We start from the raw sequence: 55,800 nt of genomic DNA, 5'->3' as shown, positions 1-55,800 counted from the left end.
GATGCAGGCCCGCAAGGGGCGCGCCAGCTATCTTGGCGAGCGCAGCATCGGCCATCAGGATGCCGGGGCCACCTCGACCCTGCTGCTGCTGACCGCCCTGCGTGACAGAGCGAGGTTGTGACATGATCGGAATCGTAGTGGTCTCTCACAGCGCCATGCTGGCAGCCGGCTTGAAAGCGCTGGCCGACCAGCTGGGCAGCCCGGCGAAACTGTTGCTGGCGGCCGGGGTCGATGACCCCGACCACCCCATCGGCACCGACGCCATCGCCGTGATGAGTGCGATTGAAGAAGCGGACGACGGCAGCGGCGTGCTGGTACTGATGGATCTGGGCAGCGCCCTGCTCAGCGCCGAGACCGCCCTCGAGCTGTTGCCCCCGGAGCTGAGTGCTCGGGTACGGCTCTGCCCGGCCCCGCTGGTCGAAGGCACCCTGGCCGCCGTGGTGGCGGCCGGCTCCGGTCTGACGCTGGACGAGGTCGCCGCCGAGGCGCTCGGTGCGCTGGGCCCGAAACAGGCGATGCTGACGGGCAAGGCGGAGCCGCAGGATGTCGAGGCCGCTCCTGCCCCCGACGACGGCTGGCTGCGCTGCGAGGTGGTGGTGGACAATCCCCACGGCCTGCACGTGCGCCCTGCCGCTCGCCTGGTGGCGGCACTCAAGCCTTTTGCCGCAGAACTCAGGTTGCAAAAAGAGGATAAAGAGGCCAACCCCCGCAGCCTGACCCGGCTCACCATGCTCAACGTGCGTCAGGGCGACCGGCTCACCCTGCTGGCGCGCGGGGAGGATGCCGAGGCCGCCTTGGCCTGCTTCCAGCAGCTGGCTGCGGAGCGCTTCGGCGACTGACGCCACTGTTGCAAGGCGCTGCACTCGCTCGCTGAGCCGGTGCAGCCCCATTCAAGACGAAGGAGTCCCCGGCACTGCCGCCCCTTCGCCCCGATTCTTAATAAATAAAGAGAGAGGGATAAAATATGGACCGCATCATCATCAGCCCCAGCAAATACGTGCAAGGCAACGGGGCCCTCGCCAATATCGGCAACTACGTCAAGGCGCTCGGCGCCAAGCCGCTGATCTTGGCCGACGCCTTCGTCACCAAGCTGGTTGGCGATACCGTGGCCACCAGCTTCCACGGGGCAGGCATCCAGCCCGAGTTCGACTGCTTCAACGGCGAGTGCTCCCGCCCCGAAATAGATCGCCTGCTGGCGCGCTGCAAGCAGACCCCGTTTGACGTCATCATCGGCATCGGCGGCGGCAAGACGCTGGATACCGCCAAGTCGGTCGCCTTCTACCAGCAGGTGCCGGTGGTCATAGTGCCGACCATCGCTTCCACCGATGCCCCCACCAGCGCGCTGGCGGTCATCTACACCCCGGAAGGGCAATTCAGCGAATACCTGATGATCCCGACCAACCCCAACATGGTCATCATGGATACCGGTGTGGTCGCCCGTGCCCCGGTGCGGCTGCTGGTCTCCGGCATGGGGGATGCGCTCTCCACCTACTTCGAGGCGCGCGCCAACAAGGTGTCCGGTTGCAAGACCATGGCCGGTGGTGCCTCCACCCTGGCGGCGCAGGCCATCGCGAAGCTCTGCTACAAGACCCTACTGGCCGATGGCTACAAGGCCAAGCTGGCGGTGGAGCAGGGGCTTTGCACCAAGGCGGTGGAGAACATCATCGAGGCCAACACCTATCTGAGCGGTATCGGTTTCGAGAGCAGCGGTCTGGCCGCCGCCCACGCCGTTCACAACGGCCTGACCCAGCTGGCCGAGTGTCACCACCTCTATCACGGTGAGAAAGTGGCGTTCGGCACCCTGGTGCAGCTGGTGCTGGAGAATGCGCCGATGGCGGAGATCGAAACCGTATTGGGTTTCTGCCGCTCGATTGGCCTGCCCACCAACCTGCATATGATGGGGGTCAAGGAGCTGGACATGGCGCGCCTGATGGACGTGGCCAAGGCCTCCACTGCGGAGGGGGAGACCATCCACAACATGCCGTTCAAGGTTACCGCCGAGGACGTGCTGGCGGCCATCGTCACCGCCCACCAGCTGGGGCTGTAACTGGCCTCTGACAAGCGTGCCATATAGAAAGACCCCGCCACTGCGGGGCCTTTTCGTTGTCAGCGGGCTTGTTGCGAGAGCTCGGATCGCCGTCAGCCGTGGTAGTCGGCGGGATCGATCTCGAGCAGCTTCAGTCGTCGCCAGAGGGTGGTGCGGCCGATCCCCAGTTGCTGGGCCATCTGGCTGACCTGCCCCTTGCAGGCGTGGGCGCAGCGCAGGATGGCCTGATGCTCCAGCTCGGCCAGGGTGAGCAGCGGTTGTCCCACCACCTCGTCCGCCACCAGCTGATGGCCGTGGCGAATGGCGGCCGGCAGCGCCTCGGGCGGGATCTGCGGCTGGCTGGAGTGGAGCAGTGCATGCTCGATGGCGCTGCGCAGCTCTCCCAGGTTGCCGGGCCAGGGGTAGGCGAGCAGGCAGTCGAGGGCCGCCGGGCTGAACTGGCGCCCCGGCTCGCGCCCCTGCGCCCCCAGCTGCTGGCTGATGAGGCCGGGCAGATCGGCCGCGCGCTCGCGCAGGCTCGGCAGCCACAGTTCGCACGCCTGCAACGCATAGAGCAACTGCCGCCCGAAGTGCCCCTCTTGCACCTTCTGCTCCAGCGCGGCGCTGCTGGTAGCGATGATCCTTACCTTGAGCGGCAGGATGCGGGCCGAATCGAAGCGCTGGATGCGGCCGGTCTTGAGCAGTTGCAGCAGCGCCGCCTGCATGGGGGCAGAGAGGCACTCCACCTGCTCCAGCACCAGGGTGCCGCCGTGGGCCAGCTCGAACTTGCCCGCCCGCTCCTGTCCCGCTTCGTCGGAACCCATCAGCTCCAGCGCCATCCGCTCGCTCGGCAGCGCCTTGCAGTTGAGGGTAATAAGTGGCCCGGCGGCCCGCTCGCTGCCAAAGTGGATCGCCTCCGCCAGCTGGGCCTTGCCCACCTCCTCCTCGCCGCGCAGCAGGATCGGTCCCTGACTCTGGGCTGCCTGCCGGGCGTAGCGCAGCAGCTTGCGCATGGCGCTCGATTCGCCCACCAGCGCCGACAGCTCGGGCACCGTCTGGCGCAACTGGTGGATGGCCCGCAGCCGGTCAACCGGGTGCAGCAGGGCGATAAAGCTGACCCCCTCCGGCCCCGGCAGCGGCTTGAGGCTCACCAGCGCATTGATGAACTCCGCCTCCTGCGCGCCGAGCCGCTCCAGCGTCACCTCCACATGGCTGAGCGGCGTCTGCCCCCTGATCGCCAGCTGCAACCGCTGCGGCAACAACAGGTGCTGCTCCAGCGGCTGACCGAGGCAGAGCGCCGGATCGAGCCGCAGCCGATTGGCCGCCAGCGCGTTGAGGTAGCGCAGTCGCCCCTGCGGATCCCAGGCCAGCACGCCATCATCCATGCCATCGAGCAGGGCGTAAAGTTCGCTCAGGTGGTGCTGGGACTCCTGCATCAGGGTCTCCATATGCAGCAGATGGGCCAGCTCGCGCCCGGCGCTGACGGTGAGCGCCAGATCGCCCGCGCCCGCCTCCTCCACCTTGCAGATCAAGGCGATGATGGCGACCTGACGGCCGTTGCTGTTGTAGACCGGACTGGCGCAGCTGTGCCACGGATGCAGGGTCTGATTGAAGTGCTGGGGGCCGCTGACGCAGAGCGGCACTCCCTCCAGCGCCGCCAGATTGATGGCATTGGTGCCGATGCGCCCCTCGCTGAAAAAGGCGCCGGGGCCAAACCCCAGCGCCGCCAGCTCGCGCAGGGTGTCGGGATGGCCGGTCTGGGCCAGCAGGCAGCCGCTCTCGTCGGTGAGCAGCAGGGCGCAGGGACGCCCCTCCATGAATTCGTAGAGATCTTCGAGGGCCATCTCGCCGGTGGTGAGCAGGTCACGCTTGCGCTGGCGCAGGCTCTGCAAGGTCTGCCCCTTTGCGCTGTGGGGCGGATGCCAGAGGGTGGCACTGGTCTGGTGGGCGCAGCGCAGCCAGGATGCCTGCAGATAGTCAGGCCAAGCGAGCAGCGGCTGAAGGTCAGATGGCATGGTCACAGCAATATCCGGCAAGATGTGAGCCGACCATTTAACCACTCTTGCTAGCCCGATTCAGTGACCTGCCTCAGAGGGTGGCAACCCCGCCCTCCTCTCGGTCCGGTTCGCCGTCGGCAAACTGCTGGCCGAGCCAGTGGCAGAAGGCGCGGCACTCCGGCATGGTCTCGCTCTCCTGATGCACCAGCAGATGCCATTGCGGCCCCTTGACCCTGTGGGTAGAGAGCGGCAACAGCTGCCCCTGCTGACGAGCGGGACGGGAGAGCCGCTCGCTCACCAGGGCGATGCCGAGCCCCTGACAGGCGGCGTCCAGCAAGAGGCCGGGATCGGAGAAGTTGAGCCCCCGGGTCTGCAGCTGCAGATCCTCTCCGCCCTTGAGGGTCCAGTGGTGCCAGTCCAGCTCCCGCTCCCCGTGCAGGGTGGTGCGCTCTGTCGCAGGTAGCGCCAGCGCGGCGGGGGCCGCCACCGGCAGCAGGCGGTCTGCCAGCAGCAGCTGGTGGCGGCACTCGGCCTGGGGGGCCAGCTCCCAGCGCAGGGCGAGATCGATGGTCTGCTCGGCCATGTCGGGCTCTTCATCGCTGGTGAACAGCCAGAGATCGATGTCGGGATGCAGGCGGTGAAACTCCCCCAGCCGCGGCAGCAGCCAGTGGCGAGCGATGGCGGTGCTGGTGTTGAGCACCAGCTGGTTCGGTTTGCGGTACTGCTCCAGCCGCTGGATCCCCATCGCCAGCTGCAACAGCACGCTCTGGGTGGTCTCCAGCAGATCCTGCCCCGCATCGGTGAGGGCGACCGAGCGCCCCTGCCGGTGAAACAGCGGCTGGCCGAGCAGCTCCTCCAGCGAGCGAATCTGCTGGCTGATGGCGGACTGGGTCAGGTGCAGCTCCTGCGCAGCCTGATGAAAACTGCCGAGTCTGGCCGCCGCCTCAAAGCCCCGCAGCACGTTGAGCGGGGGCCACTGCTTGAACACCATTGATTAGCTCCACTTATCACTTTTACCGAAAATTGATCGTTTGTTCGCCGCCAAAGCCACGGATAGTCTATTACTCAACGCAATTAGATTAACAGCGCTTGTTATTTTCGGTCATTCAGCGACAGCAAAGAGCGCGCTTATCCAAGGAGTTTTTCATGCCATCCCGACGCAACGTATTGAAACAGCTGGCGGCCATTGGCGTGTTGGCCGGGCTCGGCAATCTGCCGGGCAAGGTGCACGCAGCCAGCAGCAATGCCGATGAGGAGGCTGCCACCGGCGAGCGATTCCATATGCCCGATGAAGCCGCCCCTCAGACGCAGGTCTGGGTCGCCTTTGCCGCCAGCTCGGCTATCTGGGGCCGCGACTACAAGGAGGTGCAGGCAACCATCGGCCGGCTGGTACAGGCCATGGCGCCTTATACCCAGGTGAACGTGCTCTGTCGCGAAGCCGAACAGGCGCTGGCCCGCCAGCTCTGCGGCGAACAGAACACCCGCTTTGTCGTCGCCGAGCTGGACGATATCTGGCTGCGCGATACCGGCGGCGTCTTCGTCCAGAACGGCGAAGGGGAGCTGGGGCTGGTGGATTTCAACTTCAACGGCTGGGGCGACAAGCAGGAGCACGAACAGGATGCGGGCATAGCCGAGCTGGTCAGCAAGCAGGCGGATGCTCACTATCTGCAAAGCAAGCTGACTGGCGAGGGGGGCGGTATCGAGGTGGATGGCAACGGCACCGCCATCATGACCGAGAGTTGCTGGCTCAACAGCAACCGCAATCCGGGGGTGAGCAAGGCACAACTGGAGGCGGAGCTGAAAGCCAATCTGGGGCTGCGCAAAATCATCTGGCTGCCGGGCATCAAGGGCAAGGACATTACCGATGCCCACGTCGATTTCTACGCCCGCTTTGTCCGCCCCGGGGTGGTAGTGGTCAATCTGGACAACGATCCGGAGTCCCACGACTACCAGGTGACCCGCCAGCATATGGCCATCCTCAAGCAGGCCACCGATGCCGACGGCAACAAGCTGGAGCTGCATGTACTGCCGCCCCCGCTCGATGGGCGGGACAACCGCTTTAGCCGCAGCCGCGACTTCGCCGCCGGTTATATCAACTATCTGCCGATCAATGGTGCGGTGATCGCCCCCGAGTTTGGCGACAAGGCCGCCGACAGCTACTGCCACGAGCTGCTGGCCCGCCTCTACCCCGGCCGCGAAATCGTGCAGATCAATATCGATCCGGTCGCCGCCGGTGGCGGCGGCATTCACTGCATCACCCTGCACCAGCCAGCCTGACCATTCTCTACAAACTCATGACCCGGGGCGTTGCCACGCTCCGGGTTATATCGCCATGCTTTTTTGTTAACCACGAACCACTTTACCCGCCGCCATAAATCTTGGCCCACTACGCCATATGGCGTATCACCTTGATCACACTCCTGACCTGTTCACAACGCCGAGGCCGTGTGGTGCTTTCCATTGCCGCTCCACAAGTGTATTTTTGCTCAGTGGCAAAAAATAGAGCCAACGGGAAATGTTGAGCGAACGGATTCAGCACCAGAGGCCGTTGGCAATATTGTGATCTAAAATGTATTTCTTGTAGCGGTGTTCAGGGGGGGGGCAGAGTTATACGAAAGGTTCTATTAACTGATTAGTACTGCCGTTTATCTAATCACTGTTATGTTCTCAAGACTACGGAGGTAAAATGAAGCTATTCAGCCAGCTGGTTACGTTGATCGGTATTTTAATATCGGGATTTCACTCATATGTGAATAACTATAGCTTTGAAGGGGTTGTTGCATTTCTTTCGTTCATCGCAGCTTTTGCGGCAACTTTCTTTTTTGGTAAAAATTCTAATATGAATCAGCAGGTAGGCAAAAACTCTAAAGCCTATCAATCAGGCAGAGATATTAACATTAAGGAGTAGGCCGTGATAGGGGATATGAAGCAAGAGACAGGTGAAAACTCTGATGCTTACCAAGCAAGGCGAGATATCAATATCACCCATCAGGGGATGGACTATCGTAACGTCAAACAGCTATGTCTTGATTTAATACATGACAATTTTCCTAAGCTCCAAGAAGAAGCGATGAAGCAGGTCAATGAAAATGTCATGGCCTTGGCTAGTGAGTTAAAGACTGAGATTGCGAAAAAACAAGCAGTTACTGATCCAGGAAAATTTGCACAACCCGATGTCCAAGCAGCCTTGAATGAGGCAGTTCAGGGAGCTGCCAAAAAAGGTAAAAAGGCGGACTTAAATTTGTTGGCAAGTTTGGTCGCTTCAAGAATTGATAGAGGCAATAGTGATTTATTAGATATTACTATTGAAGAAGCAATTCGACTTACGCCTAAGCTCACGAGAGAACACATAAATTTTCTTAGTGTTAAACATTTTATGTCAAGCATGACTATTCAGATGCCGAATGTTTCTTTTGGACATTTGGAGCAATTTGCTGCACCTGTTCTAGCCGCCTTCGGGCGTGACTGCGTGCTGTCAGTGCCAAATTTGCAGTATTTGGCTGGGGTTGGAGTTTTAGATTTCAATCCTATGTTTGGTCATGATGTATATGAAATTCAGTTTAACGGTTATCCCTTGCTCGCAGAGAACACGCAGGAATTTAAAGAAAGAATAAAGGATAAGGCGCCGAGTTTATGTAAGCTTTTAGAACTGTATGATAAAGAAAAATTCTCATCTGCCAATTTAAACAGCTTTGGTCAAGTTATTGCTCTTACAAACTTGGGTCGTATATTTACCAATATAGACCTTAAGATTTGGATAAATTGAACATAACAAACGGCTCTTGTTGGACTCGTCTACGCTGCGCTCCGGCTCATCGTAAAACCGTGCGTTAGTTGCTTGAGAGGAAATTTGGCTAATCAAACCTGCATGGGGCGGTAATATGTGGGGTATGCAGGTTGGCACGAATTAGCAAACCTGACGCTATCGCCATAAACCACGCTCACCACAAACAAATGAGCCGCCCAATGGGCGGCTCTTTGCATCGGGGATGAATGAATCGTCACGGCGCCTTGGGCGGCTCCACCAGAGCGGTCGCCGGTTGGTCATCTTCCTTGATCCAGGCATCCAGCAGGGTGTAGCCCACCGCCAGCACTACCGGGCCGATAAAGAGGCCGATGATCCCCATCGCCAGCAAGCCGCCGATAACCCCCACCAGAATGAGAATGAGCGGCAGGTCGGCGCCGCGCTTGATCAGGAAGGGGCGCAGGAAGTTGTCCATGGTGCCTGCCAGCAGCGACCAGACCAGCAGGAAGGTTCCCCAGGTGGTATCGCCGCTCCAGTAGAGGTAGCCGACACAGGCCAGCAGCACTGGAAAGGGGCCGATCTGGGCGACGATCAGCAGGAACATCACCACCACCAGGATCATGGTGTAGGGGATGCCGGCAATCAGCAGACCCAATCCCGCCACCGAGGATTGCACCAGTGCGGTCACGACGACCCCCATGGCCACGGCGCGGATCGCCTGTGAAGCGAGCACGGTGGCGTTGTCGCCACGCTCGCCGGCCAGCCGGTGGGCGAAACGGCGAATGCCGGTCGCCACCACTTCACCCGAGTGGTAGAGCAGGCCGCAGATGCCGACGGTCAGCAGGAAGTGGACGAACAGCAGCCCCAGGTTGCCCGCCTGGGAGGCGAGCCAGCGGGCGGTCTGGCCAAAATAAGGGGCCAGCTTGGCAAACAGCACCTGGCCACCGCTCGCCAGAATTTGCTGCCAGAAGTCATAGAGCTTGCCGCCCACCAGCGGAACCTGCTGTAGCCAGAGCAGCTCGGGAGGCGGGGAGTGGCTGATGGTGGTGCCGAGTTCAATCAGCATGGGGGCCTTCTCCGCCACGTTGGCCAGCGCCATGAAGAGCGGGATGACGAACATCAGCAGCAGTACCAGGGTCATGCTGAGGGCCGCCAGGGCGCGCTTGCCCCACAGCAGGCGCTGCACCATCAGCATCAGTGGCCAGGTAGCGATGGTGATCATGGTGGCCCACACCAGGGCGGGCAGGAAGGGGCGCAGCACCATGAAGCAGGAGACGATGAGGAGGCTGAGGAACAGTACTCCCAGGGTTATCTTGGCCAAATCCACTTTTTTCATATTCATAGCAATCCCTTGTCAGGGCCTGGGCCCTTGGGTAGCGGGTCATTATTCACGAGTGAGAGTATCCACCAGAGGCCGGCGCTCAACCAGAGCCCCAGGCAACAATAAAGCAGCCACTGGCCGAGCAGGATAAGCCAGGAGCTGGTCAGCCAGAGCGGCAGCACCCACCAGAGCGCCCCCAGCGGCAGGCCGCCGAGCAGCGCCAGCAGCGGGGTGCGCCAGCCAGTCTGCACCGTGCGCGGCAGCGGCAACATCATGCCGAGGGTCAGCCCCAGACTGAAGGTGGCCAGGCCCGCCAGCGCCGAGGATTGGCTCCACCCGGCGGCCAGCGCGCAGGCGAAGGTGAGCCCGGCCCAGCTCCACGGCTTGGCCGCCAGGTTGGCGAGGCGGGGATGCAGGGCCAGCAGCAATGCGCCAAGCAGCAGGCCGACCGCCACATCCGACAGGAAGTGAACCCCGAGCCAGACCCGGGCCAGCCCGGTCAGGGCCGCCAGCAGCAGAGCCAGGGTGGTGCTGCGCCAGGGGTTGGCGGGCCAGCACCCTCTGAGCAATGCGCCCCAGAACAGCAGTGCCGAGGCGGCGTGGCCGCTCGGCATGCCGAAGCCCTGGGCGCTGCCTTGTGCCAGCGCGGGATCGAGGTGGAAGGGTCTGGGCCAGCCAATCCCCTCCTTGGCCAGCTGCACCAGCACGGTGAGGGTCAGCATGGCCAGCAGCAACTGGCGCACCCGGGGCCAGCCCAGCCAGGGCAGCAGCAAGGGTAGCAGGGCAAGCTGAAAGGCGGCTGAACCGAACAGGTTGCTGACCTCGAGCCAGCGCACCTGGGTACCGAGCCAGGTCTGCAGCTGGTGGATCAGCGGCACTTCCATTTGGTGCAGTGCATTGCCCTCGCCACGAAAATCGGGCTGCCACAGCACAGGGCTGTCGGGAATGGCGGCCAGTAGGGGGGCCAGCCAGTCGAGCTGCGCCGGAAAGCGGCGCTGATCATCCGGCAACCGGGCCGGAGCGATCAGCCTGGCATTGAGGATCTCGCCGCCCAGATTGGGGGCCCGCAGCAGGGAGACAAAGCCAGAGCCGGTCTGTGCGCGAATGGGTTCCAGGGTCTGGCAGGCAAACAGCAGGGCGCGCTGCCATGGCCCCAGCTCGGCGATGACCCGACCCCGCAGGCCGGTCTCTTCATAGAGTTCCCGCAACGCCGCCTGTTGCGGCGTCTCGCCCGCGTCTATGTAGCCGCCGGTCAGGCTGTAGCGGGACGAGACCCTGTCCTGCACCAGCAACAGCTGTTGTTGATGTTTGACGACGCAGACGGCTGCGCCTGGCGCGGCCAGAGCGGGCAATCCCGCCAACAGAAGACAGAACAGCAAAAAACAGTAGCGCGACATGACCGCCTGACGAGTGAGGGAGAGTGGGCACAAGCGTCACAGAAATCAGATAGTTGGGCAATGGTTTCAAGTCAGGCTTCGCTACTTGGGGCGGCTTGGCGAGAGGCTGGCCAGCTGCACAAGGATTGCCGCGGGGAGAGGCAGTCCCTAGTATTGGCAGCTATGTTATTTTCATGCAGCAAACCTTGGGACCTTCCATGAAACAGTTTGGCTTTTTTCTGGGTATCGCCATCGGCGTCATCCTGATCCTGTTCGGCAGCATCGTCATCTTCCAGGCCCTGCCTGCCGCGCTGGACGTGCTGGAGATGCCGAGCCGCATCCCCTTCGTGCGCGAGGTTTACACCTGGCTGATGACCAGCGCCAGCGGTCTGACCGGCCAGCTGGAGCAGAACTTCCTGGAGGCGTTCCAGACCGTGCTCAAGCTGATCCTGCTCATCACCTTCATGTGGGTCTGCGTCAAGCTGGTCAACATGGGGGTCTTGATCATCCGTGCCGGGGTGGACCTCATCCGCACCGCCATCGAGCACAGCGAAAGTGCCCAGGCCAAGAAATCCGATCACGACCACCACTTCCAGTGAGCGGATCGCACCATGAAACAGGCCACCTTCGGGTGGCCTGTTTGCATCCTGGGTTTATTCGATCGTGGGCAGGTGATCCGCCGGTGGTGACTGCACCACATCCTGATAGCGGGCGATCAGCCGCTTGAAGGCCTCCCCCTGTCTGACCTTGTCGAGCGCCTGTTGCAGACGGGCGACCTGCTGTTTGTCCGCCGCCGGGTTGAAGGCGAAGCAGTTGTCCTGATCCGCCAGGGTGGCGACGGTGACGAAGGTATCGGACGAAAAACCGAGCTGCCTTGCCTGGTGGAACAGCATGACTTCGTTGCCGGCCACCAGATCGGTGCGGGCCATGATGAGCTGGCGTACCACCTGATCCATGCGCTCCACCGACATCAGGTTGGCGGGGCTGATGCCCCGGTTGAGCAGCAGCTGCTCCCCTACATCCGCCTGCATGACTCCGATCTGCAGCTTGGTCAGATCGGCCTTGCCGGTCACCTTGGGGGCATCCCGCTTGCGCCCTACCAGTGAGACCCGCGAGTGGCTGATGGGGCAGACCCAGAGAAAGTGCGGATCCCGCGCCTGGGTGTGGGCCGTGGTGAACAGCACCGCATCCGGCTGCTGGGTCAGCAGGTACCAGGCCTTGGCCCAGGGCATGAAGTGGATGGGCTGCTCCGGCTCGCCCATCTCCTGCCACATCAGTCTCAGCAGCTCCACCGCCAGGCCGGTGCTGTTGCCCTTCTCATCCTGGCCGTTGAACGGCATGTTCTGCTCGGAGTAATAGGTGAACGCCGAGGCGGGCAGGGCTGTGCCGAGACAGCAGCAGATCATCAGGCTGAGCAGACGCGACATGGCAGCACTCCTTGCAACAAATCGTCCTTCCAGTTTAGGGGGCTATGTCGAGAAGTTCATGATTTCCCGCGCCCGGTAGCGTGGGCGGTGAGGGATTGTGGTGGGGAGCGAGGGGGTGGAAAACAGCCAGGCCATCTTGCGATGGCCTGGTGAGGGGCTTACTTGAGCAAGGCTTCCATCTCGGCTTCGGCAGCGGCGCGCGCGGCCTCGGCCTTGGTGGCCGCATCCGTTGCGGTGGCAGTGGCACTGCTGGCCGCCTGCTTGGCGGGCTCGGTCACGGCCTTGGTGGCCTGCTGCTGCACGGTGGCAGTGGCGCTGCTGGCCGCCTGCCTGGCGGGCTCGGTCACAGCCTTGGTGGCCTGCTGCTGCACGGTGGCAGTGGCGCTGCTGGCCGCCTGCTTGGCCGGTTCGGTGACGGCCTTGGTGGCCTGCTGCTGCACGGTGGCAGTGGCGCTGCTGGCCGCCTGCTTGGCCGGCTCGGCTACGGCCTTGGTGGCCTGCTGTTGCACGGTGGCAGTGGCGTTGCTGACCGCCTGCTTGGCCGGTTCGGTGACGGCCTTGGTGGCCTGCTGCTGCACGGTGGCGTTGGCGCTGCTGGCCGCCTGCTTGGCGGGCTCGGTCACGGCCTTGGTGGCCTGCAGCTGCACGGTAGCAGTGGCACTGCTGGCTGCCTTGCCGGCCTGTTGCTGGGCCGAGGTAGCGGCGCCGTTCACGACCTGCTTGGTGGTGTCAGCCATGGTCTTGCTGGTGCCCTGCTGCAGGGAACCCAGCACGCTGCCAAATACCGAGCTGGTGGTGGCGGCGCCGGTCAGGCTCTTGGTCGCCGAGCCGGTCAGACTGTTGGTGGCACCGGTGAGCGCGCTGGTCGCCGGATTGCCCTGCGTCTGCCAGTTCTGCATCTCGGTTGGCCAGCTCGGGGCACCGGCCGCCAGGTTTTCGCCAAAGACCTGGGGCGTACCGTCCCCCTTGAGCAGCATGACGGACATCTGGTTGGTCTGTGAGTTCCACACCATGCCGGCCTGCTTGGCAACGTCCGGCACGGGGGCATAGCGGGAGACCACGTAGAACAGCGGCCCTTCCTGCTGTAGCTCGTTGGCGGTCTTGAGCAACTGCATGGTGCTGTCGTAATTGGGGCCGAGGATGCTGGTCATCCGGTCCTTGATCAGCGGCTGTTCAAATAGGTTGGCTTCATTGGGGTCGAAGCCGACCAGGGGTTTGAGCAGGGCCCACATCAGCTGGCTGGTGGGGCTCATCATCAACAGGGGGGCGACGCAGGCGGACAACATCAGGCTCAGGCAGGCCGCCTGGAGCAACGGCATGATACGCATTGGGATAATATCCAAATAACGATTTGATTAATAAGGTTATATTCGTCGAGAACCGACAAATCCACCGGGGTTTTCCTGCACCTGTTTTGACGGGCATGAGCAGGCGCTGGCAGGCTATCATATTGGCTTGGGAATGCCAGCGAGGGCGCTGCTTATTAATCAAGTTTGTGTCGTTTCCGGTCGCCTGAACCTTCTATCGAGCAAGGAGAGACATCATGTATCTGGGCAAGAGGGTAGGTGGCTGGCTGTTGCTGGCGCTGCTGGGCGGGGCGACCGGCACTGGCGTGGCGGCAGAGCCGAAGCGGGTGGAAGTGGGGGCCGAACTGGTGCTGCCGCTGGGCTCGCTGCCGGAGCGAGTCTGCTGGTATCAGGATCAGAAATATTCGCTGGGGGCCAGGATCGCGCAGGGCGACAGCTGGCTGGAGTGCGCCCCGCAAAACGAGCTGGAGAGCAACGGGCCACTGGCCTGGCGCGAGCCGAAAAGGGCGTCGGATGCGGCCGGCAAGGCGACGAAGAGCGGCATCATCAGCGTCGGTCAGTGAGGCTTTTCTTGATCCAGCTAAAGACATGGACGTGACCTCTATCGCATAATGCGGCTCTTTTCCTCTCTTGGCTGGAACCTAAGAAATGGCTCGTCGCTCTTCCAATGCACAACGTCGTCGCAGTAGCTGGTGGTACAAACGCCTGTTGGCAAGGGAGCGGGAAGAGCGCGAAGCGCGTTCCGTCCGGGATTGATACAGCAGTGAAAACAGAGCCTTGGGCTCTGTTTTTTATTCATCATCGCAGACGATCACTGTGACACTCTGCCTATGCACAGCATGTTTGCCGTAACGGGTGGTACAAACGCCTGTTGGCAAGGGAGCGGGAAGAGCGCGAGGGCGCTGCGTCCGGGATTGATACAGTAGTGAAAACGGAGCCTTGGGCTCCGTTTTTTATTTATCAAATACCATCATGACGAGAACGGGGGCCAGCAGGCCCCCGTTTTGCTTTGGCAGATGTTGGCTGCCTGCGATTTAGCGCTGCAGGGCGGCCAGCGCCAGCTCGACCCGCTTGGCGTACTCGGGGTCGGCCTGCTCGAAGTGCTTGAGCTGGGCCGCGACGATGGCGTCATCCTCCACGTTGACGAGGGAGCGCGCCAGGTTGGCGGCGAGGCGCGAGCGCTGCCCCTCGTCCATGATCCGGAACAGGTTGCCCGGCTGGCTGTAGTAGTCGCTGTCGTAGTCGCGAAAATCGTAGTGCAGGGCGGCCCCTTCCAGGCTCAGCGCCGGCTCGTGCTGCTCGCTCGGCTGCTGGGTGCCGAAGCGGTTCGGCTGGTAGTTGGGGCTGGCGCCGCCGTTGCTGTCGGCCCGCATGGCGCCGTCACGGTGGGCACCGTGGTGGAACGGGCAGCGCGGGGCGTTGACCGGCAGCAGGCCGTGGTTGACGCCGAGGCGATAGCGCTGGGTGTCACCGTAGGAGAACAGGCGGCCCTGCAGCATGCGGTCCGGCGAGAAGCCGATGCCGGGCACCACGTTGGCCGGGGTGAAGGCGGCCTGCTCCACGTGGGCGAAGTAGTTGTCCGGGTTCTGGTTGAGCTCCAGCACGCCGACCGGGATCAGCGGGTAGTCGCTGTGCGGCCACACCTTGGTGAGGTCGAACGGGTGGATCTTGTAGGTCTGGGCTTCGGCCTCCGGCATCACCTGCACATAGACCTTCCAGCGCGGGAAGTTGCCCCGCTCGATGGCGTTGAACAGATCGGCCTGACTGGTCTCCCGATCCTGGCCGACGGCGGTGGCAGCCTCTTCATCGGTGTAGAAGCTGTGGCCCTGCTCGGTCTTGAAGTGGAACTTGACCCAGAAGCGCTCGTTGGCGTCGTTGATGAAGCTGAAGGTGTGGCTGCCGTAGCCGTTCATCTCGCGCAGGCTCTTGGGGATGCCGCGATCGCTGAACAGTATGGTGACCTGATGCAGGGATTCCGGATGGCGGGACCAGAAGTCCCAGGCGGCGGTGGCGCTGCGCAGGTTGGTGCGCGGATCCCGCTTCTGGGTGTGGATGAAGTCGGGGAATTTCAGCGGATCGCGAATGAAGAACACCGGGGTGTTGTTGCCCACCAGGTCCCAGTTGCCCTGCTCGGTGTAGAACTTGAGGGCGAAGCCGCGCACGTCGCGCTCGGCGTCGGCGGCGCCCTTCTCACCGGCCACGGTGGAGAAGCGCAGGAACACCGGGGTCTGCTTGCCGACGGCATTGAACAGGTCGGCCTTGCTGAAGGCACTGATGTCATGGGTCACGGTAAAGGTGCCGTAGGCGCCCGAGCCTTTAGCGTGAACCACCCGCTCCGGGATCCGTTCCCGATCGAAGTGAGCCAACTTTTCCATCAACCAGATGTCTTGCATCAGCACCGGGCCGCGGGGGCCGGCGGTGAGGCTGTTGTTGTTGTCGACAACGGGGGCGCCATTGGCACTGTGCAGGGTCTTGTCGTTCATGGTGCTTCTCCTTGTTGGTGAGCCTTGAGTCTATAACAAGGAAAAACCAGGGAACCAATGGGCCCTCCCTCGCCCTTTGATAGGCATCACAAATGGGTGGGGCTGGGGGGATGACCGGACCCTTCTGATGCTGCATGATGAGGTTTTCGAGAAGGAGCCTCAGATGCAGATCACCATTCGTCACGCCGAACCGGCCGATGCCCCCGCCTTGCGGGATCTCTATGCCATGCCCAACGCCCAGGCGGGCACCCTGCAACTGCCCTATCCGACCCTGGGCGTGTGGCAGAAGCGGCTGGAGAGCGGCAGCGTGGTGGCGCTGGTGGCCGAGGTCGATGGCCTGCTGGTGGGCCAGCTCTCGCTGCACATGGAGCCCAACCCCAGGCGCAAGCACGTGGCCTGTATCGGCATGGGGGTGCGGGATGACTGGGCCGGCAAGGGGGTGGGCTCCGCCCTGCTGGGGGCCGCGCTGGAGATGGCCGACAACTGGCTCAACCTGCAACGTGTCGAGCTCACCGTCTACACCGACAATCAGGGGGCGCTGGCGCTCTATCGCAAGTTCGGTTTCGTCGAGGAGGGGCTGGCCCGTGGCTACGCCTTTCGTCAGGGGGAGTACGTGGATGCCCTCTACATGGCGAGGATCCGGCCATGATCGACTACCGCCGCCGGCTCATCCCGGTGCTGCGGGCGCTGGAGCAGGATCCGGATCTCTCCATTGAGGCGCTGGCGGAGCGGGCCTGCCTCTCCCTCTACCATTTTCATCGGGTGTTCACCGCCGTGGCGGGCGAGGCGCCGGGGGAGATGTGCCGGCGGCTGCGCATGCAGCGGGCCGCCTGGCAGCTCTGCTACACCGATGCCAGCATCACCGCCATCGCGCTGGGGGCGGGGCTAGGCAGCTCCCAGGCGTTTGCCAAGGCCTTTCGTCGCTACTATGGCTGCACACCGGGCGCGTTTCGCAGTGACAAGAGCAAGAATGGACACCTGGAGAGCAAGGATGGACACGCATGGGATGGCCCGTCCCCTTATGCTGAAGGCCACTCATCAGCAAGGAGCAACACCATGAAAACTGTCGAGATGGATGCCCGCACCCTGGCCTATGTGCGGGTCACCGGTCCCTATGGCGAGGGTTATGATGCCGTCTGCGGCCGCCTGCACCAGTGGGCCGCTGCGCGCGGTCTGGAGGGTGGGGAGTGGATCTTCATCTACCACGACAACCCGGAGGTGACGCCGCCGGCCCAGTGCCGCACCGACATCGGCATCACTGTGCCGCCCCAGACCCGGGGTGAGGGAGAGGTGGAGACCCAGCTCATTCCGGCTGGCCGTTATGCCCAGTCCCGCTACCTCATCACCGACCGCAACCAGTACGGACCGCGCTGGCAGGAGCATGTGGGTGACATAGTTGCGGCCGGGCTGGAGTTTGGCAGCGGCCCCTGCTTCGAACTCTACCACAGCGTGAGCAACGATCCCCTGCGCGACGACGTGAGCTTCTGCTCCAGCGTGCGCTAGGCGTGCGGCCATAAAACGAGGCGCCCTGGGCGCCTCGTTTTGTTTGGGGTGACTGGCGTTCCGGCATGCCTGCCGCATCAGGGCTGGCTCGGCACCTTGTCCCGCCGGGATTTCCACCACCAGCGCAGGCGGATCTGGGAGATCAGCATACCTGCCAACATCAGGGCGCAGCCCACCATGGCGCGCTCGTCGAGGGTTTCCCCCAGCAACAGCACACCACCGATGGCGGCGAACACAGTCTCCAGGCTGAGGATGATGGCGGCATGGGCCGGATGGGCGCCGCGCTGACCCACCACCTGCAGGGTGTAACCCACCCCGACCGACACCAGACCGGCATAGAGCAGGGCCTGCCAGCCGGCCACCGCGCCACTCAGACTGGGGGTCTCGATGACCAGTGCCGTACTCAGACTGAGCAGGCCGCACACCACGAACTGAACGCCGGCGAGGCGAATGGGGGCGACCCGGCTCGAGTAGTGATCCAGCACCAGCAGGTGTACGGCCCAGAACAGGGCGCCCACCACCTGCAACAGGTCGCCGTAGCCGATGGTGAAATCCTCGGTGACGCTGAGGTAGTAGAGCCCCGCCATGGCGATGAGGGCGCCAACCCAGGTATTGGCCCCCGTCTTGTGGCGCAGGGCGAGCCCTATTACCGGCACCAGTATGATGTAGAGACCGGTGATGAAACCCGCCTTGGCTGCCGTGGTGTAGAGCAGCCCCACCTGTTGCAGCGAGGCGGCGCTGAACAGCACGGTACCGGCGATGAGGCCGCCGGTCAGCAGCAGACGCCGATCACCGGGCTGTGCGGTGGGTTGCCGGGACTTGAGCCACCACAGTAGCGGCAGCAGGGAGGCGGCCCCCAACAGAAAGCGCAGGCCGTTGAAGGTGTAAGGCCCCATGTGATCCATCCCGAGCCGCTGGGCCACGAAGCCCAGCCCCCAGATGGCGGCGGCCATCAATAACATCATGTTCGAACGCATAGATTCATCCCTGAAAGACGGACGGGCAGAGCCGTGCCGCAACACTCCAGCCTCCAAGATAACCGTGCGCGGGGGGATTTGTCTTTAGCTGTCGATGAGGTTGGCAGTGTGAGCGGTTATCCCACGGCCTTGCCGCAGCTCGTGCGGCTCAACCGTTGGCGATGCCGGCCAGCAGGGGGATGAGGGCGAGCAGCAGCAGGTTGCCGCGCAGGATCCAGATCACCCAGAACTGCTGCTGGATGGAGACCATGGGGGCGCGCCCCTGGCGCAGGGAGCGGCGCCAGCGGTAGAAGAGACGGCTGGGGTAGCCAAAGCTGATGGCCATCACGCAGAACAGCAGCAGCTTGGTGCGGTAGCCCGGATTGGCGAGCAGCACGGACGGCTCGTCGGGGTGGGCAAGCACCTGCAACACCCCGGTGATGAAGATGAGCAACAGAGCAAGCGCCGCCAGGCCATCGGCCAGCAGCAGTTTGCGCACCTGCTCGATGGACATGCCGCGACGGAACAGAAAATATTCGGAGGTGATCGCTCCGGTCAGGGTGATCACGGCGCCGTAGTGCAGCGCCATCAACAGATCCGGGTTCAGCATCCTTGTCGATTACCTCTCGTTGAGCAGATGGTCAGCTTCCCTTTGGACGCCATCTCGCGCTGCTGATATTCTGACACTACGCGTTGTCTGGCAATAGCAGGAGTCAGGATTGGATAAACGAGCGGTCTCCAAAAAAACCTGGTCCCTGGTTGCCCGGATGCGTCTGGGCCTGCTTCTGCTGTTCATCCCGGTATTGATGCTGGGGGGGATCTACTACCTGCACATGGAACGCAGCCTGCAAAACGAGCTGCAGCAGCGCCTGCTCGCCACCAATCACCAGCTGCGCCACGTCTTCATCGAACCCTATCTGCACGAGATGGAACGCCAGTTCACCCTCATTTACGACCAGGTGCAGGTGGCGGACATCAGCGGTCCCCGTCTGCACAACACCGAGACCTATCTGAAGGAGTGGCAGCTCTACAAGGGGGTCATGGCCGACCTGGTCTACATCTACATCGGTACTGCCGAACGCCAGATGCTGATCTACCCCGCCTGGCAGGCGGATGCCAACTTCGATCCCAGGGTTCGCCCCTGGTATCAGCTGGCCAGCCAGTACGTGGGCAAGATGGTCTGGACCGAGCCCTATTACGACTATACCAACGGCAATCTGGTGATCGCCCTGGCGCGGGCCCTGACCGACCGGGATGGCAAGGTGCGCGGGGTCTTTGCGATGGATGCCATCCTGGCCCCCTTTTCCGCCCAGCTGAATCGCCAGCTGGGGGATGGCTACCAGATGGTCGTCAACCAGTCCGGCAAGGTGCTGGCACATCCTGACACCGCTCAACTGCTCAAACCCATGGCCCATCCCGAGTGGCTCTCCCGCTTCAGCCAGGAGGACGGCATCTTTCTGGACAAGGCCTCCAGCCAGTTCGTGGCCTACAGCAAGCTGCCCGAGCGCAACTGGGTGCTGATCAGCGTGCAGCCGGCGGCCAGCGTTATGGCGGTGGTGGAGCGGGTCTCCCTCAACGTGCAGCTGATGGTGGCGCTGGCCTGCGTGCTCTACGTGATGCTGGCGCTGGTCTGGTCCCGCTATTTTCGCCGCATGCTCGACGAGATCTCCAGCATGATCCGGGCGAGCCGGATGCAGCCCGATGAGGTGCCGCAGGGGGGGATGCGCGAGCTCAGACACGTCTATGCCGAGCTGGCGGAGGTGAGCAAGGATTATCACGAGGCGCGCCAGCAGGCCAACCTCGACAAGCTGACCGGCCTCTACAACCGCCGCTTCTTCGACGAACGCGTCAATCGTTTGCTGTTCGAGCATCAGCCGTTCTGCCTGGCCATGGTGGATCTGGACGATTTCAAGCGGGTCAACGACACCTTCGGCCATCAGACCGGGGACGTGGTGCTCAAGCGGGTGTCCAAGCTGGGCATGCGACTGCTGGGGGATCACGGCTGGGTCTGCCGCTACGGCGGCGAGGAGCTGGTGGTGCTGCTGGTCAACCCGGATATCCACTTCTGCCAGATGCTGCTGGAGCAGTTCCGCAAGGGGGTGGAGTCACTGGACTGGCGCGAGCCCGAGCTCAGGATCACCTTCAGCGGCGGGCTGGTAGCCAGTCAGGCGGGGATGGATGGCAAGACGCTGCTGGAGATCGCCGATGCCGAGGTGTACCGGGCCAAACGCGACGGCAAGAACCGCATCTATCTGGGCAGGCCGGAGGCGAAGAGGCAGGAGGATGCGCCCCCTGCCGACGATGCACTGCTGAGCAAGGAAGAGGCCTGAGGGCCTCTTCTTCATTCAGGAGGCCAGCTGCCAGTCGAGGGTGGGCCAGGCCTGCTCGATGGCGATCTGGCGCAGACCGGGCGCCGGGTTGACCGCGTGGGGGTGGGTTACCGCCTGCAGCAGCGGTAGATCGTTGTGGGAGTCGCTGTAGCCGTGGCTCTCCTGCCAGGGGTTGGCGCTGGCGGCAAACAGCTGGTTGATGCGGGCCACCTTGCCCTCGCGAAAGCTGAGGGTGCCGCGGGTCTGGCCGGTCAGCATGCCGGCCTCCTCGTCGAGCAGGATGGCCACGCAGTGATCCATCCCCAGCATCTGCGCCATGGGGGCCACCAGATGTTCGCCGGAGGCGGAGATGAGCACCAGCTCGTCGCCGCGCTGGCGGTGCCACTCGATGCGTGCCAGCCCCTCCGGGTAGATACGATCGCGCAGTACCTGCTCGGCAAAGCGGGCGCAGAGCGAGTCGAGCCACTGGCGCGTCTTGCCCGCCAGCGGTTGCAGGGTGAAGGCCATGTACTGGTGCATGTCCATCTTGCCCTGATGGTAGAGGGACATCATCGCCTGCTCCTCGGCGATCATGCTGGCCGGAGCCAGCTCCTCGGCCACCATGTACGCCAGCCAGAGGCTGGCGGAATCCCCGGCAATCAGGGTCTCGTCCAGATCAAACAGTGCCAGTGCCATGGGTGCTCCTCGCAGTAAAAATGGAAATGAAATCCGGTGTCATGCTACCTCACAGAGCTGATCCCGGGCCACCACCAGGGTCACGGTGCTGCCCACCGGCAGCAGCTCGCCAGCGGAGCGGTTGAGGCAGTCCACCGTCAGCAGGCCCGCCGGACAGCTCACCTGATAGCGGATCACGTTGCCGAGCAGTTGCTGCCCGCTGATGACCCCCGGCAGGTTCGGTTCGTCGCTGTGAGCGCCAGCCGGCAGCAGGGAAAGGGACTCCGGTCGCAGCGCCAGCTTGCCGCGGCAGTGCGGGCCGAACAGGGATCTGGCCTGTTCGCCATCGAGCAGGTTGTAGTTGCCGATAAAGCTCGCCACGAACTCGCTGGCGGGGCGGGTGTAGATCTCCTCCGGTGTGCCGCTCTGGACGATGGATCCCTTGTTCATCAGGAAGATCCGGTCCGACATGGTCAGAGCCTCCTCCTGATCGTGGGTCACGAAGATGGTGGTGAGTTCAAGGCGCTGCTGGATCTCGCGGATCTGCTGGCGCAGGCTGCGGCGGATGCGGGCATCCAGCGCCGAGAGCGGCTCGTCCAGCAGCAGGATCCGCGGCTGCACCACCAGAGCGCGGGCCAGCGCCACCCGCTGGCGCTGGCCGCCGGAGAGTTCGCTCGGATAGCGGCGCTCGAAACCGGTCAGCTCCACCAGTTCCAGCGCCTCCTGCACGCTGGCGGCCAGATCCCGCCCTGGCTGGGGCTTCATCTTGAGGCCGAAGGCGACGTTGTCCCGCACCGTCATGTTGGGGAACAGCGCATAGCTCTGGAACACCATGCCGATGCCCCGCTTCTGGGGCTCCTGCCAGGTGATGTCTTCACCGGCCACCCGCACCTGACCGCCATCCACCGGGGTGAGCCCGGCCAGCGCCCGCAGCAGGGTCGACTTGCCGCAGCCGGAGGGGCCGAGCAGAGTCACCAGCTCCCCCTTGCGGATGCCGAATTCAATCCCCTCGAACACCTTGGTATCGCCGTAGGATTTGTGCAGTTGATTCACTTCTAGATGGAACATGTTGATTCACCGATGAAATCTGTTGGCCGCCCAGGTGAGCAGCAGGGTCAGCAGGAAGTAGCTCATCACCAGCGCACTGGTGAAGTGGCCCGAAGTAGCACGCATGTTGTAGAGGTAGACCTGCAGGGTCTCGTAACGGGTTCCCACCAGCATGTTGGCAAACACGAACTCGCCAAGCAGGAAGGAGAGCGACAGAAACAGCGCCGCCAGCAGCCCCTTGCGCAGGCAGGGGATCACCACCAGCAGAAAGGCGCGGGCGCTGCTCGCCCCCAGCAGGTGGGCGGCATCCATCAGATCTTTCAGCGGCACCCCCTGCAAACTGTTGGCCAGCGCCCGGTACATGAAGGGGAGCAGCACGGTGAACCAGGTGCCGATCAGGATCCACGGCGTGCCGATGATGGGCAAGACGCCGTCGGCGTAGATCTGCAGCAGCCCGACCGAAGAAACCACCGGCGGCACCGCGAAGGGGAGCAGGATCAACAGGTTCATCCAGGGATCCAGCCTGGGGAAGTAGTAGGCCACCACCAGCACGGTGGGTACCAGCACCAGCGTCCCCAGCAGCAGGGTGGCGAAACAGACCAGGAGGCTGCGGCCAAAGGCCGCCAGAAAGCGCGGGTCGCCCCACAGTTTGAGATACCAGTCGAGGGTGAAGCCATCCGGCAGCAGGGTCGCCCCCCAGCGGGTGGAGATGGAGTAGAGAAAGGTAGCCAGCAGCGGCAGCAGCAGGGTGGCGACCAGCCCACCCAGCACCCACTTTGGCCAGCGCGGCGTCAAATCATGCATGGGATTGCCCCTTGTTCACATAGCTCTTTTTCAGCAGCCACTGGTTGGCGGCCGTCACCACTCCCAGCAGCACCATCAGGATCACCGCCAGCGCCGCCGCCATATTGGGCTCGAGGAAGATGTCGCCGGAGACCAGGCTGGCCACCCGGATGGTCACCAGATTGAAGTTGCCGGTGGTGAGGGCGTAGGCAGAGGCATAGGCCCCCACCGCGTTGGCAAACAGGATGATCAGGGTGCCGAGCAGCGCAGGCGTCAGCACCGGCAGCGCCACGTGCCACACATACTGCCCCTTGCTCGCGCCGAGCAGCGCGGCCGCTTGCGGCCACTCATCCTGCAGCGCATCGAAGGCCGGATAGAGCAGCAGCAGGGCGAGCGGGATCTGGAAGTAGGTGTAGATGAGGATAAGGCCGCTGCCCGAGTAGAGGTTGAAGCCGTCGATGAGGCCCCAGGATTTGAGCAGCAGGGTCACTGCACCGTTGATGCCGAGAATGATGATAAAGGCGAATGCCAGCGGCACACCGCTGAAGTTGCCGGTCATGGTGACGAAGGCCAGCAGTACCCGCTTGACCCGCTCGCCGCTGTGACGCAGCGCTGCCGCCCCGAGGGTGCCGATGGCAAGCCCCGCCATACTGGCGATACCGGCGATGCGCAATGAGTTGCCGAACGATTGCAGGTAGAAGGGGGAGCTCAAAATCTCCCGGTAGTAGTCGATGCCCCAGCCATCCGGGGTCTGGAAACTGCCCACCAGCACCCACACCATGGGGGCAAGCTGGAACAGGATCATCAAGAGGACAAACGGCAGCAGCACCAGCGCGGGCAGCCAGTGGCGGCGCACCTTCTGCTTGGTTGCCACGGGTTGATCCACGAGGATCTCGGTGGTTGCAGGCATCATCAGTGCACCTCGCGCATAAAGGCGGCCTTGAGCAGCGGTGGCGCTGCCGGCTTGTCGTGGGAAACCCCCAGCAGATCCGCCATCAGGGCGCAGAGCTGGGTCTGGGCAATCGCCACCCCATCCGGCCAGCGCTCGACGAAAGCATCGCCAAACAGCCAGAGCGGCACAGTGCGCTCTTCCGGCAGGGTGCCGCCGTGGCTCAGGTCGTTGTTCATGCCGTGATCCGAGGTGACTACCACCTGATACCCCTCCGCCAGCCACTGGGGCAGCAGGTCGGCCAGCAGGCTGTCCATCCGGCGCGCCTGATTGCGGTACTGGCGGGAGTCGAAGCCAAACTGGTGGCCCGCATCGTCCACCCCCATCGGGTGGATCAGCAGAAAATCGGGAGCGTACTGGCTGCGCAGCCACTCGCCATCCATCAGCAGATGGCTGTCGGGGTAGTTGTCATCCCAGTAGAAGCAGCCGTGCTGGATCGGCAGCTGCTCATCGTGGGTAAAGCGATCGCGGGCCGCCAGCCAGGGGCTCTTGTTGTAAAGCTCGCTCACCCAATGGTAGGCCGCCGCTGCGGTGCGTTTACCCGCGGCGCGGGCCAGATGGAAGATGGAGTCATGCAGACTGAGACGGCTCACCCCGTTGTGGGTGATGCCGCTCGCCACCGGCGGTACGCCGGTCAGGATGCACTCGTAGAGAGGCCGGGAGAGGGATGGCAGGGCGCAGCTGAGGGTCGTATAGAGGCCACGCTCCGCCTCCACCATGCCTGCGAGGTAGCCCATCCCATGGGCTACCCCGGCAGAGAGGCCATCCACAAGTACCACTATCACCTTGTGTTGCACTGGCCACTCCTTACTGCATGTAGATCATGACGTTCTCTTGCCACTGACGCGGCAGGGCCTTGGAGCTCTGCTCCCAGGCGGCGTGATCCTGCACCGGCTTGGCCTTGGCATACTGCTCGGCCGGCAGCAGCTTGGCCTTCACGTCATCCGGCAGCGCAACGTTGCTGCGGATCGGGCGGGCATAGCCGCGGGCCAGGTTGATCTGACCGGCATCGGAGAGGATGTATTCCCGCGCCAGCTTGGCGGCGTTGGGGTTCTTGGCCCACTTGTTGATGATGGTGGTGTAACCGGCGATGACGGAGCCGTCGCTCGGGATCACCACTTCAAACTTCTTGGGGTCGATCTGGTCGCGGTAGTTGAGGGCGTTGAAGTCCCACAGCACCCCCACTTCCACCTCGCCCTTCTCGATGTTGGCGATGGTCGGGTCGTTCAGCGACAGGCGTCCCTGCTGGGCCAGCTTGCCGAACAACTCTAGGGCAGGCTTGAGATTCTTCTCGCTGCCACCGGTGGCATAGGCTGCCGCCAGCACGCCGTTGTTGGCCTGGGAGGCAACACCGACGTCACCCAGGGTCACCTTGTAGTCGCCACCCAGCAGGGATTGCCAGCTGGTGGGGGCGGCCTTGACCAGATCCTTGTTGATCAGGAAGGCGATGGTGCCGGTATAGGCCAGCATCCAGTGACCGTCCGCATCCTTGGCCCAGTTGGGAATGTCGGCCCAGGTGGAGGGTTTGTAGGGCTGGGTGACCCCCTGCTTGACCGCAACCGGGCCGAAGGCGCCGCCCACGTCGCCGATGTCGGCGGTGGCATTGGCCTTCTCGGCGGCGAACTTGGCGATCTCCTGCGCCGAGCTCATGTCGGTATCCTGATGCTTGATGCCGTAGATGCTGCCGAGCTGCTGCCAGGTATCCTTCCAGTTGGCCCAGCTGTCGGGCATGCCGATGCTGCTGAGCTGCCCTTCACCGCGGGCGGCCTTCTCGAGATCCGCGATATTTTCGGCGGCAAACAGTGGCTGACTGATGGCCACCAGGGCCAGTGCACTTGCGATCACGCTTTTCATCATCCCATCCCTCTGGACTAGGTCAGTTAAGGTTCGAGAGGGATGCTAGAGGGGAAATATGACGGTGGCGGGGCGCTTTGATGGCAGTTTGATGACAATCGCCCTGTCATGGCGCTGTCATCCGCAGCGGTTACAACTCTGAACCCAAGTGAGGCTGGACTACTCCAGCAAGGGCTGAACCAACAAGGGCTGGGCCAGCCGCCGCAGTCAGGATGAGCGACAGGGACATGAGCGTGATTGAATCGAGATTGAGCGAGCGGGTCGCGGCCGATGGCCGCGCCTCCAAGTGTGAACAGATTTGCCAGACCCTGCGCCGCTATATCGGCAGCGGCCAGCTGGCGGCGGGGCAGCAGTTGCCCGCCGAGCGGGCCCTGAGCGAGCGCTTCGCCACCACCCGCATCACCATCAAGGAGGCGCTCTCCAGCCTCGAGGCGGACGGCCTCATCTATCGGGCCGAGCGACGCGGCTGGTTCGTGGCGCCGCCAAGACTCACCTACGATCCCGCCATCCACACCCACTTTCATCAGTGGATCGGCGAGCAGCAGCGCACCGCCGAAACCCGGGTGCTGGCCCACGGCAGCGAGCTGGCCAGCAGTGAGCTGTGCCGCTGGATGGGGCTGGATCCTTTTACCCCGCTGTATGAGATCCGCCGCCTGCGCCTCATCGATGGTCGTCCGGTGCTGCACGTCAGCCACCATCTGCTGGCCAGCCGCTTTCCCGATATCGCCAGCGCACCGCTGGCCAGCTCCCTCACCGAGCTCTATCAGCAACGCTATGGCATAGGCCAGGGTGGGGCGAGTCTCGAGATCACTCCCTCGGCGGCGCGCGGCGCCATCGCCCGCGCCCTCAATCTGGCGGAGGGGAGCGCCGTGCTGCGGCTGGTGCGGGTCAATTATGACCAGCGGGGCGCGCTGGTGGATTGCGACATCGAACACTGGCGACCCGATGCGATCAGAATCTGTCTCGATACGCGGGCATTGCAGCCGCCTGCATTCGACAGGCCGGTGCAGATCCAGTTCGCGGATCAGGGGTGATCCGGCGCGCTCTGGCGGGCCATGCCTGGGTGGAAAGGAGGGGAGGCGGATCCCGCAGGATCCGCCGGGATCAGTTGTCGATATTGGGGATCAGGTCGTCGAAGCTCTGGTAGCCGCAGTCGGCCAGCTGCAGCGACATGGTGTAGGTCTTGCTGCCCTCCCGCTGGCCGATGGCGGGGCGGTTGAGCTTGAGCTCCTGGTGCCAGTACTCCTTCATCCGCTCGATCAGCGCCATCGCCTCGCTCTCGTCCAGATGGAGCTGACACAGCGCCATGTAGTTGTTGGACTTGTGCATGTTCTCCACCAGATAGTCTCCCAGCACGGACATGGCCTGGCGCGCCTGCTGGCGGGCGAAACGGCTGTGCTGCTCGAAGCTGATCCGCTCGCTGATGAGGAAGTGGTAACTGTTGTCGATGCCGAGCTGCAGGATGCCGAGCTTCTCCAGCTTGCGCAGATAGAGGTAGCAGGAGGCATCGGTCAGGCCGTACTCTCGCTTGAGATCGATTAACGTCTTGTCGCGCCAGAAGATGTTGGCGAGAAAGGCGTAGAGGCCGGGCTCCTTGTGGAATGCCTCGTCCTGCTCCTGGGTGAAGACGGCCCGGCGGCTCTGGGCGTCCTGGGTGCGGTCCAGCAGCTCCTCGAACGACAGCCCCACCAGGTGGCAGATCTCCAGCAGGGTATCGAACGGCAGGGAGGGTTTGTTCATCATCCGTTTGACGGTGGCGATGGAGACGCCCATGGCTTCTGCCAGGGTCTGATAGCGGATCCCCTTGTCGGTCAGGGTCTTCTTCAGGGTGTCGAGAATATTGTTGGCCAGGGTCTGGCTGTAGGTCATGCAACTATTCCTTTATCTGCATCTTTATGTTGTGTCAGAAACTGAGTTCTTTTGTCGTTATGGGCTCAGATACTGACACTTAAAAAAACCAGAGGAAACAAACCCGGCGTAATCGATGGAAATGGCCAGACCAGTATGAGTGGGAGGTTGCAGATAGTGATACTCTGCGGTGCATATCCTTCAACCATTCAACATTTTGCTGGTGGCGCATAAAACATCGCGCATAATTCAACACGAATCGGATTCAAGACCTTCCTGGTTGAGAAATCGATTGTTTGCTTCCAATTTAAGGGTTTTTTAAACCGCAAGGTTTTTATTCTTTCCTGGCATTGAGCGGAACTCGCAAGAGGGCCGCTTTTTTCTTTTCTCCGAATTTGCGCCCGCCGTCAAGCGGCGGGGCACCGGCAGCCCACTGTCGCTGCTTGCGCCCTCTTTCTGTTAGCGCCCGTCTTACTCCCCCTTGCAGGGAAACAGCTTGGGGATCTCCCGAATAAGCCAGCTCTTGGCCTTGCCCATGGTGTCGCGCCGCCAGGCCAGCACGACCTGGATCTGGTGGCGATACTCGGGGCTGATCACCTTGAGCCGTCCGGCCCTGATGTCCTCTTCTATCCAGCTCAGCGGCATGGTGCCGACCCCGATCCCCGCCAGCAGGGCGTCGCGCTTCTCGCCCATGGTGCTGACGGTCAGGCGCGGCTGCTTGTCGAGCAGGCGATAGGTGAGCACCGGCTTGCGCAGCGCCGTGTCGGCCACCGCGATTGCCCGGTAGCGGCGCAGGGTATCGTCCGCCAGGGGCTCGGGCTCCTGATGCAGGGGGTGATCGGGGTGGGCGACGTAGAGCATCACCTCCTCCTGCAGCGGCTGATGCTTGATGCCGGTCATCATGATGTCGGGGTTGAGGGAGGAGATGAGCAGGTCGGCCCGGCCATCCTCCAGACACTCCCAGCTGCCCGCCAGCACCTCGGCCCGCAGCCTGAGCCGGGTATCGGTCAGCTCGGCCAGCCGTTCCACCAGCGGGTAGAGCGCCTGCAGAGGCACCAGGGCATCGACGGCGATGGTGATGTCGGTCTCCCAGCCGCGGGCCAGTGCCCGGGTCTCGCCCACCAGGTGCTCGGCCGCCTCCAGCAGAACCCGACCCCGCTCCAGCAGCATGCGGCCCGCCGGGGTGAACTTGGTTCTGTGGCCGCTGCGGTCGAACAGCATGGCGTCCAGCTCGTCTTCCAGCTTCTGCACCGTGTAGCTCAGCGCCGAGGGCACCTTGCCCAGTTCGTCGGCCGCCGCCGCGAAGCTGCCACGGCGGTCGATGGCATCCAGCACCCGGATGGCTTCCAGGGTCAGCGCCCGTTCCTTGTTCAGTTCCTTGGCCATAAATTGCCTTCAATTTTTTTGAACATGTTTGCCAGTTTATCTCGCTAACAAGTTAGGCCAAGTGTCTTTAATATTCAATCAACGCTTAGGCAGGAACGCCAAGCAGCCAAATAAACGGGTAGTTCCAGACTGTGACTCCATCAATCAGGGAGTCTGACTTCGGTGAAAGAACTACACACTATTTGAATGACCTCTTGCATGGATGCATTGATTCTGGCCACAGCGGCCTTGGCAATGACATAGAACCAAGAGAGTGAATGAACATGAAAAACGTAATCAAGATGCTGGCCGTTGCAGGCCTGATGACCGCAGGTTTTGCTCAGGCTTCCGTCCCGGCTGACCTCAACGCCGCCCCGGGCGTGCTGTTTGTGAACTGGCACGCCACCGCCGCGGTAGAAGGCAAGGGCAACCCCATGCTGGAAGTGCGTGACGAGTCTGGCGACCTGGTTGCCTCCGTCCATGCCAACCTGATGGGCAGCCAGCAGGTACAGATCCCGAGCCGCACCCAGGGCAACCTGACCGTGAGCCTGGGTGAGCAGAGCAGCGACTACCGCATTCCGTTCGGCATCGGTAGCGGCAAGCAGCGTTAATCAACCGTATCGGTACGTGAGGAGCACACCATGATGAAATTGAGAGCCGCAGAAGCGCGCGGCAAGGCCAACTTCGGCTGGCTGGATGCGCGCCACAGCTTTTCCTTCGGGCACTACTACGACCCGGACTGGATGGGGCATTCAGTGCTGCGGGTCATCAATCAGGATCTGGTGGCGCCGGGTGGCGGTTTCGCGACCCACCCTCACGCCAACATGGAAATCCTGACCTGCGTGCTGCAAGGCACCATAGAGCACAAGGACAGCCTCGGCCATGCCGAGCAGATCCCGGCGGGGGATTTCCAGCTGATGAGCGCGGGGTCCGGCATCCGGCACAGCGAGTACAACCCTTCGCAGACCGAGCCGCTCTCCCTGCTGCAAATCTGGATCGAGCCGAACGAACACGGCACGACACCCGGCTATCAGCAGAAGAAGATTGAAGCCAATCCGGGCATGACGCTGGTGGCGTCACCGGACGGCGAAGCAGGATCCTTCAGGATCCGCCAGCAGGCCCGCGTCTGGCGGTTGCAGCTTGAACCGGGTGAGAGCCTCACCTGGGATCTGGCCGGCCGACACGGCTACCTGCAGATGATTTCAGGGGAGTTGACCGCCAACGGTCTGGCTGCCCGACCCGGCGACGGGGTTCTCAGTCGTGATGAGCCCAAATGGGATCTGGTGGCCGCGAGTGCCAGCCAAGCCCTGTTATTTGACCTACCCTGAAGCAGTCAGCGGTGATGTGACGCAAAACGAGGATATTGAAATGGACAAGATGAAAGATTTGGCACTGCTGGTGGGTCGCGTTCTGCTGGCTCTGATGTTTGTGATTGCGGGCTGGGGCAAGATCGGCGGTTACGCCGGTACCCAGGGGTATATGGAAGCCATGGGCGTGCCCGGTTTCATCCTGCCGCTGGTGATCCTGCTGGAGCTGGGCGGTGGCCTCGCCATCATGCTGGGCCTGTTTACCCGCAGCCTCTCCGTGCTGATGGCCGGTTTCACCCTGATGGCCGCCTTTATTTTCCACTATCAGCCTGCCGACCAGATGCAGATGCTGATGTTCATGAAGAACGTCTCCGTGGCCGGTGGTTTCCTGGCCCTGGCGGCAGCCGGTGCAGGGGCCTTCAGCCTGGATGCCCGCTTCGGCAAGAACTGGTAATACCCCCGCAGGTTCGAGTTTTCCAACGCCTTTTGGCCGGTGCAATCGCACCGGCTTTTTTATGCCCGTCACATTTGTCTGCGGCAGATGACGGCGACGTGATCGGCGACAACAAGCGCCTTTTGCATCTTCCCCCCCGATCCCCGACAATCCCGATACCTGTGAAGTGACGGGGATCCTTGAGGTTTTCCCGCGCTGACCCCTCTTTTGCTCTGGCGGGAATTGCCCATGTTTACCCTCTACCACTCCAATCAGCTGGATCTGCTCAAAGAGCTGCTGGTGAGCCGCATCCGGCAGGCGCCTCTCTCTCATCCTTTCGATCGCGAGCAGATCCTGGTGCAGAGCCCGGGCATGGCCCAGTGGCTCAAGCTGGAGCTGGCCAAGGCCTTCGGCATTGCCGCCAATATCGACTTTCCGCTGCCCGCCAGCTTTATCTGGGAGATGTTCACCCAGGTGCTGGCGGACGTGCCGCGCCAGAGCCCCTACAACAAGGGCGCCATGAGCTGGCAGCTGATGACCATTCTGCCCGCCCTGCTCGATCGCCCGGCCTTTGCGCCGCTGGCCGCCTATCTAGGCGGGGATGACGCAGATCCTGCCAAGGATCCCGAGCAGGTGCGGCTGTGGCAGCTCTGCCAGAAGGTGGCGGATCTGTTCGACCAGTATCTGGTCTACCGGCCGGACTGGATCGCCCGCTGGGAACAGGGGGAAGGGTTGAGCCAGGAGCTGGCCGGGGTGAGCGGGCAGGATTGGCAGCCCGAGCTGTGGCGCGAGCTGGTGGCCCGCACCCTGGCGCTGAGCCCAAGCGGCTACCACCGCGCCAACCTCTACGAGGAGTTTATCCACGAGCTGGCGCGTACCGCCACGCTGCCGGGCAAGCTGCCGCAGCGGGTCTTCGTGTTCGGCATCTCGGCACTGCCGCCGCGCTATGTGGAGGCGCTGCTGGCCCTCGGCAGCCGGCCGGAGGTGGAGGTGCACCTGTTCGTCACCAACCCCTGCCGCTACTACTGGGGCGACCTGCTGGACAGGAAAACCCTGGCACGCCTCGAGAACAAGCTCAAGCCCGGCACCGATATCGAGACCCTGCAGGGCCCCGCCAACCCGCTGCTCGCCTCCATGGGCAAGCTGGGGCGCGACTACCTGCACCAGCTGATGGAATTGGAGGTGCCGCAAATCGAGGCCTTCGTCGATATCGACGAGCTTGATGGCAAGGGCAATATCAAGCTGCTGCACGCCATCCAGAAGGATGTGCTGGAGCTGGCCGAACGGGGTGCCGGCCAGTTCGACCTTGACGCCAGCCACCACAAGAGCCCGCTCGATCCGGCCGATGGATCCCTGCAGATCCATGCCTGCCACGGCCCGATGCGCGAGCTCGAAGTGCTGCACGACCGGCTGCTGGCGCTGTTCGAACAGGATGCCTCTCTCACCCCGAAAGACGTGGTGGTGATGATGCCGGACGTGAACAGCTACGGTCCCTACATTCAGGCGGTGTTCGGCGCGCGCGGCCAGATCCCGTTTGCGGTGTCGGACCGGGCGGCGAGTCAGGAGAGCCCGCTGCTGCAAAGCTTCCTCGCCCTGCTCAGGCTGCCCAACGCCCGCTTCGGGGCGGGTGAGCTGCTCGCCATTCTCGAGGTGCCCGCCGTGCTGCGCCGCTTCGAGCTGGATGACGAGGAGTTCAACCAGCTGCGAGTCTGGGTGCAGGAGACCGGCATCCGCTGGGGGCTGGATGACTGCTACCCCGAGCGCTTCGATCTGCCGCGCCTCTCTGGCAACAGCTGGCTGTTCGGCCTGCGCCGCATGCTGCTCGGCTTTGCCATGGGTGACGGCGAGCCGGTGGCAGGGATCCTGCCCTATGCAGACATTGAAGGTCAGCAGGGGTTGGCGCTTGGCAAGCTAGCCTGGTTCGTCGATTCGCTGGCCGAATTCTTGCCCCGCCTGCAACAGGCGCAGCCGCTGGGGGAGTGGATCGCCTGCCTCAACGCGCTGCTGGAGCGCTTCTATCTGGCCGACGAGGATGAAGAGCGCCAGCTGCAACTGATCCGCAGCCAGCTGGCCGACTGGCTCGCCCAGCTTGGCGAGGCCCGCTTCGAGCAGCCCATCAGTGCCGACCTGTTGCAGGATTACCTCGGCAGCGTGCTGGGGGAGTCCCGCTCCAGCCAGCGCTTCCTCGCCGGTCAGGTCAACTTCTGTACCCTGATGCCGATGCGCTCCATCCCCTTCAAGCAGGTCTGCCTGCTCGGCATGAACGACGGCGTCTACCCGCGCACCTTGCCCCCCATGGGGTTTGACCTGATGGCAGTGGCGGGCCGGCGGGGGGATCGCTCCCGTCGTGACGATGACCGCTACCTGTTCCTCGAGGCGCTGCTCAGCGCCCAGCAGGGGCTCTACATCAGCTATCAGGGTTTCAGCGCCCAGGACAACAGCGACAAGGTACCCTCCGTGCTGTTGGCCGAACTCATCGACTATGTGCGGCAGGGCTTCGTGCTGGCGGGGGATGAGGATCTCGACGACGAAAGCTCCGGCAAGCGGCTGCTGGCGCACCTGATCACCCAGCATCCGCTCACCCCCTACAGCCACGCCTACTTCTATCCGGCGGCAGGCTCCGGCCTCTTTACCTATGCCGCCGACTGGCTGCCGGCCCTCCATCCGCAGCGCGGCGCGGCCAACTTCCAGAGCGGCGAGCTGCCTTTACCTCCCGAATGGGGCAAGGAGCAGGGGCTGGAGCTGGCGGAGCTGCTGCGTTTCTATCGCCAGCCCGCTCGCTACTTTCTCAACCGCCGCCTCAAGGTGTGGTTCGAGCTGAACGAGGCCAACATCGAGGAGAGCGAACCGTTCGAGCTGGACGGCCTGCAACATTATCAGCTGAAAGATCTGCTGCTCGATGCTCACCTGGCACAGGGGGACAGCGCCGTGCGTCGCGAGCGGCTGCAGCTCACCGGCCTGCTGCCGCAAGGGTGGTTCGGCAGCCTGCTGCTGGAGGATCTGGACGAGCAGATGGGCAAGCTGGCGGATCGGCTGCGGCCCTGGGTGGCGGCCAATGAGGCAGAGAAACAGGCGGTGGAGGTCGATATCGCGCTGGCCCAGGGTCAGCTGCAAGGGTGGCTCGACACCCAGAAGGGGCGCTTGCTGGTGGTGAAACCCGGCAGCTTCAACGGCAAGGATCTGTTGCTGGGCTGGATCCAGCACCTCTGCCTCGCTCTGAGCGACGCCCCCGGCGACACCCTGCTGTTCGACGCCAAGCAGAGTCTGCGGCTGGTCAGGCTCCCGGCCGACGAGGCGCGGCCCAAACTGGCGGCGCTGGTGGCGCTCTGGATGCAGGGGATGAAGCGGCCGCTGCCCTTCTTCCCGAGCACCGCCTGGGACTGGCTCAAGGCGATCGAGAAGGATCCGGAGAAACCGGAGGCGGCCGACAAGGCTGCCCTCACCCGCTTCAACGGTGGCTACATGGCCAAGGGGGAGGGGGAAGACGCCTATGTCGCCCGCTGCTTCCCGGAACTCGACGAGGCCGTGCTGGCCCAGCTGCAGGCGCTGGCCCGTGAACACCTGACCCCGCTGCTCAAGAGCCTGGAGGAGTTGCAATAATGGCCAACCCGCTCAATACCCTGCGTTTTCCCCTCTATGGCGAGCGGCTGATCGAGGCCTCTGCCGGCACCGGCAAGACCTACACCATCGCCGGTCTCTACCTGCGCCTGCTGCTGGGCCACGGCCCGCTTATCGAAGAGGGGGAAGACGCCGGTCAACCCAGCGCCCACGAGCGGCCGCTCTCGGTGACCGAGATCCTGGTGGTGACCTTTACCGAGGCGGCTACCGCCGAGCTGCGCGGCCGGATCCGCGCCCGCATCCATGAGGCACGGCTCGCCTTTATGCGCGGTAAGGTCGTCGATGAAGACAAAGACCCATTGTTAGCTGAGTTGCTGAAGGAGGTGGCGGATCACGAACTGGCGGCCCGCCGCCTGCTGGCCGCCGAACGGCAGATGGACGAGGCGGCGGTCTTCACCATCCACGGCTTCTGCCAGCGGATGCTGAAACAGAACGCCTTCGAGTCGGGCGCTCTCTTTGAAACCGAATTTCTCACCGACGACAGCCAGCTTCGGCTGCAGGCGGTGAGCGACTACTGGCGATCCGAGTTCTATCCGGTCGACAAGCCCCTCGCCAGCGCGGTGCGTGCGCTCTGGCCGAGCCCCGCCGCCCTGCTGCGGGAGATGGGCAGCTGGCTCGACAACAGCGAGCTGGAGATGCGCCCGCCGGCGGGGGACGAGACCCTGGCGGCGCGGCACAGCGTTGCCATGGCCCGCATTGAGGCGGTGAAGCGCGAGTGGCTGGCGCAAGGGGACGAGATCCGCCGCCAGACGGATGGGCAAGTAAGCCGCTACACCGGCAAGAACTACGAAGGCTGGCTTGCCAAGATAGCCGACTGGGCGCAGGACGAGCACAGCGGCTACGCCATTCCCAAGGAGCTGGAGCGCTTCGGCCAGACGGTGCTGGAGGAGAACCTCAAGAAGGGGGGCGCGGTGCCGACCCTGCCGCTGTTCAGCCAGATCGATGAACTGCTGGCGAGCCGTCCCGGCATTCGGGATCTCATCCTGCAACGGGCGGCGGTGGTGGTGCGCAGCCGGATGCAGGCCAGCAAGCGGCAAGCCCATCAGCTCTCGTTCGATGACCTGCTCAAAGACCTCGACGGCGCACTTGGCTCCGGCCTTGGCGAGCGGTTGTGCGAGCGGATTCGCGCCACCTATCGGGTGGCGATGATCGATGAATTTCAGGATACCGACCCCCAGCAGTACCGCATCTTCCACCGGCTTTACGGTGGCCACACGGACACGGCGCTCTTGATGATCGGTGACCCCAAGCAGGCCATCTACGGCTTTCGCGGCGCCGACATCTTTACCTACATTCAGGCGCGGCGAAATGTGAGCGCCCACTACACCCTCGGGCGCAACTGGCGCTCCAGCCGCGCGCTGGTGGCGGCGGTCAACGGCCTGTTCGAGCGGGCCAAGGATCCGTTTATCTACGAGGCGGATATCCCCTTCCTGCCGGTGGAGGCGCAGGGCAAGAGCAAGGCGCTGCAGCTGGATGGCGAAGCCGCACCCGTGCTCCACTGCTGGCAGCTGAGCGGCCAACCCACCTTCAACAAGGGGGATTACCAGAGCCGGATGGCCCGCTCCACGGCGGTGGAGATCCACCGCCTGCTGACCCTGGCTCGCACGGGCAAGGCGCAGATTGGCGATCAGCCGGTGAAGGCCGGAGATATCGCCGTGCTGGTGCGCACCGGTGCCGAGGGCAAGCTGGTGCAGCAGGAGCTGGCACGGCTCGCCATCGCCTCCGTCTACCTGTCGAATCGCGAAAGCGTGCTGGCGCAGGTAGAAGCGCGGGAGATCCTGCTCATTCTGCACGCCTGCCAGAACCCGGGGGAGGAGCGCAGCCTTAGGGCGGCGCTCGCCACCGGGCTGTTCGATCTGGATGCCAAGGCGCTCGACGAGCTCGCCAGTGACGAGCGGGCGTGGGAGAGCGCGGTGCAGGAGTTTATGGAGTACCGCAAGATCTGGCACAAGCGCGGCGTGCTGGCCATGCTGCGCTCCCTGCTGCACCGACGCAATCTCGCCTCCTCCCTGCTGGCGAGCCCGAATGGCGAGCGGCGGCTGACCAACTTCCTCCACCTCGGCGAGCTGCTGCAACAGGTGAGCTGCGAGCTGGACGGCGAATATGCCCTGCTGCGCTGGCTGGGGGAGGCGGCGAGTTGCCCCGACGGTCAGGATGCGGAGCAGGTACTGCGCCTCGAATCCGAGCGCAAGCTGGTGCAGATCGTCACCATCCACAAATCCAAGGGGCTGGAGTATCCGCTGGTGTTCCTGCCCTTCATCTGCAGCCACCGCGCTGCCGATACCCCGCTGTTCCACGAAGCGGATGGGGCGGGCAATCGCACCGTGCTCGATCTGACCGGCGCCGAGGAATCCCTGGCCGAGGCCGACCGGGAGCGGCTTGCCGAAGACCTGCGGCTGCTCTATGTGGCGCTGACCCGGGGCGTTTACGCCACCTGGCTGGGGCTGGCGCCGGTGCGCTCCGGCAATGGCAAGTCGGAGCAGACCGACCTGCACCAGACCGCCATCGGCTACCTGCTGCAAAAGGGTGAGGAGGGGGATGCCACCACCCTGGCGACTGCCCTGACCGAGCTGGCGCAGGCGCTGCCCGGGGTGGCTGTCGGTGAGCCCTCGCTCACCCGCCCGGCCCCCATGGCGGCGGAGGAGGAGCAACTGGGTGAGCCGCAGGTGCGCCACTTTACCGGCACCCTTGAGCGGGATTGGTGGATCAGCTCCTACTCCGGGTTGGCGGCGCAGGGCCACGGCCACAGCAAGGGGGTCTTGGCCAATCCCGGCTTCGATGACGAGGTGGTGACCGAGGCGGCTGCATTGGCTTCCGAGCAACCGGAAGAGGCGCCCCAACCTTCCATCTTCACCTTCCCGAAAGGGGCGCGCCCCGGCACCTTGCTGCACAGCCTGTTCGAGACCATCGACTTTCAGAGCGCCGGCGGCGAGCCGCTGGCGGAGCACATCGCCACCCTGCTGGCGCAGGACGGCTTCGACGAAAGCTGGGCGCCCGTGCTGCAACAGCAGGTGGAGGCGGTGCTCAATACCCCGCTGGAAACGGGCTTTGGCGAGCCGGTGCGGCTGCGGGATCTGGCCCCCGAGCGCAAGCAGGTGGAGCTGGAGTTCTTCCTGCCCATGGGGCGGGTGACGGCACCAGCGCTGACCGCGCTCTGCCAGCAGCACGACCCGCTGTCACGCGGCAACAAGCCGCTCAGCTTTGCCACCGTGCAGGGGATGCTCAAGGGCTTTATTGACCTGGTGTTCGAGTGGCAGGGGCGCTGGTATCTGCTCGACTACAAATCCAACCACCTCGGCATGAGCCCGGCCGATTACAGCCGTTCGGCGCTGGAGCAGGCAATGGCCGAGCACCGCTACGACCTGCAATACCAGCTCTACTCGCTGGCCCTGCACCGGCTGCTGGCCCTGCGCCTGCCGGGCTACGACTTCGAGCAGCACTTTGGCGGGGTCTTCTATCTGTTCCTGCGCGGCATGCCGCAGGGTGGGATTTTCCATACCCGCCCCAGCCGTGAGCTGGTGCAGGGGCTGGATCGGTTGTTTAGCGAGGGGGCAGCGCCCGCCCTCGCCGGGGTATCGGATAACGGGGTAGAAGCATGAACGGCACCATGATGATTGAACGGCTCAAGGCTCTGGCGCTGGCGGGGCGCATCCGCCAGCTGGATCTGCAATTTGCCAAACTGGTGGCCGATCTGGGTGGCAGCCCAGAGCTGGTGCTGGGGGCGGCGCTCGCCTGCTTCGAGCTGGGGCGCGGCCATGTCTGTCTACCGCTGGAGATGCTGACAGCCGGATCCCTGCGCCCGTTCGGGCTGGATCCGGATCAGAGTCGGGATCTGCTGGCCGATCTGGCGGATCCTGCCCGCTGGCCCGCCCTGTTTGCAGAGAGTCCGCTGGTTGGCACCGAGCAGGATGAGGGGCTCGCCCCGCGCTGGCCGCTGCGGCTGTGGCACGGGCGGCTCTACCTCACCCGCTACCACGATCATGAGCAGGGGGTGGCCCGTCATCTGCGCGCTTTGAGTGAACGTGCCGAATGGCCGGAGATCGCCCCGGCCCTGTCGCGGCTGTTTGCCCGCGACTACGGCCTGGTGTTCGGGGCGCTGCTCAAGGCCCGCCTCGCCCCCGATTTCTCGGCCCGCCACTTTATCGAAAAGTATCTGGATCTGGTGTTCCCGAGCGAGGTGGATTGGCCCGCCATCGAAGGGCTGCTGGCCAGTGCCCAGGCGGCGAGCGATTTGAGCAAGCTGGATGCGCTGGTGCCCGAGGCACTCTGCTGCAACGGCCAGAAGCTGGCGGCGGCCACCGCGGCGGCGCGCCCCTTTGCGGTCATCTCGGGTGGCCCCGGCACCGGCAAGACCACCACGGTCGCCAAACTGCTCGCCATTCTGGTGGAGACCGGCCTGCAGGCAGGCAAGGCCCCGGCGATCCGGCTGGTGGCCCCCACCGGCAAGGCGGCGGCGCGCCTAACCGAGAGTATCGGCTCTGCCCTGCAGGCCCTCGATCTGCCCCCCGAGTGGGTGGAGGCGATCCCCACCGAGGCAGGCACCTTGCACCGGCTGCTCGGGGTGATCCCGGGGCGCAGCCAGTTCCGCCACCACGCGGGCAACCCGCTTCACCTCGACTTGCTGGTGGTGGATGAGGCCTCCATGGTGGATCTGCCGATGATGGCGCGCCTGCTCGATGCGCTGCCAAGCCACGCTCGCCTGATCCTGCTTGGCGACAAGGATCAGCTCGCCTCGGTGGAGGCGGGGGCCGTGCTCGGCGATATCTGCAGCTTTATCGAACAGGGCATCAGCCCCGCCCAGGCGGACTGGCTCTCCCGCCAGACCGGCTACCGCTTGCAGGGCTCGCCCGCGGGGGCGCCGGTGCGCGACAGCCTCTGTTTGCTGGCCAAGAGCTGGCGCTTTGATCAGCATTCCGGCATCGGCCAGCTGGCGCGTGCCTGCAACAGCGGCGATGCTACGGCGGTGGAGGCTGTCTGGGGCGCAGGATTTGCCGATATCAGCCTGCACCCCTGGGCGGGGGAGGCCTACGATGCCCTGATTGCCCAGGGGGTGGCCGGTTATGGTGCCTATCTGAAGGCGGCCCGCGCGGGGGAAGCGCCTGCCGCCGTATTCAAGGCATTCAACAGCTTCCAGATCCTCTGTGCCCTGCGCGATGGCCCGTTCGGGGTGCTGGGGCTTAACGAGCGGCTCGAACTGGCCCTGTCACGGGCCGGCCTGATTGCCCGCGATGGCGACTGGTATGCCGGTCGCCCGGTGATGGTGGTGCGCAACGACCATGGCGTTGGCCTCTACAACGGTGATATGGGGCTCTGCCTGCCCGATGAAACCGGGCGGCTCAAGGTCTGGTTTGAGCAGCCGGATGGCACCCTGCGTGCCTTGCTGCCAAGCCGTTTGCCGCCCCACGAGACGGTCTACGCCATGACCATCCACAAATCCCAGGGTTCCGAGTTTGCCCATACCGTGCTGGTGCTGCCCGACAGCCCCAGCCCGCTGTTGACCCGTGAGCTGGTCTATACCGGCATCACCCGCGCCAAGGCGCGGCTCGATCTCTACGGCGATCGCGCCCTGCTGGCACAGGCGGTACGGAAAAAGACCGAGCGTTATTCCGGATTGGCGGAGAGGTTGGGGGAGTGATTTATTGGATGGCGGTAAAGGGATTTACTGCTGTTGGATAAGTTTTTTCATGAGTGTTTTGGTCGGTGTGAATATCTCATAAGCAGGTAGTAATGGAGGGTTTATGTCATATGCTCTAATAGATAATGCTTCTTTGACTGCTGTAGATAGGGTTTTGGGTAAGATCGTCATTAATAATTCAGATGCTATAAATGGAGACTTAGTCGCATTTGAAAACATGATTCAAGCAATACTTTTTTATGATGATTTGATATGTATTGATAACTACAAGAAAGAATATAAGGCTGAAAGAGCTATAGACTTTAATTTTATTAGGTTTTTATCACCGACTGATACTGGGCTTGCTGATATTGAAAAAATGGCACAGGCAGAAGCAAGACTGATTCAACCAAAACTGAAAGGTGGTGGATTTGCTGATGATGATTTTCGAGAGCTCATCGACTTACTAAAATTGAATATGATCTGTACGTGGGATATTCGCTCCAGTGTATATTATTTGACAATAAAGATGCTTGGTGAGCCTTATACCGAAGAATATACTAAATACAGTGAGTTAAGTGCTGCAATATTCAGTGAATTATCCGATGCAAGTACAACAAAAGGTTTTTGGTCAACCAAAACAGAAGTTATTAGTCGAGAAAGTGGGAACATTACAAAGCAACTGGAAATGTTCATTGCTTCTTTAAACTGGTTAGCATTCAAATCAATTTACTACAGCATGGCAGCGAAACATCTAAGAGCTGATACATTCATTCATCCAATCAGGCATGCTTATCAATTACATTGGATGAGAAAAACGGGTGCATTTGGTCATGACTTTTCTGCGAAACTAATTTCAAGTCTATCTGACAGAATCTCAACAACAGTCTCGGAAGTCATAGACTATGGTCGTTCCACGACAGTCAGCTTGGATATTCCTATTTTTAGCGTATGGCTTGCTAGGGAGGCTGGTGGAATTGAGCATGTGATTAATGCTGCTCTTGAGCTAAAAAAATCAGACCATTTTATGGTTGCTAGAAATGTCATGAGGGAAATAAAGATATCTTATGATGAAGGAGGAATATCTAATGGTCATCACAAAGTCGCGAAACTATCTAAAGAGTTAGATATGATTTCTGGTGATTTAAAAAGAAAGTATGGTGTACCTTCTTCTCAAGGTATTCAAGGGAGTTTCTTAATAAAAGTATTTAATTCGGTTTCTGGATTAGCGGGTGGGCCTATTCTTCCTGAAAAAAACTTTGTAATAAGTATGCCAAGTTTTTTGCAAGGTAGCACAACCAAGGCTTTTTCAATAATCTTTAAAAATATTGCTAATGAGCTTACATCAATGGAGCGACTGGGAGGGCATAGAGATCTGTTATCAGCTGGTTTTAAAATAGATGAAAAAAATTATTCTAGGCCAAAGACTGAAGATCCTAGGTTTCGTTGGAGAGGTTCATGGTGGAAGCAGCCTATGTAGTTTGGTATCTCGTATTTTTAGCTTTGCAGGCTCAGCACCAACCTACCGATTGTGTAGGTTGTGGCTGAACAAAGCGAAGCCCAACGTTTACCGCGAACTCTTTTTTTCCTGCCCCTCATCCCCAACCCTTCTCCCGGAAGGGGAGAAGGGAGCAATGCCGTTACCTTCGTCCGATTACGCTTCGCTAATCGAACCTACGTGACTGATGGTATTGCGGTTAGCCGAACCGGTGTGGTGAGCGATCATATCTCAGGTGCTGCTTTATCCCCTCTTCCGTGGGGAGGGGGTGAGGGGATCTTTCAGGTATTAGATGGTCAGCTCCAGCCGATTGCCTTCCGGGTCGAGGAAGGTGCTCTCGTAATAGCCGTCGCCGGTCCAGCGGGGGCCGTCCAGGTGTTTTACATCGGCGCCCTTGAGCAGCTTGAGACGGGCAGTCATCTTGTCCACCTCCTCCACGCTGCCGAGGGAGAAGGCGAGGTGGGCCAGCCCCTGCAACGGGTGTGGCAGATGCAGATCCGCCGGAAACAGGATGGGGGTATGCATCAGCTCCAAGTTGGCGCCCCCTTCGAAACGCACGAAGTAAGAGCTGAATTGTTTGCTCGGATTGTGGTAGCGCTCATTGGCCTGCCCGCCAAACAGGGTGCAGTAGAATGTTGTGAGCGCCTCCAGATCCTGCGCCCAGATGGCGACGTGATGGATATGCATGGCTGGTCTCCTGTGACTCGATGCCCTTGATGCTATGCTGGGGCCTAATCCTTCGACATGGCTGAGCCCGTCCTGATGATGTCTGAAACTGCCAACACCGAGATTATCGATGTCTCCCCCGACTGCCGCGAGCAGATCTGTTGTGACAGCTTGCTGCCGGCCCTCGCACAGGAGCAGGTGTGGCTGGCGGGCTATTCCCGCCTCAAGACCCGCTACCGCATCGCGCGCCGCTTTGCCGATATGCACTGTTTTCTGCTGACCCTGGGCGGCGAGGGGGAGGTGCAGGTGGGGGATCGCCGCGAGCGGTTGCAGGTGGGCGAGTGGGCGCTGGTCCCGGCCGGGGAGCCGCTCTGCTATCAGCTTGGTGAGCAGCTTAGTGAGCAGGTTAATGAGCCGTTGGATCAGCCGTTGAGTGAGACGGGCGAGTGGGCGCTGGTATGGCTGCTGTTGCGCAAGGATTCCCCCTGGGATGCCTTCGCCAGCCACCCCCGGCTTGGCTGCACCTCCCAGCAGGCCACCGTGCTGCGCACGATCGAGAACCTCTATGCGGAGCAGGAGCGCCATCAGGACCCACTGCTCAGCGCCTTGCTGGTAGAGCAGCTTGGCTTCTACCTGCGCCGCTTGCTGCAAAAGGGGGAGGGGCAGCGGCGTGGCGAGCGGCTGGCGCTGCGCCTCGAATTGCTGCTCAAAGAGGCGCTGACCGAGCCGTGGGACATAGCGCGCATGGCCGGCGCCCTGCACCTCTCCGAGCGCCAGCTCTACCGGCTCTGCCAGCAGCACTTTGCGCTGGCGCCCATGGCGCTGCTGCAACGGCTGCGGCTGCAGCGGGCGGCGCTCCTGCTGGCCAGCCGGGCCGACTCGGTGAAGCTGCTGGCCGAGCAGTGCGGCTTCAAGAACGAGTACCACTTCTCCACCGCCTTCAAACGTCAGCATGGCCTGGCGCCCAGCCACTATCGCAGCCTGCATCATCCCGCCTTTAAAACCGGACAAGGGTGAAATATTGAGCCACACTGGTTGCTACTGTTATTCAGACGAACCCGATTGCGGCCGATAACCGGAACAAGCGGGGCGGTTTTCATCGATCAACGGATAGCGGGCTGTGCAGCCGTCTGCCGCTGTCATTTCTCAACATCAGACTGGAATGCCCCGTACCCTGCGGGGCGGCAAGACAAGGATGGTCTCCATGCTGCAGGACAGCGACACGATCAGGATCTCGGACGTCAGCGAGGCCGTGATACACGGTATTCTGGCGGTGGTGAGCGACGGGATCTGGGACTGGAATGCCAACACCGGCTTCGTCTATCGCAACCCTGGCTGGTATCAGATGCTGGGCTACGAAGCCCACTCCCTTGGCAACAACGTCTTCACCTGGGAGAGCGTGATCCACCCCGACGACATGGATCGGGTGATGGCCAGCTTCGATGCCTACCTGAGCGGCGCCGCCCCCGACTACCGGGTCGAGTATCGCTGCCGCAGTCGCGCCGGCGACTATATCTGGATTGAGGATTGCGGCCGCGTCATCGCCCGCAATCCGGATGGGTCGGTGGCCCGGATGATCGGCGCCCATCGCAACATCCACGCCCAGAAGCTGCTGCTGGAGCAGCTGGAGCGGCGCAATCACACCCTGGAGCAGCAGATTGCCGAGCGCACCGCCGAACTGGTGCGGCTCAACGAGGCGTTGCAGCAGAAGGCGGGGGAGAATCGCCAGCTGGCGGAGACCGATGCCCTGACCGGTGCCGCCAGCCGCTACCGGCTGGAGCGGGCCATCCGCCAGGAGTGCGAACGGGCCAAGCGCTTTCACCAGCCCTTCTCCGTCATCGCCATGGACGTGGATGACTTCAAGCAGATCAACGACAACCACGGCCACCACGCCGGGGATCAGACCCTGATCAACATAGTGGCGCTGGTGCGCAGCCACATCCGTGGAATAGACCTGATTGCCCGCTGGGGTGGCGATGAATTCATGGTGGTGCTGCCCAATACCGACCGGCTTGATGGCCGGCTGGTGGCCGACAAGCTGCGGGAGCTGCTGGTGCAGTCGCGGGTCTGCCAGCACTTCGACATCACCATGAGCTTCGGGCTGGCCGAGTACCAGCCGGACGAGCCCATGAGCCAGCTGATGGTGCGGGTGGATCGGGCCCTCTACCAGGCCAAGCTGACGGGCAAGAACCAGATCTGCGAATAGTCCGTCCATAGCCGGCGTCGGCGGTCCGGCGAGCTCGCCACCATGTCGGATTATTCTGGTTATCCCCCCCGAATGCGTCTTGACCGCACCCTCATCTTGACTCCGTACGAGTACGCTGGTCTGATGCGCGCTCTTTAATCCCCCGCGAGAGATGAAACGATGAAAAAGAGCATCCTGGTTGCCCTGACTGCACTGCCGCTGATGGCCAACGCCGGTCTGATGGATTCCCTGACCGACACAGTGACCAGCAGCGTGACCAGCACTGCCAAAGAGATGGCCGGCTCCGCCATGGACAGCGCCTCCAATGAAGCGATCAAGAAGGCGCTGGACATCAAGGAAGGCGGCTCCAACAAGCAGGCCATCAAGGACAAGCTGGGCGCACCGGCCAGTACCAAGACCGAAGCCGGTCTGGAAGTGTGGACCTATGACCTGGGCGCCCTGAACAAGGTATCTCCCATGCTGGCAGAGACCTCCAAGACCCTGTTCAAGGATGCCGAAGCCGCTCAGAAGAACGTGCTTATCAAGTTCGAAGGCGAGACCGTCAAGACCCTGAACCTTGTCGACAAGACCAAGGCTTGAGTCTGAACGACGTGCATGAAAAAAGGGGCCCACGGGCCCCTTTTTGCTGCTTGTCGAATTACTGATGCGCTTCGGCGAACTGCTTCATCGCTTCGGCGTGCTTGGTCATGCCGTCGGCGCGCAGGCTCAGGTTTTTCACGAACTCGGCTTTCTTGGCCGGATCTTCGATCTTGTCGTAACGCTGCTGCAGGTGAGTCTGGATCTGCTCCGGCGTCATGTTCTGCATGCGGGCCATCTTGTCGTGGCGACCGCCATGGTGCTTGCCGCCCATCATGCCGCTGCCATCCATCGGGCAGTCGGTCATCATGCCTGGCTGGGCGGTGGTGACGGCTTCGCTGGCGGCATAGGCGCCGAGCGGCAGGCCAAGGATCAGGGTGGCGGTCAGCAGGGTCTTGGTCAGTTTTTTCATGGTCTATCTCCTTGCGGATTGAGTTCGGGGTCGGCTTGCTCGCCTTGACCCTAAGTAAACACCAGACTGGTGTCTGAACTTTGCCAGTTGAAGCCTATTTTGTAGCAGAGTGTGACACGGTGACGCTGTACAGGGCTTGACCGGGCGCATGTCGGACGGGAAATAAAAATACCCCGTCAGCGTCGCCCGCTGGCGGGGTATTTTTAGGCTGGGGCCGGCTTAGCGCTGGCGACCGCTGCCGACGCTGTAGGGCATGCGATAGCTGCTGCTCTCACCGTCCAGGCTGAGGGTCAGGTCACCCTGGGCCCGCATCGGCAGACGCACCTGTTGCATCCCCTGCAACTCGGCAGGCACCCGTTTGAGCACGTCGCCGGTGGCGTTGCGGATCACCAGAGTGGGGTGTGCCTCATTGCTGCTGACGGCGTCGTGCCAGTTGACGAACAGCAGGCCGGGGGCGGCACTGACGTCGGCGGGCAGGGCGGCCTGGGCCAGGCCGGTGTGGGCCAGGCCGGCCAGCATTAACAGAGTCAGGCTCTTGTTGATCATGATATTGGTCTCCTTGGTATGACTCGCCGCAAGATGGCGGCAGAAAAGTCAGGGTGCGCAGCCGCCGCCTGGCGGCCACACATCATGACGAAGGGGATTCGGTTGCTCCCTTGGCATCGCCGCGGCCGGGGGCCATGTCGGCGGAGGATGTCTGCTGGTGGTCCGGGGGGCTCGCCGGTTGGGTTGAGCTGCCGTTCGCCTTTCTGGCAAGGGCTTCGCTGGCGGCAAAGGCCAGCAGCAAGGGGGTGGTGAGGGCCAGCATGGCCTGTCTACTCCTGCAACCGATGGGATGGCCACAGTAAACAGCCGGCTTGTGTCTCAACTTTGCCGAACGGGCGCTTTTTTGTAGCAGAGTGTGGCATCTTGCTGATCTGGCACACTTTGACACAAACCGCCCGGCAGATTTTCGTATACTCGTGCCAGCTCTAACAGGAGAGGCCTCATGAACCAAAGCAGCACCCACATTCTGGTGGTCGACGATCACAGCGAGATCCGCGATCTGCTGAAGCGTTTTCTGGAACAGCACGGCCTGCGGGTCAGTTGTGCCCGGGATGGCAAGGAGATGAAGCGGCTGCTGGAGGAGCGGGAGTTCGATCTGCTGGTGCTGGATCTGATGATGCCGGGAGAAGACGGCCTGACCCTGTGCCGCGAGCTGCGGGCCAAGTCCAGTCTGCCGATCATCATGCTCACCGCCATGGGGGAGGAGACCGACCGCATCATAGGGCTGGAGATGGGGGCCGACGACTACCTCGCCAAGCCGTTCAATCCGCGCGAGCTGCTGGCCCGCATCAAGGCGGTGATGCGCCGCACCCAGGTCGAGCCGCAGCCGGCGGCCGAAACGCTGACCCGGGATCTGCGCTTCGATCGCTGGCTGCTCGACATCAACCGGCGCGAGCTGGTGGATGAGGAAGGAGTGGGCCTGAGCCTCTCCACCGCCGAATTCGACCTGCTGCGGGTCTTTCTGGAACGGCCGCAGCGGGTGCTGAGCCGGGATCAACTGCTGGATCTGGCCCGTGGCCGCGAGGCAGTGGCGTTCGACCGGGCCATCGACACCCTGGTGAGCCGGCTGCGGCGCAAGCTGGAGCGGGATCCCAAGAACCCGGAGCTGATCAAGACCATCTGGGGCGGCGGTTACCTGTTCGCCGCCGATGTGACCCAGGTATAAGGCCGTGGGGATCCTCAAGCGTGGCTGGTCGAAACTGTGGCCCAAGGGGCTGACCGGCCAGATCATCCTGGTGGCGCTGGCCGGGCTGGTGTTGATCCAGCTGCTCAGCATCCAGATCTACCGTACGGATCGGGAGGAGGCGCTCGGCTACATCAACAGCCGCAACGCCATGCAGCGCATCGTCTCCGTGGTGCGGCTGCTGGCCCTCTCTCCCCCCTCCCTCTATGACGAGATCATCAAGGCGAGCCGCAGCGAGACCTTGCTGCTGCGCATCGCCGACGAGCCGCTGCAACCGGACAACCGCAGTCCCCGCTTCGAGCAGCTGGTGCGCTCCCGGCTGGGTTACCCCTCGACCCTGATGGTGGAGATCAGCGCCGAGCTCAAGCAGGATGCCCAGCGCAGCCGCGCCTGGCAGCACCACAGCCGGATGATGAAGGATCGCAAGGGGATGCCGCCACCGCAGGACATGCGGCTGTACGGCTCCATCCAGCTGCCACGCGGTGGCTGGCTGCAGTTCAGCTCGCTGGTGGACAAGGAGTCGGCCAGCTGGTCCTGGCAGACCACCCTCAACCTGATGCTGGTGGCGAGCCTGGTGATCGGCCTGATGATCTGGCTGTTCCGCCGCGCCACCCTGCCGCTCAAGCAGTTGGCCGCCAACGCGGATCGACTCGGCCGTGGCGAGGACATAGAGCCACTGCGGGAAGAGGGGCCGACCGAGGTGCGCGAATCCATCCAGGCCTTCAACCGCATGCACACTCGGCTCGACCGTTTCGTGCAGGACCGCACCCGGATGCTGGCGGCCATCTCCCACGATCTGCGCACCCCCATCACCAGCCTGCGGCTGCGCACCGAGTTTCTGGACGAGGGGGAGGACAAGGATCGGATCCAGCAGACCCTGCAGCAGATGGAGCAGATGCTGGCAGCGACCCTCAGCTTTGCCCGGGAGGAGGGGCAGCAGGAGGCGACTCGGGAGCTGGATCTGGTCAGCCTGCTGGAGAGCCTGTGCGACGACTATGCCGACACCGGCCAGCCGGTCACCTGCCTGGCCGAGGGCAAGCAGGTCTACGCCTGTCGCGCCAATACCCTGCGCCGGGTACTGCAAAACCTCATCGGCAACGCCATCAAGTACGCCGGCAGTGCAGAGGTGTCGCTGGAGCGTACCGACAGCGAGCTGGTGATCCGGGTCTGTGATCAGGGGCCCGGCATCGATCCGGCCAGGCTGGAGGACGTGTTCAAGCCGTTCGTGCGACTCGACGAGGCCCGCAACACCGAATCCGGCAGCGTGGGGCTGGGGCTCTCCATCGCCCGCACCCTGGTGCACCAGCACGGCGGCGAGCTGACCCTGCACAACCGCGAGCAGGGCGGGCTGGAAGCGCGCATCAGCCTGCCGCTGTAAGAGCGGCGGGAGCAGGGCGGGGAGGGTGGCGACGAGCCGCCTCCCCGTTTTTTATCTTGCACTTATCTGACTGAAATCACGCCTATTTCATACTCGCTCATGCTTGTTCTTCTATGCTGAAGGTGGCGATAATCGATGGCCGCACAGACGGCCAAACAGCAAGGTTGGTGCAGGGATGGCGGGCGATTCTGGTTTTCGGTGGCGAGTCTGGTGCGGGGTGTGGTTGTTGCTCTTGGCACAGGCGTGGCCCGTGTTGGCAAATACGCCGCCCAAGCCGCTCATCGTGACCAACTCCAAGGCCTGGCAGCCCTTCTCCTACCTCAATGAAGAGGGGGAACCCGATGGCCTGCTGATCGATCTGTGGCGCGAATATGGCAGGGTCACCGGTCGCCCGATCCAGTTCAAGCTGGTGGACTGGCAGGCCTCGCTGGACCTGGTTCGCAACGGCCAGGCCGATGTCCATGGCGGCCTGCTCTGGTCGCCGGAGCGCAATCTGGTCTACGACTACGGTCAGGCCCTCTCACATGTCGACTCCCAGCTCTTCTTCGCCAACTCCCTGCGCGGCTCGGACGTGAACTACTACCTGCTGCACGAGAGCGTGGGGGTGGTGACGGGGGGCTACGAGGAGTACTACGCCCGCAAGCACTTCCCCACCACGCGCCTGCGTACCTTCGATGACAACGACGCCATGCTGCGTGCGGCCTTCAGCGGCGAACTGGATGCTTTCATCGCCGATCTGCAGGTAGCCAACTTCTACATCTACACCTCGGCGGATCCCACCCGTTTCATCCCGGTACGCCATCTCTACAGCGACGAGATCCGCTTCGCCGTCGCCAAGGGCAACCAGGCGCTGCAGCAGGAGCTGGAGCAGGGCTTCTCCCGCATCGGCGAGGCGGATCGGGAACGGATCGTCCGCAAGTGGATGCACATCGAGACCGTCTACCCGGTCCACCTCTGGCCCTGGCTGCTGGCCATCGGCGGCCTGGTGCTGATGGCCTACATCATCCAGTTGCGGCGGGCGGTGGCCAGCCGTACCGCCGAGCTTATTCAGGCCAACGCCAGACTGGAGCGCCTTGCCGGCACCGACTCCATGACCGGCATCCTCAACCGGCGCGCCTTTTTGCCACTGCTGGAGCAGCGGCTGGCCAGCGGTCAGGCCTCGGCCCTGCTGCTGTTCGATCTCGATCGCTTCAAGGGGATCAACGATCACTTCGGTCACGGGGTCGGGGACGAGGTGTTGTCGGCCATGGTGGCGCAGGTACAGCGGGTGCTGCCCGCCAGCGCCCTGTTTGCCCGTATCGGCGGGGAGGAGTTTTGCATCAGCCTGCTGGTGGCGGACATGGCGACGCTGCAGCAGTGGGCTGCCCGGATCGGGCGGGAGGTGAATAGCCACAAGTTGCCAACCAGCGCCGGTGCGCTCGGCATCTCCATCAGCACGGGGGCGGTGTGGGTGCCGGCAGGGGGCGGGGCGGAAGGTCGACGGGTGTTGTTGCAGGCGGATCAGCTGATGTATGGCGCCAAATCGCAGGGGCGCAACACCTGGCTGGCGGCCAGCTACGTGAAAGAGGCGGCTGGCGAGGCGGGGGAATAAAAAACCGCCGCCCAAGTCGGGCGGCGGCGTGTCATCAGAAGTTGTAGGTCATGCCCAAGGTGTAGCGGCGACCATCCAGCACGGTACCGAAGCTGGTGTAATCCACTGTCTTGTCGAACAGGTTATAGACGCCGGCGGTGACATCCAGGTGTTCGTTGGCCTTGTAGACCAGACCGGTGTCGAAGAAGGTGTAGGAGGGGGTGCCCTCGGCCATCTTGACCCGGCTCAGGTAATCAGAGGTCTTGCTGCGGAAGTTGACCCGTGACCAGAGGCTGACGGTCTCGGTGGTCTGCCAGTCGACCGTGGTGTTGAACATGTGGCGCGGCATCTGGTTCAGCGGCTTGCCTTCCATCGCCCCACTCTTCTGTTCGGACTGGGTGAAGGTGTAGCTGGAGGCCAGCGACCAGGCGTCGTTGATGGTCCAGTTGGCCGTGCCTTCCACCCCGCGCATGTTCGCCTTGTCGACGTTGATGCGATCGCTGATGAAGTCATAGGTGTGACCGTTCAGGGTGCAGGAGGGGTTGCTCTTGCTTTCGCAGCGGCGGATCTCGGAGATCTTGTCTTCGAAGTCGGTATTGAACAGGGTCAGCCCTGTGTTCAAGCCTTGTTGACCATCCCACAGCAGGGCGATCTCCTGGCTCACGCTGGTTTCCGGTTTCAGCTCCGGGCTGCCGACCAGCATGCCGTCCTGAGTGCCACCGCCGGTGGCCTGGCCCCAGTTGGCGGCCGACATGCGCAGATCCGGTGAACGATAGCCGGTGGAGACGCCCCCTTTCAGCGTCCAGGACTCGGCCAGGTGCCAGACCCCGTACAGACGCGGGCTCCAGTGGGTGCCGTAGTTCTGGTCCTGATCCATCCGCACGCCGCCGGTCAGGGCGAAGGTGTCGGTCAGCGACCACTCATCTTCCACGAACATGGCCCAGCTCCAGCGGGTCAGCTGATTGGCGCGGTTGGCCACGTTGAGCTGGTTGCCCTGATCCTGCAGATCCTCGTAGCGGTACTGGCCACCCACGCTCAGATAGTGAGCCCCCAGTTCAAACTGGGTGTGGGTATCGGCGATGGTGTTGATGAGCTTCATCTGACGGCCGGGGTTGGTGTTCTCTTCCCGCTGCAGGTAGCTGGTAGAGGAGCCGAAGTCATAGCGGCCGTCGTGGGTGATGGCGAAGTTGGTGCGCTCGTAGGTGCTCAGGCTGGGTTTTGACTTGGCCGAGAGCGATTCACCCGGCGTGCGGTTGCGATCCTGCAGGCCGCGACTGGCCTCGAAATCGAAGCGGTTGTGCTCGTCCGGGGTCAGGCTGAAGACGGCCGTACCGCTGCGCATCTCCTGCTCGGCGAACCCGTTCTGGAACTGATCCTCGCCACGGTGGGAGAGCTGGCCGTTCACCCGCATCCCCAGCAGTCCATCCACCAGAGCGCCGGCGGTATAGGCGTTGGTCTGGAAGATGTCGCCGGACTCCTTGTTCTCCTGGAAGGTCGAGTCGGCATGCAGCGAGCCCTGCCAGGCCGTCATGCTGGCGGTCTTGCGGGTGATGACGTTGATGACGCCGCCCATGGCGTCAGAGCCGTAGCGGGAGGACATGGGGCCACGCACCACTTCGATCCGCTCGATCGCCTGCAGCGGCGGCAGCCAGCCCTGCTCGATGCCGGGGCCGTCGCTGTTGGGACGGGTGCCACGGCTGTCGACCCGTTTGCCGTCGACCAGCATCAGCGTGTACTTGGAGCCCATGCCACGAATGCTGATATCGCTGCTGCTGCCACCGCCGGTGATCACTACCCCGGGCACATCCTTCAGGGCGTCGGTCACGTCGCGATAGGCGCGTTTCTCCAATTGCTCGCGGGTCACCACCGAGATGGAGGCGGCGGTATCCTCGATCTTCTGCTGGAAGCCGGAGGCGGTCACGACCATGACCTCCTGCTCGGCGGCATAGGCGTGTGATGCGAGGGCGGCGAGAATGAGCGTGGTCAGCTTGTTGCGGTGCATTGTTATCATGTTGGCCTGAACTCTTTTAGTAAGAAGATGCATTCATCCTTTGGGTGAATCGATGGGGCGGTTTCATCGCATCCCGCGTGAAACCAGGACCAGAAAAGGTTCAATTGGATAATCACCAAGTCGGTCGGCAGGCATTGTAGTGATCGCTGGATGATGTGTAAATGATAATTAATCTCATTAATATTGTGCGGTTATCCTCTCACCAGCAGATGCGGGATGAGGAGCATGTGTGGCGCGGTGACGGGAAGAGGGGGCGGGACAGTGAGAAGGCTGAGAGGGTCGGCAGAGGGGGAATGGCAAATGGCAGACAACAAAAAACCCGCCGAAGCGGGTTTTTTCAATTCTTGCAGCGGATCGTACCAGCCGGCATGAGCAGGCGGACCGGATCCCCGGCTTGAATTACAGAGCTACTACGTTAGCAGCAGCCGGGCCTTTCTGGCCTTGCTCGATGGTGAACTCAACGCGCTGACCTTCGTCCAGGGTCTTGAAGCCCGGGGTCTGGATGGCGGAGAAGTGAACGAACACGTCTTTGCTGCCGTCGGTCGGGGAGATGAAGCCAAAACCTTTCTCGGCGTTGAAGAACTTGACGGTACCAGTCATTTTGTTGGACATGATAATTTCCTTAAATAGTGTTTAAAGTGCCAAATGGCAATCTATGATTTTTCGTCAGCAATACGTATGGGGAGCACTAAAGAAGGAGAATTATTTGATAAGAAGAATCATGGATAATTCTTATACTAATCGCTGCTTTACTAAAATGACTGCCTAACATAACCAGGTCTGAACTACCGAACCATCGCAAAAGATTAAAACATGCCCATTTTCTTAAAGCAAATTTTATCTCGCTGCGAGTGGTCGGATATCGACGCAGCGACTCCCGGTGTGGGTGTCTGCAGTGCAGGATCCTGCGCCGTTGCAGGCCGCTGGACACACCATGGCAGAGGGTTGTTCTCCGCCATGGTGTGAGTTGGCTGGTTGAGGTCGGTGGCGCTTGAGCGTGGGGATTGGCCGTCAGCGTTTGCTGCGAAACTTGTTGCTGACGGAATCCACCCAGCTGAATGTCTCTGGCAACACCTGCTTGCTGGCTCGTTCCTTGGCCTTTTCCCGTGCCAGTTTGGCGGCCACTTTGGCGGCGGCAGCACGGTCTGCGACTATCTTGAGTCTGCCTTCCTCGCGGATGCGGTTGCGTTCGGCATTGCTCAGTTGATGATCTGCATTGGCCTGTGCTTTTTGGAGCAGCAGGGTGATCTCGGCCTTTTCGGCATCGGTGAGGTCCTTCATTTCCAACTTTTTCACGGCGTGCTCCTGATGGCGGGAATAGTCCACCCTACCACACCTGCCGGCCGTTTATTGCACAATCGACACCGTTTTCGAATACCGGCCCATCGGATGGTTGTTGCCGAAGGGAATGGCCTGCCGCATCCCCCTCGCACGGCTCAGCGCCGTTAACCATGCCCGCTCGGTTCAACATGGATCAGCACGACTGCGTGGGGGAGGTGTCGCATGATGCCCTGCTCTATCCGATCGCAGATGGCGTGGGAGTGCTCTATGCTCATCTCTTTTGGCAAGGTCAGGTGGAAGTCGATGTGACGACGGCGTCCGGCCTGCCGGCTGCGCAGATCGTGAAAGCCGCCATGCTCCGGGCAGCACTCCTCGATCACTTGGGTGGTGATAGCCAGCTCTTCCTCGTTCATGCTGTGGTCCAGCAGGGGTTGGAAGGCCTGCTTCAGCATGGCGATCGCCTCCTTGAGGATGAACAGGGCGACACAGATGGCAACAATGGGGTCAAGCAGATAGAGGTTGTAGCCCAGTCTGGCGGCAATCCAGATACCGAGCAGGCCGACGGCGACCCCGAGCGAGGTCAGTACGTCAGCCTTCAGATGCAGTGCATCGGCGGCCAGGGCCACGGACTCTTCCTCCTTGGCCACCCGGTAGAGGTAGGCGGAGACGCCAGTGTTGACCAGCGCCGAGAACAGCATGACCAGCACACCGAGCCCCACCCCCTCGATCGGGGTTGGCGTGATCAATTTGCCGACGGCCTCGAATATTATCCAGCCGGCTGCCAGCAGGATCAGCAGCGCTTCGATCACGCCGGAGACGTTTTCAATTTTGTCATGGCCGTAGGGGTGGCGTTGGTCGGGAGGAATATCCGATTTACGTACGGCCACCAGCGCGATCAATGCCGCCACCAGGTCCATGGCCGAGTGAATGGCCTCGGAAATAATACTGACGGATCCGCTCAGTATGCCGGCAAATATCTTCATGATAATCAAGGTGATATTGGAGCAAACTGAGACCAAGGCCGCTCTGGTTTTTCTGGTCATGGGACGTCCTTATTCTCGCTGGAATATTTTCACAAATAGGGCTGGATAATATCAGCTTGTCCTGTGTGGCGCTGCTTTGGGTTGTAACTTTTTGTTTCTGGCGATAGTGAGAATGCTTATCTAAATTATCTCTCATTATTTAAAGAGAATTCATTTTGGCATTCAGTGCTTTATTTCATGCCGCCATGAAATAAACCTGTTTGGCGTTATTTTATAAGGAATATATCGCTTCTCCGGCCGTTCATTCCCCAGCCGGATCGGGTCAGCGGAAGCGGGTGAACACCTGCTGCCACTGGGTGATGGGATGAGGGTGGATTCTTGCGCAAGATTAGGGGTATGCTGGACTGAGTGCGATCGCAGGATCGTCACTGAAAGCGTACTGTAGTCTACGATTCGGATGGCATGCTGGAACCTGGGTTCCAACTGTCTGGGTAACATTTTTGGAGTTTGATGATGAGTAACAAAGAACATCACAACGGCAAAGATGCCAAGAAAAAACCGCAGATGTCACTGAAAGAGAAGCGCGAAGCCAAACGTCAGAAAGCAGATCTGAAAAATGGCGGCGCGATGAAGTAACGCTCCCCATGCTGTAGTTCCTTTGGAGCCAGTAACAAAAAGCCAGCCTTTTCGGGCTGGCTTTTATGTTTTCAGGAGGCTCAGGGCGTGGCCCCGTAGCGGGCAAATATTTGCTGATAACGGCCATCGGCTCGCATGGCATCGAGCCGGCGATCGAACCAGCGCTGCTGCGCCGCCTTGCGAAAGGCAAAATGGTAGTGAGTCGGAGCAAACAGATCGTATTGCCGGACCCGGCCGGGAGCATAGAGCTCGGCCCCATATTTGCTGTTGGCCAGCTGTGCCAGATAGTAATAAAAAACCCGCTGCTCCAGGATCACCGCATCCACCCGCCCCAGCATCAACCTGTGCACCTGCCCCTGCTGTTTGGCGACCTCCTCGTAACGGGAATTCTGGTCAGCCATGCTGGCAAAGGCACCTCCCAGCACCTGACGGGCACGCTGGAAGGCACTCACCCTCAGCGTCTTCATGTCGTCCAGGGTGCTGATGTGGGTTTTATTGAGGGTGAACACCCGATTGTGGAAGGCGATCACCGGCTGCGACAGGAAGACGTCGTGCAACATGCCGGGTTTGACGTTGATGATGGCATCGAGCTTGCCGGACTCCAGCATGCGGAAGGTGCGCTCCAGCGGCAGATATTCGAATTGAGGCTCATAGCCGCTGTCCCGAAAGGCCTCTCTCATCAGGTCGAGCTCGATCCCGCGACCCTCTTCTTCGATCACATAGGGCGGAATGGCGAAGCTGACCCCCACTCGCAATGGCTCGCCGGCCAGCAGCAAGGATGGCAGCAACAGGGTGGCGCAAGCCGCCACGTACAACAAGATTCGATACCAAGACCCCCCCCGGTGTCAGAATAGTTGTCGCCTGACCTGAACCATTTAAAAGTGAAGACCGGGGGCGGATAAAGAGTGTCG

General features: G+C 62.2%; 52 protein-coding genes (1 of these 52 only partly in view). 26 read left to right on the top strand and 26 right to left on the bottom strand.

Going from position 1 to position 55,800, the window contains the following annotated elements:
- The 3 genes from dhaL to OKC29_RS19770 all read left to right on the top strand — a co-directional run.
- A protein-coding gene (dhaL, locus tag OKC29_RS19780) for a dihydroxyacetone kinase subunit DhaL (RefSeq protein WP_073352065.1) crosses the window boundary here: on the top strand, window positions 1-121 show its end. It extends 509 nt beyond the left edge of the window; only the last 121 of its 630 coding nucleotides appear in the window; its start codon lies beyond the left edge, outside the window; the stop codon is at window positions 119-121.
- Between the two features lies 1 nt (window position 122).
- Window positions 123-839 carry a dihydroxyacetone kinase phosphoryl donor subunit DhaM gene (gene dhaM / locus OKC29_RS19775; RefSeq protein WP_073352063.1) on the top strand — a complete coding sequence of 239 codons (717 nt, stop codon included), beginning with the start codon at window positions 123-125 and terminating at the stop codon, window positions 837-839.
- Between the two features lie 125 nt (window positions 840-964).
- Complete coding sequence (locus OKC29_RS19770; protein ID WP_073352062.1) at window positions 965-2,047, top strand: glycerol dehydrogenase; 1,083 nt, start codon at window positions 965-967, stop codon at window positions 2,045-2,047.
- A gap of 92 nt (window positions 2,048-2,139) precedes the next feature.
- Here the strand turns inward: OKC29_RS19770 and dhaR are convergent, their stop codons facing one another.
- Entirely contained in the window at window positions 2,140-4,041 is a 1,902-nt protein-coding gene (dhaR, locus tag OKC29_RS19765; protein WP_073352612.1) for a dihydroxyacetone kinase operon transcriptional regulator DhaR, read from the bottom strand.
- Window positions 4,042-4,114: 73 nt separating this feature from the next.
- Entirely contained in the window at window positions 4,115-5,014 is a 900-nt protein-coding gene (locus tag OKC29_RS19760; RefSeq protein ID WP_073352060.1) for a LysR family transcriptional regulator, read from the bottom strand.
- A 155-nt stretch (window positions 5,015-5,169) separates the two neighbouring features.
- Between OKC29_RS19760 and OKC29_RS19755 the strand changes: the two genes are divergently transcribed.
- The 3 genes from OKC29_RS19755 (at window position 5,170) to OKC29_RS19745 (ending at window position 7,789) form a co-directional block, all read left to right on the top strand.
- Window positions 5,170-6,300 (top strand): agmatine deiminase family protein, encoded by a 1,131-nt coding sequence (locus OKC29_RS19755; RefSeq protein ID WP_073352058.1) that lies wholly within the window; start codon window positions 5,170-5,172, stop codon window positions 6,298-6,300.
- Between the two features lie 409 nt (window positions 6,301-6,709).
- Complete coding sequence (locus OKC29_RS19750) at window positions 6,710-6,931, top strand: hypothetical protein (RefSeq protein WP_073352056.1); 222 nt, start codon at window positions 6,710-6,712, stop codon at window positions 6,929-6,931.
- Between the two features lie 3 nt (window positions 6,932-6,934).
- Window positions 6,935-7,789, top strand: coding sequence for an LPO_1073/Vpar_1526 family protein (locus OKC29_RS19745; RefSeq protein ID WP_073352054.1), 855 nt, complete (start codon window positions 6,935-6,937; stop codon window positions 7,787-7,789).
- Window positions 7,790-8,024: 235 nt separating this feature from the next.
- Here the strand turns inward: OKC29_RS19745 and ydiK are convergent, their stop codons facing one another.
- On the bottom strand, window positions 8,025-9,110 hold the full coding sequence (gene ydiK / locus OKC29_RS19740; protein WP_162275787.1) for an AI-2E family transporter YdiK: 1,086 nt from the start codon (window positions 9,108-9,110) through the stop codon (window positions 8,025-8,027).
- Window positions 9,107-10,486 (bottom strand): bifunctional NUDIX hydrolase/phosphatase PAP2 family protein, encoded by a 1,380-nt coding sequence (locus OKC29_RS19735; RefSeq protein WP_073352052.1) that lies wholly within the window; start codon window positions 10,484-10,486, stop codon window positions 9,107-9,109. The genes ydiK and OKC29_RS19735 overlap by 4 nt, the downstream gene beginning before the upstream one ends.
- A gap of 197 nt (window positions 10,487-10,683) precedes the next feature.
- Here OKC29_RS19735 and OKC29_RS19730 point away from each other — a divergent pair, with 197 nt between their 5' ends.
- Window positions 10,684-11,064, top strand: coding sequence for a hypothetical protein (locus OKC29_RS19730; RefSeq protein ID WP_042067905.1), 381 nt, complete (start codon window positions 10,684-10,686; stop codon window positions 11,062-11,064).
- 54 nt (window positions 11,065-11,118) lie between these two features.
- On the opposite strand, the gene OKC29_RS19725 is transcribed toward OKC29_RS19730, so the two are convergent.
- Both OKC29_RS19725 and OKC29_RS19720 read right to left on the bottom strand, forming a co-directional pair.
- Window positions 11,119-11,892, bottom strand: a complete 774-nt coding sequence (locus OKC29_RS19725; protein WP_029305219.1) for a substrate-binding periplasmic protein — start codon at window positions 11,890-11,892, stop codon at window positions 11,119-11,121.
- A gap of 158 nt (window positions 11,893-12,050) precedes the next feature.
- Window positions 12,051-13,220, bottom strand: a complete 1,170-nt coding sequence (locus tag OKC29_RS19720) for a hypothetical protein (RefSeq protein ID WP_073352046.1) — start codon at window positions 13,218-13,220, stop codon at window positions 12,051-12,053.
- A 215-nt stretch (window positions 13,221-13,435) separates the two neighbouring features.
- On the opposite strand from OKC29_RS19720, the gene OKC29_RS19715 reads away from it, so the two are divergent.
- Window positions 13,436-13,762, top strand: a complete 327-nt coding sequence (locus OKC29_RS19715) for a YnjH family protein (protein WP_073352044.1) — start codon at window positions 13,436-13,438, stop codon at window positions 13,760-13,762.
- 471 nt (window positions 13,763-14,233) lie between these two features.
- On the opposite strand, the gene OKC29_RS19710 is transcribed toward OKC29_RS19715, so the two are convergent.
- Window positions 14,234-15,682 carry a catalase gene (locus OKC29_RS19710; protein WP_073352043.1) on the bottom strand — a complete coding sequence of 483 codons (1,449 nt, stop codon included), beginning with the start codon at window positions 15,680-15,682 and terminating at the stop codon, window positions 14,234-14,236.
- 163 nt (window positions 15,683-15,845) lie between these two features.
- On the opposite strand from OKC29_RS19710, the gene OKC29_RS19705 reads away from it, so the two are divergent.
- Window positions 15,846-16,331, top strand: a complete 486-nt coding sequence (locus OKC29_RS19705; protein WP_017410779.1) for a GNAT family N-acetyltransferase — start codon at window positions 15,846-15,848, stop codon at window positions 16,329-16,331.
- Complete coding sequence (locus OKC29_RS19700; RefSeq protein WP_073352041.1) at window positions 16,328-17,185, top strand: AraC family transcriptional regulator; 858 nt, start codon at window positions 16,328-16,330, stop codon at window positions 17,183-17,185. The genes OKC29_RS19705 and OKC29_RS19700 overlap by 4 nt, the downstream gene beginning before the upstream one ends.
- 77 nt (window positions 17,186-17,262) lie before the next feature.
- On the opposite strand, the gene OKC29_RS19695 is transcribed toward OKC29_RS19700, so the two are convergent.
- Both OKC29_RS19695 and OKC29_RS19690 read right to left on the bottom strand, forming a co-directional pair.
- Window positions 17,263-18,162 (bottom strand): DMT family transporter, encoded by a 900-nt coding sequence (locus tag OKC29_RS19695; RefSeq protein ID WP_073352039.1) that lies wholly within the window; start codon window positions 18,160-18,162, stop codon window positions 17,263-17,265.
- A 148-nt stretch (window positions 18,163-18,310) separates the two neighbouring features.
- Window positions 18,311-18,751 carry a DUF2214 family protein gene (locus OKC29_RS19690; protein ID WP_073352036.1) on the bottom strand — a complete coding sequence of 147 codons (441 nt, stop codon included), beginning with the start codon at window positions 18,749-18,751 and terminating at the stop codon, window positions 18,311-18,313.
- Window positions 18,752-18,860: 109 nt separating this feature from the next.
- Here OKC29_RS19690 and OKC29_RS19685 point away from each other — a divergent pair, with 109 nt between their 5' ends.
- Entirely contained in the window at window positions 18,861-20,471 is a 1,611-nt protein-coding gene (locus OKC29_RS19685) for a sensor domain-containing diguanylate cyclase (RefSeq protein ID WP_073352034.1), read from the top strand.
- A 15-nt stretch (window positions 20,472-20,486) separates the two neighbouring features.
- Here the strand turns inward: OKC29_RS19685 and OKC29_RS19680 are convergent, their stop codons facing one another.
- The 6 genes from OKC29_RS19680 to OKC29_RS19655 are packed head-to-tail and all read right to left on the bottom strand — an operon-like array spanning window position 20,487 to window position 25,758.
- Window positions 20,487-21,146 (bottom strand): HAD family hydrolase, encoded by a 660-nt coding sequence (locus OKC29_RS19680; RefSeq protein ID WP_039215951.1) that lies wholly within the window; start codon window positions 21,144-21,146, stop codon window positions 20,487-20,489.
- A 39-nt stretch (window positions 21,147-21,185) separates the two neighbouring features.
- Window positions 21,186-22,193: an ABC transporter ATP-binding protein gene (locus OKC29_RS19675; RefSeq protein WP_073352033.1), complete on the bottom strand. Its 1,008-nt coding sequence runs from the start codon at window positions 22,191-22,193 to the stop codon at window positions 21,186-21,188.
- A 6-nt stretch (window positions 22,194-22,199) separates the two neighbouring features.
- Window positions 22,200-22,976 carry an ABC transporter permease gene (locus OKC29_RS19670; protein ID WP_073352031.1) on the bottom strand — a complete coding sequence of 259 codons (777 nt, stop codon included), beginning with the start codon at window positions 22,974-22,976 and terminating at the stop codon, window positions 22,200-22,202.
- Window positions 22,969-23,868, bottom strand: a complete 900-nt coding sequence (locus tag OKC29_RS19665) for an ABC transporter permease (RefSeq protein WP_073352030.1) — start codon at window positions 23,866-23,868, stop codon at window positions 22,969-22,971. Before OKC29_RS19665 ends, OKC29_RS19670 begins: the two co-directional genes overlap by 8 nt.
- On the bottom strand, window positions 23,868-24,701 hold the full coding sequence (locus OKC29_RS19660) for an alkaline phosphatase family protein (RefSeq protein WP_073352028.1): 834 nt from the start codon (window positions 24,699-24,701) through the stop codon (window positions 23,868-23,870). Before OKC29_RS19660 ends, OKC29_RS19665 begins: the two co-directional genes overlap by 1 nt.
- A 10-nt stretch (window positions 24,702-24,711) precedes the next feature.
- Entirely contained in the window at window positions 24,712-25,758 is a 1,047-nt protein-coding gene (locus tag OKC29_RS19655) for an ABC transporter substrate-binding protein (RefSeq protein ID WP_123785054.1), read from the bottom strand.
- A 227-nt stretch (window positions 25,759-25,985) separates the two neighbouring features.
- On the opposite strand from OKC29_RS19655, the gene OKC29_RS19650 reads away from it, so the two are divergent.
- The gene (locus OKC29_RS19650) at window positions 25,986-26,792 is read left to right on the top strand and encodes a UTRA domain-containing protein (protein ID WP_073352026.1); all 807 of its coding nucleotides are present in this window, start codon (window positions 25,986-25,988) and stop codon (window positions 26,790-26,792) included.
- 70 nt (window positions 26,793-26,862) lie between these two features.
- Here OKC29_RS19650 and OKC29_RS19645 read toward each other — a convergent pair whose 3' ends face one another.
- Both OKC29_RS19645 and OKC29_RS19640 read right to left on the bottom strand, forming a co-directional pair.
- Window positions 26,863-27,627 (bottom strand): helix-turn-helix domain-containing protein, encoded by a 765-nt coding sequence (locus tag OKC29_RS19645; RefSeq protein ID WP_011707663.1) that lies wholly within the window; start codon window positions 27,625-27,627, stop codon window positions 26,863-26,865.
- A gap of 450 nt (window positions 27,628-28,077) precedes the next feature.
- Window positions 28,078-28,992, bottom strand: coding sequence for a LysR family transcriptional regulator (locus OKC29_RS19640; RefSeq protein WP_011707662.1), 915 nt, complete (start codon window positions 28,990-28,992; stop codon window positions 28,078-28,080).
- A gap of 257 nt (window positions 28,993-29,249) precedes the next feature.
- On the opposite strand from OKC29_RS19640, the gene OKC29_RS19635 reads away from it, so the two are divergent.
- The 7 genes from OKC29_RS19635 (at window position 29,250) to OKC29_RS19605 (ending at window position 41,423) form a co-directional block, all read left to right on the top strand.
- A complete protein-coding gene (locus OKC29_RS19635) occupies window positions 29,250-29,582 on the top strand; it encodes a hypothetical protein (protein WP_011707661.1) in 333 nt (110 codons plus the stop codon).
- Between the two features lie 30 nt (window positions 29,583-29,612).
- Window positions 29,613-30,299, top strand: a complete 687-nt coding sequence (locus OKC29_RS19630) for a pirin family protein (RefSeq protein ID WP_073352024.1) — start codon at window positions 29,613-29,615, stop codon at window positions 30,297-30,299.
- Window positions 30,300-30,339: 40 nt separating this feature from the next.
- Window positions 30,340-30,732 carry a DoxX family protein gene (locus OKC29_RS19625; RefSeq protein WP_016352231.1) on the top strand — a complete coding sequence of 131 codons (393 nt, stop codon included), beginning with the start codon at window positions 30,340-30,342 and terminating at the stop codon, window positions 30,730-30,732.
- 228 nt (window positions 30,733-30,960) lie between these two features.
- Window positions 30,961-34,311, top strand: a complete 3,351-nt coding sequence (gene recC / locus OKC29_RS19620) for an exodeoxyribonuclease V subunit gamma (protein WP_073352022.1) — start codon at window positions 30,961-30,963, stop codon at window positions 34,309-34,311.
- Window positions 34,311-37,928 carry an exodeoxyribonuclease V subunit beta gene (gene recB / locus OKC29_RS19615; RefSeq protein WP_073352021.1) on the top strand — a complete coding sequence of 1,206 codons (3,618 nt, stop codon included), beginning with the start codon at window positions 34,311-34,313 and terminating at the stop codon, window positions 37,926-37,928. Before recC ends, recB begins: the two co-directional genes overlap by 1 nt.
- Complete coding sequence (gene recD / locus OKC29_RS19610; RefSeq protein WP_073352019.1) at window positions 37,925-39,964, top strand: exodeoxyribonuclease V subunit alpha; 2,040 nt, start codon at window positions 37,925-37,927, stop codon at window positions 39,962-39,964. Before recB ends, recD begins: the two co-directional genes overlap by 4 nt.
- A 103-nt stretch (window positions 39,965-40,067) precedes the next feature.
- Window positions 40,068-41,423: a hypothetical protein gene (locus OKC29_RS19605; protein WP_073352017.1), complete on the top strand. Its 1,356-nt coding sequence runs from the start codon at window positions 40,068-40,070 to the stop codon at window positions 41,421-41,423.
- A 306-nt stretch (window positions 41,424-41,729) separates the two neighbouring features.
- Here the strand turns inward: OKC29_RS19605 and OKC29_RS19600 are convergent, their stop codons facing one another.
- Window positions 41,730-42,128 (bottom strand): VOC family protein, encoded by a 399-nt coding sequence (locus OKC29_RS19600; protein ID WP_073352015.1) that lies wholly within the window; start codon window positions 42,126-42,128, stop codon window positions 41,730-41,732.
- A 75-nt stretch (window positions 42,129-42,203) separates the two neighbouring features.
- Between OKC29_RS19600 and OKC29_RS19595 the strand changes: the two genes are divergently transcribed.
- From OKC29_RS19595 to OKC29_RS19585, 3 genes are all read left to right on the top strand, one after another.
- A complete protein-coding gene (locus tag OKC29_RS19595; protein ID WP_162275785.1) occupies window positions 42,204-43,124 on the top strand; it encodes a helix-turn-helix transcriptional regulator in 921 nt (306 codons plus the stop codon).
- Window positions 43,125-43,311: 187 nt separating this feature from the next.
- Window positions 43,312-44,313, top strand: a complete 1,002-nt coding sequence (locus tag OKC29_RS19590; protein WP_073352012.1) for a sensor domain-containing diguanylate cyclase — start codon at window positions 43,312-43,314, stop codon at window positions 44,311-44,313.
- A 159-nt stretch (window positions 44,314-44,472) separates the two neighbouring features.
- On the top strand, window positions 44,473-44,892 hold the full coding sequence (locus OKC29_RS19585) for a hypothetical protein (RefSeq protein WP_011707651.1): 420 nt from the start codon (window positions 44,473-44,475) through the stop codon (window positions 44,890-44,892).
- Window positions 44,893-44,950: 58 nt separating this feature from the next.
- Here OKC29_RS19585 and OKC29_RS19580 read toward each other — a convergent pair whose 3' ends face one another.
- The 3 genes from OKC29_RS19580 to OKC29_RS19570 form a co-directional block, all read right to left on the bottom strand.
- A complete protein-coding gene (locus OKC29_RS19580) occupies window positions 44,951-45,301 on the bottom strand; it encodes a hypothetical protein (RefSeq protein ID WP_011707650.1) in 351 nt (116 codons plus the stop codon).
- A gap of 219 nt (window positions 45,302-45,520) precedes the next feature.
- Window positions 45,521-45,847, bottom strand: a complete 327-nt coding sequence (locus tag OKC29_RS19575) for a hypothetical protein (RefSeq protein ID WP_011707649.1) — start codon at window positions 45,845-45,847, stop codon at window positions 45,521-45,523.
- A gap of 82 nt (window positions 45,848-45,929) precedes the next feature.
- A complete protein-coding gene (locus OKC29_RS19570; protein WP_073352010.1) occupies window positions 45,930-46,109 on the bottom strand; it encodes a hypothetical protein in 180 nt (59 codons plus the stop codon).
- A gap of 180 nt (window positions 46,110-46,289) precedes the next feature.
- On the opposite strand from OKC29_RS19570, the gene OKC29_RS19565 reads away from it, so the two are divergent.
- The 3 genes from OKC29_RS19565 (at window position 46,290) to OKC29_RS19555 (ending at window position 49,999) form a co-directional block, all read left to right on the top strand.
- The gene (locus OKC29_RS19565; RefSeq protein WP_011707648.1) at window positions 46,290-47,012 is read left to right on the top strand and encodes a response regulator; all 723 of its coding nucleotides are present in this window, start codon (window positions 46,290-46,292) and stop codon (window positions 47,010-47,012) included.
- Between the two features lie 4 nt (window positions 47,013-47,016).
- The gene (locus tag OKC29_RS19560; protein ID WP_073352008.1) at window positions 47,017-48,408 is read left to right on the top strand and encodes an ATP-binding protein; all 1,392 of its coding nucleotides are present in this window, start codon (window positions 47,017-47,019) and stop codon (window positions 48,406-48,408) included.
- Window positions 48,409-48,511: 103 nt separating this feature from the next.
- Window positions 48,512-49,999: a transporter substrate-binding domain-containing diguanylate cyclase gene (locus OKC29_RS19555; protein WP_073352007.1), complete on the top strand. Its 1,488-nt coding sequence runs from the start codon at window positions 48,512-48,514 to the stop codon at window positions 49,997-49,999.
- 34 nt (window positions 50,000-50,033) lie between these two features.
- On the opposite strand, the gene OKC29_RS19550 is transcribed toward OKC29_RS19555, so the two are convergent.
- The 4 genes from OKC29_RS19550 to OKC29_RS19535 all read right to left on the bottom strand — a co-directional run bounded on the left by OKC29_RS19550 (window position 50,034) and on the right by OKC29_RS19535 (window position 54,313).
- Window positions 50,034-51,980: a ligand-gated channel protein gene (locus OKC29_RS19550; protein WP_043166158.1), complete on the bottom strand. Its 1,947-nt coding sequence runs from the start codon at window positions 51,978-51,980 to the stop codon at window positions 50,034-50,036.
- A gap of 408 nt (window positions 51,981-52,388) precedes the next feature.
- Window positions 52,389-52,601 (bottom strand): transcription antiterminator/RNA stability regulator CspE, encoded by a 213-nt coding sequence (gene cspE, locus OKC29_RS19545; RefSeq protein WP_011707644.1) that lies wholly within the window; start codon window positions 52,599-52,601, stop codon window positions 52,389-52,391.
- A gap of 399 nt (window positions 52,602-53,000) precedes the next feature.
- The gene (locus OKC29_RS19540; RefSeq protein ID WP_024946369.1) at window positions 53,001-53,285 is read right to left on the bottom strand and encodes a DUF3811 domain-containing protein; all 285 of its coding nucleotides are present in this window, start codon (window positions 53,283-53,285) and stop codon (window positions 53,001-53,003) included.
- Window positions 53,286-53,434: 149 nt separating this feature from the next.
- On the bottom strand, window positions 53,435-54,313 hold the full coding sequence (locus OKC29_RS19535; protein WP_073352004.1) for a cation diffusion facilitator family transporter: 879 nt from the start codon (window positions 54,311-54,313) through the stop codon (window positions 53,435-53,437).
- Window positions 54,314-54,766: 453 nt separating this feature from the next.
- On the opposite strand from OKC29_RS19535, the gene OKC29_RS19530 reads away from it, so the two are divergent.
- Window positions 54,767-54,889 (top strand): hypothetical protein, encoded by a 123-nt coding sequence (locus tag OKC29_RS19530; RefSeq protein ID WP_011707641.1) that lies wholly within the window; start codon window positions 54,767-54,769, stop codon window positions 54,887-54,889.
- Between the two features lie 80 nt (window positions 54,890-54,969).
- Here OKC29_RS19530 and OKC29_RS19525 read toward each other — a convergent pair whose 3' ends face one another.
- Window positions 54,970-55,710: a substrate-binding periplasmic protein gene (locus OKC29_RS19525; RefSeq protein ID WP_442866132.1), complete on the bottom strand. Its 741-nt coding sequence runs from the start codon at window positions 55,708-55,710 to the stop codon at window positions 54,970-54,972.
- Window positions 55,711-55,800 lie beyond the last annotated feature (90 nt).

The sequence above is a fragment of the Aeromonas sp. QDB34 genome, from assembly GCF_027705405.1.
Classification (GTDB): domain Bacteria; phylum Pseudomonadota; class Gammaproteobacteria; order Enterobacterales; family Aeromonadaceae; genus Aeromonas; species Aeromonas hydrophila.
This window is presented reverse-complemented; position numbering and strand designations above follow the sequence as displayed.

What these genes read in the sequence shown, in the direction of transcription:
- dhaM (WP_073352063.1), top strand. Translation starts at nt 123, where the DNA reads ATGATCGGAATCGTAGTGGTCTCTCACAGCGCCATGCTGGCAGCCGGC.
- OKC29_RS19770 (WP_073352062.1), top strand. Translation starts at nt 965, where the DNA reads ATGGACCGCATCATCATCAGCCCCAGCAAATACGTGCAAGGCAACGGG.
- dhaR (WP_073352612.1), bottom strand. Translation starts at nt 4,041, where the DNA reads ATGCCATCTGACCTTCAGCCGCTGCTCGCTTGGCCTGACTATCTGCAG.
- OKC29_RS19760 (WP_073352060.1), bottom strand. Translation starts at nt 5,014, where the DNA reads ATGGTGTTCAAGCAGTGGCCCCCGCTCAACGTGCTGCGGGGCTTTGAG.
- OKC29_RS19755 (WP_073352058.1), top strand. Translation starts at nt 5,170, where the DNA reads ATGCCATCCCGACGCAACGTATTGAAACAGCTGGCGGCCATTGGCGTG.
- OKC29_RS19750 (WP_073352056.1), top strand. Translation starts at nt 6,710, where the DNA reads ATGAAGCTATTCAGCCAGCTGGTTACGTTGATCGGTATTTTAATATCG.
- ydiK (WP_162275787.1), bottom strand. Translation starts at nt 9,110, where the DNA reads ATGAATATGAAAAAAGTGGATTTGGCCAAGATAACCCTGGGAGTACTG.
- OKC29_RS19735 (WP_073352052.1), bottom strand. Translation starts at nt 10,486, where the DNA reads ATGTCGCGCTACTGTTTTTTGCTGTTCTGTCTTCTGTTGGCGGGATTG.
- OKC29_RS19730 (WP_042067905.1), top strand. Translation starts at nt 10,684, where the DNA reads ATGAAACAGTTTGGCTTTTTTCTGGGTATCGCCATCGGCGTCATCCTG.
- OKC29_RS19725 (WP_029305219.1), bottom strand. Translation starts at nt 11,892, where the DNA reads ATGTCGCGTCTGCTCAGCCTGATGATCTGCTGCTGTCTCGGCACAGCC.
- OKC29_RS19720 (WP_073352046.1), bottom strand. Translation starts at nt 13,220, where the DNA reads ATGCGTATCATGCCGTTGCTCCAGGCGGCCTGCCTGAGCCTGATGTTG.
- OKC29_RS19715 (WP_073352044.1), top strand. Translation starts at nt 13,436, where the DNA reads ATGTATCTGGGCAAGAGGGTAGGTGGCTGGCTGTTGCTGGCGCTGCTG.
- OKC29_RS19710 (WP_073352043.1), bottom strand. Translation starts at nt 15,682, where the DNA reads ATGAACGACAAGACCCTGCACAGTGCCAATGGCGCCCCCGTTGTCGAC.
- OKC29_RS19705 (WP_017410779.1), top strand. Translation starts at nt 15,846, where the DNA reads ATGCAGATCACCATTCGTCACGCCGAACCGGCCGATGCCCCCGCCTTG.
- OKC29_RS19700 (WP_073352041.1), top strand. Translation starts at nt 16,328, where the DNA reads ATGATCGACTACCGCCGCCGGCTCATCCCGGTGCTGCGGGCGCTGGAG.
- OKC29_RS19695 (WP_073352039.1), bottom strand. Translation starts at nt 18,162, where the DNA reads ATGCGTTCGAACATGATGTTATTGATGGCCGCCGCCATCTGGGGGCTG.
- OKC29_RS19690 (WP_073352036.1), bottom strand. Translation starts at nt 18,751, where the DNA reads ATGCTGAACCCGGATCTGTTGATGGCGCTGCACTACGGCGCCGTGATC.
- OKC29_RS19680 (WP_039215951.1), bottom strand. Translation starts at nt 21,146, where the DNA reads ATGGCACTGGCACTGTTTGATCTGGACGAGACCCTGATTGCCGGGGAT.
- OKC29_RS19675 (WP_073352033.1), bottom strand. Translation starts at nt 22,193, where the DNA reads ATGTTCCATCTAGAAGTGAATCAACTGCACAAATCCTACGGCGATACC.
- OKC29_RS19670 (WP_073352031.1), bottom strand. Translation starts at nt 22,976, where the DNA reads ATGCATGATTTGACGCCGCGCTGGCCAAAGTGGGTGCTGGGTGGGCTG.
- OKC29_RS19665 (WP_073352030.1), bottom strand. Translation starts at nt 23,868, where the DNA reads ATGATGCCTGCAACCACCGAGATCCTCGTGGATCAACCCGTGGCAACC.
- OKC29_RS19655 (WP_123785054.1), bottom strand. Translation starts at nt 25,758, where the DNA reads ATGAAAAGCGTGATCGCAAGTGCACTGGCCCTGGTGGCCATCAGTCAG.
- OKC29_RS19650 (WP_073352026.1), top strand. Translation starts at nt 25,986, where the DNA reads ATGAGCGTGATTGAATCGAGATTGAGCGAGCGGGTCGCGGCCGATGGC.
- OKC29_RS19645 (WP_011707663.1), bottom strand. Translation starts at nt 27,627, where the DNA reads ATGACCTACAGCCAGACCCTGGCCAACAATATTCTCGACACCCTGAAG.
- OKC29_RS19640 (WP_011707662.1), bottom strand. Translation starts at nt 28,992, where the DNA reads ATGGCCAAGGAACTGAACAAGGAACGGGCGCTGACCCTGGAAGCCATC.
- OKC29_RS19635 (WP_011707661.1), top strand. Translation starts at nt 29,250, where the DNA reads ATGAACATGAAAAACGTAATCAAGATGCTGGCCGTTGCAGGCCTGATG.
- OKC29_RS19630 (WP_073352024.1), top strand. Translation starts at nt 29,613, where the DNA reads ATGATGAAATTGAGAGCCGCAGAAGCGCGCGGCAAGGCCAACTTCGGC.
- OKC29_RS19625 (WP_016352231.1), top strand. Translation starts at nt 30,340, where the DNA reads ATGGACAAGATGAAAGATTTGGCACTGCTGGTGGGTCGCGTTCTGCTG.
- recC (WP_073352022.1), top strand. Translation starts at nt 30,961, where the DNA reads ATGTTTACCCTCTACCACTCCAATCAGCTGGATCTGCTCAAAGAGCTG.
- recB (WP_073352021.1), top strand. Translation starts at nt 34,311, where the DNA reads ATGGCCAACCCGCTCAATACCCTGCGTTTTCCCCTCTATGGCGAGCGG.
- recD (WP_073352019.1), top strand. Translation starts at nt 37,925, where the DNA reads ATGAACGGCACCATGATGATTGAACGGCTCAAGGCTCTGGCGCTGGCG.
- OKC29_RS19605 (WP_073352017.1), top strand. Translation starts at nt 40,068, where the DNA reads ATGTCATATGCTCTAATAGATAATGCTTCTTTGACTGCTGTAGATAGG.
- OKC29_RS19600 (WP_073352015.1), bottom strand. Translation starts at nt 42,128, where the DNA reads ATGCATATCCATCACGTCGCCATCTGGGCGCAGGATCTGGAGGCGCTC.
- OKC29_RS19595 (WP_162275785.1), top strand. Translation starts at nt 42,204, where the DNA reads ATGATGTCTGAAACTGCCAACACCGAGATTATCGATGTCTCCCCCGAC.
- OKC29_RS19590 (WP_073352012.1), top strand. Translation starts at nt 43,312, where the DNA reads ATGCTGCAGGACAGCGACACGATCAGGATCTCGGACGTCAGCGAGGCC.
- OKC29_RS19585 (WP_011707651.1), top strand. Translation starts at nt 44,473, where the DNA reads ATGAAAAAGAGCATCCTGGTTGCCCTGACTGCACTGCCGCTGATGGCC.
- OKC29_RS19580 (WP_011707650.1), bottom strand. Translation starts at nt 45,301, where the DNA reads ATGAAAAAACTGACCAAGACCCTGCTGACCGCCACCCTGATCCTTGGC.
- OKC29_RS19575 (WP_011707649.1), bottom strand. Translation starts at nt 45,847, where the DNA reads ATGATCAACAAGAGCCTGACTCTGTTAATGCTGGCCGGCCTGGCCCAC.
- OKC29_RS19570 (WP_073352010.1), bottom strand. Translation starts at nt 46,109, where the DNA reads ATGCTGGCCCTCACCACCCCCTTGCTGCTGGCCTTTGCCGCCAGCGAA.
- OKC29_RS19565 (WP_011707648.1), top strand. Translation starts at nt 46,290, where the DNA reads ATGAACCAAAGCAGCACCCACATTCTGGTGGTCGACGATCACAGCGAG.
- OKC29_RS19550 (WP_043166158.1), bottom strand. Translation starts at nt 51,980, where the DNA reads ATGCACCGCAACAAGCTGACCACGCTCATTCTCGCCGCCCTCGCATCA.
- cspE (WP_011707644.1), bottom strand. Translation starts at nt 52,601, where the DNA reads ATGTCCAACAAAATGACTGGTACCGTCAAGTTCTTCAACGCCGAGAAA.
- OKC29_RS19535 (WP_073352004.1), bottom strand. Translation starts at nt 54,313, where the DNA reads ATGACCAGAAAAACCAGAGCGGCCTTGGTCTCAGTTTGCTCCAATATC.
- OKC29_RS19530 (WP_011707641.1), top strand. Translation starts at nt 54,767, where the DNA reads ATGAGTAACAAAGAACATCACAACGGCAAAGATGCCAAGAAAAAACCG.